The organism is Spirosoma endbachense, from assembly GCF_010233585.1.
Classification (GTDB): domain Bacteria; phylum Bacteroidota; class Bacteroidia; order Cytophagales; family Spirosomataceae; genus Spirosoma; species Spirosoma endbachense.
This window is the reverse complement of the sequence record NZ_CP045997.1, coordinates 3,001,779-3,059,449: the sequence shown is the minus strand read 5'-3', so window position 1 is coordinate 3,059,449 and position 57,671 is coordinate 3,001,779. Positions and strand designations below refer to the sequence as shown.

The 57,671-nt window shown below is 46.5% G+C and carries 51 protein-coding genes (1 of these 51 only partly in view); 21 read left to right on the top strand and 30 right to left on the bottom strand.

Annotated elements, in window-relative coordinates; all coding sequences use genetic code 11:
* The 6 genes from GJR95_RS12140 to GJR95_RS12115 form a co-directional block, all read right to left on the bottom strand.
* Positions 1-170, bottom strand: the start of a protein-coding gene (locus GJR95_RS12140; protein ID WP_162386118.1) for a hypothetical protein. The gene continues 526 nt to the left of window position 1, outside the view; only the first 170 of its 696 coding nucleotides appear in the window; the start codon lies at positions 168-170; its stop codon lies beyond the left edge, outside the window.
* 250 nt (positions 171-420) lie between these two features.
* Complete coding sequence (locus GJR95_RS12135; protein ID WP_162386117.1) at positions 421-1,497, bottom strand: aminotransferase class V-fold PLP-dependent enzyme; 1,077 nt, start codon at positions 1,495-1,497, stop codon at positions 421-423.
* Positions 1,498-1,589: 92 nt separating this feature from the next.
* Positions 1,590-3,494, bottom strand: a complete 1,905-nt coding sequence (gene serA / locus GJR95_RS12130) for a phosphoglycerate dehydrogenase (RefSeq protein ID WP_162386116.1) — start codon at positions 3,492-3,494, stop codon at positions 1,590-1,592.
* A gap of 39 nt (positions 3,495-3,533) precedes the next feature.
* A complete protein-coding gene (locus GJR95_RS12125) occupies positions 3,534-4,583 on the bottom strand; it encodes a YheT family hydrolase (RefSeq protein WP_162386115.1) in 1,050 nt (349 codons plus the stop codon).
* A 59-nt stretch (positions 4,584-4,642) separates the two neighbouring features.
* Positions 4,643-6,775 carry a choice-of-anchor X domain-containing protein gene (locus GJR95_RS12120; protein ID WP_162386114.1) on the bottom strand — a complete coding sequence of 711 codons (2,133 nt, stop codon included), beginning with the start codon at positions 6,773-6,775 and terminating at the stop codon, positions 4,643-4,645.
* A gap of 252 nt (positions 6,776-7,027) precedes the next feature.
* Positions 7,028-8,839, bottom strand: a complete 1,812-nt coding sequence (locus tag GJR95_RS12115) for an acyl-CoA dehydrogenase (RefSeq protein WP_162386113.1) — start codon at positions 8,837-8,839, stop codon at positions 7,028-7,030.
* A 572-nt stretch (positions 8,840-9,411) separates the two neighbouring features.
* Here GJR95_RS12115 and GJR95_RS12110 point away from each other — a divergent pair.
* The 6 genes from GJR95_RS12110 (at position 9,412) to GJR95_RS12085 (ending at position 13,107) form a co-directional block, all read left to right on the top strand.
* On the top strand, positions 9,412-9,564 hold the full coding sequence (locus tag GJR95_RS12110; protein ID WP_162386112.1) for a hypothetical protein: 153 nt from the start codon (positions 9,412-9,414) through the stop codon (positions 9,562-9,564).
* Entirely contained in the window at positions 9,564-9,974 is a 411-nt protein-coding gene (locus tag GJR95_RS12105; RefSeq protein WP_162386111.1) for a type II toxin-antitoxin system VapC family toxin, read from the top strand. The genes GJR95_RS12110 and GJR95_RS12105 overlap by 1 nt, the downstream gene beginning before the upstream one ends.
* A 170-nt stretch (positions 9,975-10,144) precedes the next feature.
* The gene (locus GJR95_RS12100; protein ID WP_162386110.1) at positions 10,145-10,564 is read left to right on the top strand and encodes a hypothetical protein; all 420 of its coding nucleotides are present in this window, start codon (positions 10,145-10,147) and stop codon (positions 10,562-10,564) included.
* A 139-nt stretch (positions 10,565-10,703) separates the two neighbouring features.
* Complete coding sequence (locus GJR95_RS12095) at positions 10,704-11,099, top strand: SRPBCC family protein (RefSeq protein ID WP_232541160.1); 396 nt, start codon at positions 10,704-10,706, stop codon at positions 11,097-11,099.
* A 315-nt stretch (positions 11,100-11,414) separates the two neighbouring features.
* Positions 11,415-11,822 carry an EthD family reductase gene (locus GJR95_RS12090; protein WP_162386109.1) on the top strand — a complete coding sequence of 136 codons (408 nt, stop codon included), beginning with the start codon at positions 11,415-11,417 and terminating at the stop codon, positions 11,820-11,822.
* A gap of 619 nt (positions 11,823-12,441) precedes the next feature.
* Entirely contained in the window at positions 12,442-13,107 is a 666-nt protein-coding gene (locus GJR95_RS12085; RefSeq protein ID WP_162386108.1) for an ATP-binding cassette domain-containing protein, read from the top strand.
* A 214-nt stretch (positions 13,108-13,321) separates the two neighbouring features.
* Here the strand turns inward: GJR95_RS12085 and GJR95_RS42790 are convergent, their stop codons facing one another.
* From GJR95_RS42790 to GJR95_RS12065, 4 genes are all read right to left on the bottom strand, one after another.
* Positions 13,322-13,561 (bottom strand): helix-turn-helix domain-containing protein, encoded by a 240-nt coding sequence (locus GJR95_RS42790; RefSeq protein ID WP_394370002.1) that lies wholly within the window; start codon positions 13,559-13,561, stop codon positions 13,322-13,324.
* A gap of 267 nt (positions 13,562-13,828) precedes the next feature.
* Positions 13,829-14,293: a cupin domain-containing protein gene (locus GJR95_RS12075; protein WP_162386106.1), complete on the bottom strand. Its 465-nt coding sequence runs from the start codon at positions 14,291-14,293 to the stop codon at positions 13,829-13,831.
* Positions 14,294-14,377: 84 nt separating this feature from the next.
* A complete protein-coding gene (locus GJR95_RS12070; protein ID WP_162386105.1) occupies positions 14,378-15,226 on the bottom strand; it encodes a helix-turn-helix domain-containing protein in 849 nt (282 codons plus the stop codon).
* Between the two features lie 120 nt (positions 15,227-15,346).
* Positions 15,347-15,745: a hypothetical protein gene (locus tag GJR95_RS12065; protein ID WP_162386104.1), complete on the bottom strand. Its 399-nt coding sequence runs from the start codon at positions 15,743-15,745 to the stop codon at positions 15,347-15,349.
* Positions 15,746-16,336: 591 nt separating this feature from the next.
* On the opposite strand from GJR95_RS12065, the gene GJR95_RS12060 reads away from it, so the two are divergent.
* Positions 16,337-17,734: a serine hydrolase domain-containing protein gene (locus tag GJR95_RS12060; RefSeq protein ID WP_162386103.1), complete on the top strand. Its 1,398-nt coding sequence runs from the start codon at positions 16,337-16,339 to the stop codon at positions 17,732-17,734.
* A 277-nt stretch (positions 17,735-18,011) separates the two neighbouring features.
* Positions 18,012-19,052: an alpha/beta hydrolase family protein gene (locus GJR95_RS12055; protein WP_162386102.1), complete on the top strand. Its 1,041-nt coding sequence runs from the start codon at positions 18,012-18,014 to the stop codon at positions 19,050-19,052.
* Between the two features lie 300 nt (positions 19,053-19,352).
* On the opposite strand, the gene GJR95_RS12050 is transcribed toward GJR95_RS12055, so the two are convergent.
* The 6 genes from GJR95_RS12050 to GJR95_RS12025 form a co-directional block, all read right to left on the bottom strand.
* The gene (locus GJR95_RS12050; RefSeq protein WP_162386101.1) at positions 19,353-20,666 is read right to left on the bottom strand and encodes an FAD-dependent oxidoreductase; all 1,314 of its coding nucleotides are present in this window, start codon (positions 20,664-20,666) and stop codon (positions 19,353-19,355) included.
* Between the two features lie 54 nt (positions 20,667-20,720).
* Positions 20,721-21,158 carry a DUF2141 domain-containing protein gene (locus GJR95_RS12045; RefSeq protein WP_162386100.1) on the bottom strand — a complete coding sequence of 146 codons (438 nt, stop codon included), beginning with the start codon at positions 21,156-21,158 and terminating at the stop codon, positions 20,721-20,723.
* A 77-nt stretch (positions 21,159-21,235) separates the two neighbouring features.
* Positions 21,236-22,147 carry a helix-turn-helix domain-containing protein gene (locus GJR95_RS12040; protein WP_162386099.1) on the bottom strand — a complete coding sequence of 304 codons (912 nt, stop codon included), beginning with the start codon at positions 22,145-22,147 and terminating at the stop codon, positions 21,236-21,238.
* A 400-nt stretch (positions 22,148-22,547) separates the two neighbouring features.
* Entirely contained in the window at positions 22,548-23,168 is a 621-nt protein-coding gene (locus GJR95_RS12035; protein ID WP_162386098.1) for a hypothetical protein, read from the bottom strand.
* A gap of 215 nt (positions 23,169-23,383) precedes the next feature.
* A complete protein-coding gene (locus tag GJR95_RS12030; protein WP_162386097.1) occupies positions 23,384-27,592 on the bottom strand; it encodes a hybrid sensor histidine kinase/response regulator in 4,209 nt (1,402 codons plus the stop codon).
* Positions 27,593-27,738: 146 nt separating this feature from the next.
* Entirely contained in the window at positions 27,739-28,221 is a 483-nt protein-coding gene (locus GJR95_RS12025) for a hypothetical protein (RefSeq protein WP_162386096.1), read from the bottom strand.
* Positions 28,222-28,676: 455 nt separating this feature from the next.
* Between GJR95_RS12025 and GJR95_RS12020 the strand changes: the two genes are divergently transcribed.
* From GJR95_RS12020 to GJR95_RS11970, 11 genes are all read left to right on the top strand, one after another.
* Positions 28,677-29,336, top strand: coding sequence for an RNA polymerase sigma-70 factor (locus GJR95_RS12020; protein ID WP_162386095.1), 660 nt, complete (start codon positions 28,677-28,679; stop codon positions 29,334-29,336).
* Between the two features lie 59 nt (positions 29,337-29,395).
* On the top strand, positions 29,396-30,388 hold the full coding sequence (locus tag GJR95_RS12015) for a FecR family protein (RefSeq protein WP_162386094.1): 993 nt from the start codon (positions 29,396-29,398) through the stop codon (positions 30,386-30,388).
* An 11-nt stretch (positions 30,389-30,399) separates the two neighbouring features.
* Entirely contained in the window at positions 30,400-33,831 is a 3,432-nt protein-coding gene (locus tag GJR95_RS12010; RefSeq protein ID WP_162386093.1) for a SusC/RagA family TonB-linked outer membrane protein, read from the top strand.
* 21 nt (positions 33,832-33,852) lie between these two features.
* A complete protein-coding gene (locus GJR95_RS12005; RefSeq protein ID WP_162386092.1) occupies positions 33,853-35,310 on the top strand; it encodes a RagB/SusD family nutrient uptake outer membrane protein in 1,458 nt (485 codons plus the stop codon).
* 180 nt (positions 35,311-35,490) lie between these two features.
* Complete coding sequence (locus tag GJR95_RS12000; RefSeq protein ID WP_162386091.1) at positions 35,491-39,327, top strand: PVC-type heme-binding CxxCH protein; 3,837 nt, start codon at positions 35,491-35,493, stop codon at positions 39,325-39,327.
* A gap of 251 nt (positions 39,328-39,578) precedes the next feature.
* Complete coding sequence (locus GJR95_RS11995; protein ID WP_162386090.1) at positions 39,579-39,932, top strand: hypothetical protein; 354 nt, start codon at positions 39,579-39,581, stop codon at positions 39,930-39,932.
* 135 nt (positions 39,933-40,067) lie between these two features.
* Positions 40,068-40,547: a helix-turn-helix domain-containing protein gene (locus tag GJR95_RS11990; RefSeq protein WP_162386089.1), complete on the top strand. Its 480-nt coding sequence runs from the start codon at positions 40,068-40,070 to the stop codon at positions 40,545-40,547.
* Between the two features lie 20 nt (positions 40,548-40,567).
* Positions 40,568-40,741, top strand: coding sequence for a hypothetical protein (locus GJR95_RS11985; protein ID WP_162383927.1), 174 nt, complete (start codon positions 40,568-40,570; stop codon positions 40,739-40,741).
* The gene (locus tag GJR95_RS11980; protein ID WP_162386088.1) at positions 40,710-41,243 is read left to right on the top strand and encodes a transposase; all 534 of its coding nucleotides are present in this window, start codon (positions 40,710-40,712) and stop codon (positions 41,241-41,243) included. Before GJR95_RS11985 ends, GJR95_RS11980 begins: the two co-directional genes overlap by 32 nt.
* 135 nt (positions 41,244-41,378) lie before the next feature.
* The gene (locus tag GJR95_RS11975; RefSeq protein ID WP_162386087.1) at positions 41,379-41,957 is read left to right on the top strand and encodes a hypothetical protein; all 579 of its coding nucleotides are present in this window, start codon (positions 41,379-41,381) and stop codon (positions 41,955-41,957) included.
* A 1,287-nt stretch (positions 41,958-43,244) separates the two neighbouring features.
* Positions 43,245-43,538 carry a putative quinol monooxygenase gene (locus GJR95_RS11970; protein ID WP_162386086.1) on the top strand — a complete coding sequence of 98 codons (294 nt, stop codon included), beginning with the start codon at positions 43,245-43,247 and terminating at the stop codon, positions 43,536-43,538.
* A 202-nt stretch (positions 43,539-43,740) separates the two neighbouring features.
* Here GJR95_RS11970 and GJR95_RS11965 read toward each other — a convergent pair whose 3' ends face one another.
* Positions 43,741-44,118, bottom strand: a complete 378-nt coding sequence (locus tag GJR95_RS11965; protein WP_162386085.1) for a winged helix-turn-helix transcriptional regulator — start codon at positions 44,116-44,118, stop codon at positions 43,741-43,743.
* A 94-nt stretch (positions 44,119-44,212) separates the two neighbouring features.
* Here GJR95_RS11965 and GJR95_RS11960 point away from each other — a divergent pair, with 94 nt between their 5' ends.
* Positions 44,213-45,316: a Gfo/Idh/MocA family protein gene (locus GJR95_RS11960; RefSeq protein ID WP_162386084.1), complete on the top strand. Its 1,104-nt coding sequence runs from the start codon at positions 44,213-44,215 to the stop codon at positions 45,314-45,316.
* A gap of 37 nt (positions 45,317-45,353) precedes the next feature.
* On the opposite strand, the gene GJR95_RS11955 is transcribed toward GJR95_RS11960, so the two are convergent.
* The 7 genes from GJR95_RS11955 to GJR95_RS11925 all read right to left on the bottom strand — a co-directional run bounded on the left by GJR95_RS11955 (position 45,354) and on the right by GJR95_RS11925 (position 51,051).
* Complete coding sequence (locus GJR95_RS11955; RefSeq protein ID WP_162386083.1) at positions 45,354-45,692, bottom strand: hypothetical protein; 339 nt, start codon at positions 45,690-45,692, stop codon at positions 45,354-45,356.
* A 195-nt stretch (positions 45,693-45,887) separates the two neighbouring features.
* Positions 45,888-46,394 carry a methyltransferase family protein gene (locus GJR95_RS11950; RefSeq protein ID WP_162386082.1) on the bottom strand — a complete coding sequence of 169 codons (507 nt, stop codon included), beginning with the start codon at positions 46,392-46,394 and terminating at the stop codon, positions 45,888-45,890.
* 313 nt (positions 46,395-46,707) lie between these two features.
* Positions 46,708-46,950 carry a hypothetical protein gene (locus GJR95_RS11945; RefSeq protein ID WP_162386081.1) on the bottom strand — a complete coding sequence of 81 codons (243 nt, stop codon included), beginning with the start codon at positions 46,948-46,950 and terminating at the stop codon, positions 46,708-46,710.
* A 19-nt stretch (positions 46,951-46,969) separates the two neighbouring features.
* Positions 46,970-47,611 (bottom strand): NAD(P)-dependent oxidoreductase, encoded by a 642-nt coding sequence (locus GJR95_RS11940; protein ID WP_162386080.1) that lies wholly within the window; start codon positions 47,609-47,611, stop codon positions 46,970-46,972.
* A gap of 258 nt (positions 47,612-47,869) precedes the next feature.
* Positions 47,870-48,379, bottom strand: a complete 510-nt coding sequence (locus GJR95_RS11935) for an SgcJ/EcaC family oxidoreductase (RefSeq protein WP_162386079.1) — start codon at positions 48,377-48,379, stop codon at positions 47,870-47,872.
* Between the two features lie 245 nt (positions 48,380-48,624).
* Entirely contained in the window at positions 48,625-49,305 is a 681-nt protein-coding gene (locus GJR95_RS11930) for a VOC family protein (RefSeq protein ID WP_162386078.1), read from the bottom strand.
* Between the two features lie 126 nt (positions 49,306-49,431).
* Entirely contained in the window at positions 49,432-51,051 is a 1,620-nt protein-coding gene (locus tag GJR95_RS11925) for a carboxylesterase/lipase family protein (RefSeq protein WP_162386077.1), read from the bottom strand.
* 79 nt (positions 51,052-51,130) lie between these two features.
* Between GJR95_RS11925 and GJR95_RS11920 the strand changes: the two genes are divergently transcribed.
* Positions 51,131-51,316, top strand: a complete 186-nt coding sequence (locus tag GJR95_RS11920) for a hypothetical protein (RefSeq protein WP_162386076.1) — start codon at positions 51,131-51,133, stop codon at positions 51,314-51,316.
* Positions 51,317-51,441: 125 nt separating this feature from the next.
* Here the strand turns inward: GJR95_RS11920 and GJR95_RS11915 are convergent, their stop codons facing one another.
* The 6 genes from GJR95_RS11915 to GJR95_RS11890 form a co-directional block, all read right to left on the bottom strand.
* Complete coding sequence (locus GJR95_RS11915) at positions 51,442-52,260, bottom strand: helix-turn-helix domain-containing protein (protein ID WP_162386075.1); 819 nt, start codon at positions 52,258-52,260, stop codon at positions 51,442-51,444.
* A gap of 33 nt (positions 52,261-52,293) precedes the next feature.
* Positions 52,294-53,049 carry an alpha/beta fold hydrolase gene (locus tag GJR95_RS11910; protein WP_162386074.1) on the bottom strand — a complete coding sequence of 252 codons (756 nt, stop codon included), beginning with the start codon at positions 53,047-53,049 and terminating at the stop codon, positions 52,294-52,296.
* Between the two features lie 383 nt (positions 53,050-53,432).
* The gene (locus GJR95_RS11905; protein WP_162386073.1) at positions 53,433-54,185 is read right to left on the bottom strand and encodes an SDR family NAD(P)-dependent oxidoreductase; all 753 of its coding nucleotides are present in this window, start codon (positions 54,183-54,185) and stop codon (positions 53,433-53,435) included.
* A gap of 92 nt (positions 54,186-54,277) precedes the next feature.
* Positions 54,278-55,222 carry a helix-turn-helix domain-containing protein gene (locus GJR95_RS11900; protein ID WP_162386072.1) on the bottom strand — a complete coding sequence of 315 codons (945 nt, stop codon included), beginning with the start codon at positions 55,220-55,222 and terminating at the stop codon, positions 54,278-54,280.
* A 1,061-nt stretch (positions 55,223-56,283) separates the two neighbouring features.
* Positions 56,284-56,682, bottom strand: a complete 399-nt coding sequence (locus GJR95_RS11895) for a nuclear transport factor 2 family protein (protein WP_162386071.1) — start codon at positions 56,680-56,682, stop codon at positions 56,284-56,286.
* Between the two features lie 79 nt (positions 56,683-56,761).
* Positions 56,762-57,328: a dihydrofolate reductase family protein gene (locus tag GJR95_RS11890; RefSeq protein WP_162386070.1), complete on the bottom strand. Its 567-nt coding sequence runs from the start codon at positions 57,326-57,328 to the stop codon at positions 56,762-56,764.
* Positions 57,329-57,671 lie beyond the last annotated feature (343 nt).

The window sequence follows — 57,671 nt, the reverse complement described above, 5'->3', positions numbered from 1 at the left end:
ATTTCTTCGTCTAGCTTATCTTCTACCTGATTCGCTTTTTGCCGGGCATCCTGCCGGGTCTTTTCATCAATTATCGGCTTCGACCGGCCTGTCGAATCGGAATTATTCTGAGCATAGACAGCTAACGACAGACACGTTAGCAATGCTGCGGTTGTTAGTAAATTTTTCATCGTCGTTGAGTTAATACACGTTGTTAGTAGAACGTTGACTTAGTAAACTGTAAACAGGAAATAAGGTTTGTTTGATTTAAGGCACTTTCCTGGTAGGACTTTTGCTTCGAGCCGTGCCACGGTTACTAATCATGCGCAAACAAACCGTGGCACGGCTCGAAGCAAAAGTCTTTCTTGGGTATATACAATAAAAAAAGCTCCCATGCGTAAACAAGGGAGCTTTTTCTGGGAAAGAGACAAAAACAGAAACTTATTTCTGCAACTGATTAATGAGCGTATCGACCTGCTCAATCGACACCGCCGGGAAATTGGCAATCCGAATCTGGGACTCTTTAAATTTCCCATATCCCGTTCCGACAACCATACCAGCCTGTTTTACACCAGAAATAACATCCGCAGATGGCTTTTGGGTGGTGGCTACAACAACCGTCTGCGATCGATGTCGGTCCTGTTTAACAAACGGTGAATAGGCCTCCGAAGCATCCAGGAATTTATAGAGCATTCGGGCCTTTTCTTCAGTTTGTTTACGGATGGTATCGATGCCGATTTTATTGAAATCTTCGGCTATTTTCCCCAACAGATAAATGAACAGTACATTCGGTGTTGCGGGCGTTTCAAATGTTTTATAATGGCTCCAGAGTGTTGGCAGCGTATTATGCGCACCAACCGTGAGGTTCTCGTATTTCTGTAGCCGTTCCGCTTTTTCCAGACAGGCCTGATTCGCGATCCAGACACCCAGACCAGCAGGCATACCGAACGCTTTTTGTACCGAGAAAAAGGCCGAGTCGATCAGACTGAAGTCTAAATCAGGATACGGTGCTGACGAAACCATATCGACAACCACCAATTTCTTCGAATACTTGCGCTTCAGTTTATGAATATCAGCGGTGCGCATCTGTACACCCGACGATGTTTCGTTATGCGTCAGACAAATCAATTCGGCGTATTCAGGCACCTCAACATCGGCATAATCAAATCCTTCGCCAAAGGGCTTTTCGTGCAGGTGGGCGAACTTATGCAGCGAATTAGCGTAATCGTAAAATTTCCGGGAAAACGAACCATTCACGAGGTGGAAGCTCTCGTGTTCAACGCAGTTAAACAAAACGCGCTCCCAAACTTCGGAGGCCGATCCGGTAAAGAAAATACCGTGCGTGTCGGGAATGGTCAACAGCGTGCGCAACTGTTGGTCGGTGAACTTATAGATGTCCCGAAATTTTTGGCTTCGGTGCGAAATTGATCCAATCTGCTCATCCATTGCGGTTTGCAAATGCTGATAAAGCGTTGGGTATAACTCGGCCGGACCGGGGGTAAAGTACGTTTGTTTCATTCTCAAAAGAGTGAATGAGCAAACGAGTGAACGAGTGAATAAATGGGCAACCGACGTTAGCTCGCTCATTCACTCATTCACTCATTCGCTCTTTAATAGAGCAGCCGGAATTTAATGGTCTGGTCGATCTGCTTCAATTCTTCTACCACTTCGTCAGCGTATTCTTTGGCAACATCGGTAATTACATAGCCAATCAGCTCATTCGTTTTGAGGTATTGACCATGAATATTGATGTGGTATTTGGCAAAAATGTTGTTCATTTTGGCCAGAATGCCGGGTACGTTGGCATGAATGTGCAGGAGCCGGTGCGAACCCTTCAGCAAAGGCAGTTGAAGCTCTGGGAAGTTAACGCTGCCGTAGGTGCTGCCATTATTGATGTATTCGAGCAATTTACCCGGAACAAAGTTGCCAATATTCTCCTGCGCTTCTTCAGTACTGCCGCCAATGTGCGGAGTCAGAATGACATTTGGCTGGTTGCGCAGCGCATTGATGAATTCTTCGTTATTGGTTTTCGGCTCATGCGGGAACACATCGACACCAGCACCGGCAACTTTTCCCCGTTCGATGGCATCGACCAGCGCCGGAATATCGACGATATGCCCACGCGATAGATTCAGGAAGATTACACCGTTTTTCATTAACCCGAATTCGCGATAGCTAATGATATTTTTATTCTCTTTCCGGCCGTCGGTATGGAGCGTAATAATATCGGCAATAGCCAGCAATTCATCCATTGATTTGCACTTGCGGGCATTACCAAGGGCAAGTTTGTCGACAACATCGTAGAAGTACACTTCCATGCCCAGCGCTTCGGCCACTACAGAAAGCTGCGTGCCGATGTTGCCGTAACCAACAAGTCCTAGTTTTTTACCCCGTACTTCAAAGCTGTTCTTGGCCGATTTGTCCCATACCCCCTTATGCATCGAATTGCTCTTGGGTACGATGTTTCGGATGAGCATAATGATCTCACCGATAGCCAGTTCAACGACGGAGCGGGTGTTGCTGTATGGAGCATTGAAAACGGCGATACCCCGGTCGGTGCAGGCGGTCAGGTCAATCTGGTTGGTGCCGATACAGAACGCACCAATCGTCATGAGTTTATTCGCATTTTCCAGCACTCGCTGCGTCACCATCGTTTTGGAGCGAATACCCAGAATCGATACATCGCGGATAGCTTCGATCAGCTCATCTTCATCCAGAGCACCTTTTCGAATTTCTACATTAAAGCCTTCCTGTTCGAACAACTTCACCGCCACGGGATGCACGTTTTCAAGCAACAGAACCTTAATCCGACTCTTTGGGTATGACTGGCTACGACTCAAGTGATTATGGTAGAGAAATTCATCGAGAGAAGGCGCAATATGATCGGCTTTCGCGACCACGCTCGGCCGCAATACATTTTCCGTGAAGGCGTAGAACCGATTGGCCAGACCAGCTGCCCGGATTTCATAATCAGTATATCCATCGCCAATGACGTAAACTTCACCGTCGAGGTTTAGATTCCGGATTACCTGCGATTTTCCCCCATTGGCCGATAGCGGATTAGTGCGATCAAAGCCAATGATACTGCCCGTTTCATCGAACACGAATGTATTGGCAAACACGTTGTCTGGCAGTACGCCCAATGACGTAACAATGGGAACGATAAACTCCCTGAACCCATTTGACACAACATAAATAGTCTCGGCGTTTTCGCTCAGAAACTGTTTGTTGCGCTGAAACGAATCGGAAATTTTGCCCATCAGCGTTTCAATCAGGGCAGGAAGATGATCGCGGTGTGCTTTCAGCAGGTTCAGCCGGAGTTCGAGCGATTCGGTGAATGAAATTTCACCCGACATACCCCGGTCGGTAATGGCTTTGATCTGGTCAAGCACATCGTCGCGGTCGGGACGACCAATGAGTGAAATCTCGCCCAGCACGTCCAGGGCTTCTACTTTCGTAAAGGTGCTGTCGAAATCAATAATATAATACGTCTGTTCGATTGGTTTAGTGAGCATGGGTGAGAAAGTCGCTATCGCAGCGACTCGTTGATCTGCTTATGGTTGTATCGTATGTGTTTCTGTTAAAAATTTTACCGCCCGTTCTTCCGACCAGTAGGTGCCGTTGATGCCATTCGCGAGCGACGGAAATCCACAATGACCGCCCTGTTCAGGAAACTCCATCCATACGGCGGGGAGTTCCCGCGCCAGCTCTTCCGGAAAACATTCGGGTGATAAAAAGGGGTCATTTTTTGCATTGACAATCAGCGTTGGAATCGCAATGGTAGGTATAAACTGGAGCGAACTGCTACGGGTATAATAATCGGTTACGTCCCGAAAACCATTCTGTGGAGCCGTAAACAGGTTATCGAACTCCCGAATCGTTCGGACTTTGCTGATAACGTCCGTTGAAAAAACGCCCGGCATGACCGCAGCTTTTTGTAGCACTTTTCGTTTAAGCGTTCGGTTAAATCGATAATTATAAACCAGGCTATCCCATTGTTCGAGCCTGCGGGCCGAACCCATCAGATCGACAGGGACCGAAAACACAACAGCTTTCCGAATGGCCGGATGTATCGTTGCGCCTTGCTCACCGAGATATTTTAAGGTAACATTTCCCCCTGCGCTGAAGCCCATCAAACAAATTGTCTGATAGCCTTTCGAGAGGGCGTATTGAATGATGAAGTGAAGATCTCCCGTTTCTCCGATGTGGTAAAAACGCTGTTGGCGGTTCAATTCGCCACTGCACGAGCGGTAATGCCAGGCCAGACAATCGAAGCCATGCTGAGTCAGATGGCGCACCATTCCGGCTAAATACTGACTCGTTGAGTTACCTTCCAGGCCATGGGACAGAATAACCAGACAGTTTGCCGGTTGCCGTGAGGAGACTCCAGTAGCTGACTGGGTAGACTCTCTGCTGGCGGCTGACTGCTGGCTGTTGACTGAAAAGGCCCAGTCCATATCCAGAAAATCATCATCCGGCGTTTCGATCCGTTCGCGGTCGTAAGAAACCGTAACCTTGCGAAAGAGCGAGGGAATGATGGTTTGCAGGTGTCCGTTCCATAAACGGGCAGGTGGCTGGTAACTCGACGGCGCAATCAGCGGCATTACAACACGCGGGTGATTGAAGCCGCAAAGGTAAGGAAAACGATGACGCGTAATGCCTTTTATTTTGAAACTATCATTTTTCGGGCGAGCATACCGTAATCGGTTTCAAGGCGGTATACGTAAAATCCGGGAGGAATATCCTGCATCGAAGCCGTAATGGTATGTTGACCGGCCTGAAAAGTGCCTTCTGCCAGCATTTTGATCGATTGGCCGCTTAGATTAAATAAGCGAAGAGTTGCTGCTGCTGATTTGGGCAAACTGAACGTAATCTGTGCGGCCTGAGTAACCGGATTAGGAGCATGACTGAGGTCGAACGGAATCGCCGGGGTCAGATCTTCCGTAGCCGTAATCACAAACGGGTCCGACACATTCGAACAACCACCGATCGTAACACGTACTGAATAGCTACCAGCCCCAGGTTTTATGCTTTGGGTCGTAGCATTCGGAATAGGTACCCCTTTCAACAGCCATTGGTTGCCGGTTGCACTGCTGGATGTAAGACCATTGGGGCCGAGTGTAATTGTCGGCTTGGGGGGAGTGCTACCGGTAGCGACAGTAACTTCAGTGGATAAGACACTGTTGCAGCCGCTGGCATTTCGCACCGATACGGTGTATTGGCCCGCCATAGTCGTACTGATACTGGCCGTTGACTGCGCCAGAGGAATACCATTCTGATACCAGAAGTAGAGGCTGTTGCCAGCCGGGGCCGTCAGCGTAAGCGACGAACCTGGGCAGATGGTCAGGCTACCGCTGGCCGTAATCGTCGGTTTTGGAGGCAGTGTGGTGCAGTTAACATTCGTCTTAAGCTGGGCCAGAACAGTAGCCCGGCTGCTGGTTGCCAGGGCAAAAGGCTTGCCCATATAGGTCGCCTGTCCCTCCCGGACACTCACCGCCGTTTGGCCTTCTGCCCGCCTTGCCATGTAGTCGAAATAGGAAATTTCTTCAGCTGTCAGGATCTGTTCTGACATCAGAATTGTGGCCGATTTAAACTGTTTCTGGCTCTGGGCCGCGGTAGGTGTACGGACACCTGTTATGGCCAGTAAATCGGAGATCTGGTAGCTGTTGAAGGCCGATTTGGGGAAGATCGTACCACTGGTAATCGTCGTGTTAACGGTCTGATCTTTGAAAATCAGGGCTGGTGTTTTCACGTCGGTGGCGGGTATCAAACCCATCAGGTACAACTCCCACTGATTGAAGTCCAGGCCACCAGCCGTAGGATTTCGGTCGATCCGATAGCCAGTAGGTACTTCGGTAAACGTATACGGAAACAGGCTACCTTCACTCGATCCGGGGACACTGAGACCCATGACACCGGATGCCAGATTGGATACTGGCCAGTGTGGAACGCCCTCTTTCAGGAATGTAGTCGATAGATAGTTGATCCACTGATGGCCCATTTCATGGATGTAACCATTGCTGGCTCCATCAAACAGACTGGGTACCGGAAAGACATTATAGCCCAGCAAGCGACCTTTACTGCCAAACTGTGAGGTATTATTGAAAAGAGTCAGGCCAATGCCCTGAACAGTATTGGTTATGTTGTTGTGAAAGCGATTACCTGCGTAACCCGGAACCAGAACATAGTTTATAAAGTCGAACTCGTCGGGGTGGTATTTATAAAATGTCTGATTGGCGCTTAATTTCTGGTTGTCGGTTGGTGCCTGGATGGTAGAAGGAACAACGACATTGAAGATGTAGTCGGTGTATTGCGTCGTATTATCAATCTTTTTCGGTTGTATTAGCGGCATCGCTGTTGTCAGGAGGTTGATTGATGTAGTGACCTGAACAACCTGTTTGCCGCTTTCCAGTACCCGCGTATAGCCGACAAACGGATCGGTCCAACTGCCTTTAGGGGGTGCAACAACGGCCGAGTAAATACCGTCATTCGCTAGTTTGTCGCCATTAGTACCTTTGTCGTTGAGGGGTTGAGTAGCCTGCGTTGCGTCCATATAAAGGTTTACCGCTGAAGCTATGCCTGTAACTACTACTTCAAACAGCACATTTTGGGTGCTGTTCTGCTTTACTACCGCTGGTGTAAACGCGTATCGAATTGCACCAGTAACGGATGGCTTATGACTTTTCTGTACGAGCATACCGAGGTCATTGAAGCAACCCGGAGGAGGAGCCTGGCCGTAACCGATCATCCGAATGGCAAGAAGTAACCCGATTAAAATTCGTAGCGGTTTTTTCATAATGAACCCCTGCCATTTTATAGAAACCTGGGGTGAAGATCCGAATTAATGAAAGAACATAAAAAGAGCTATTGGCCCAGCTTTCTGCTGAGTTATTTCGTAAACGGTGTTTACGCGACAATAAACGTATACTTGTCTATGAATCAGTAAAATAGCCGCGAACTCCGTGCCAAATTAATAAGCAGGTAACGAAAAGGATTGACGGAAACTAAAAATGGCCACTCACTGAGTGGCCATTTTTAACTATACAATTTATAGAGCTAGTTCTTTCTCGGTCACAATCGTCAGAACTTCAGGATCTTTAAGCCTTGTCGCTAATCCGAGGGTCTTCGGAACCTCGTAATGAAAGAAGAATTTCATGGTGTGAATCTTCCCTTCAAAAAAGGCCAGATCATCTCCCTGTGGATTCTGAGTTAATAAGGCCCGCCTGGCTACGATCGCTTGTTTTAGCCATTGCCAGGCCACAACAATGATACCAAATAATTCAAGGAAAAGCGTTGCATCGGACAGATACCGTTCAGTATCGCCCTTTATGGCGTAAGGCATCAGGCTCATGACTACGTCCTGCGTACGCTTAAGTTCAGCGCTGAGCTGATCGGCGTAGGGCTTGAGATCGTCGTAGGCGCTGGCTTCGGCAATGGTCCTGCTCATTTCGGCAAAGAGCAATTGCGGAGCCTTGCCACCTTTTGTTGTCATTTTACGACCCAGCAGATCCTGCGCCTGAATGCCGGTTGTTCCTTCGTAAATCGGCGTAATCCGGATATCGCGGTAGAGCTGCTCGACCGGGAAATCTTCCGTGAAGCCGTAACCACCAAACGTCTGTAAACTCTGGCTTACTGACTGAACGCCCATTTCAGACGGATAACTTTTAGCTACCGGCATCAGTAGATCGAGTAACAGAAAGGCATTTTCTTTCTCTTCGCCCTCAAGTACGTGACTCAGGTCATATAGTTTAGCCACCTGGACCAGTAAAGCGAGTGCCCCCTCGGTAACGGCCTTCTGAAATAGTAGCATCCGGCGAACGTCCGGATGATTTATAATTGGCGTCTGGGGAGCGTCTAATAGGTTTTTCTCGTTCAGTCGACGACTTTGCGGGCGTTCTTTGGCATATTGCAAAGCCTCGTAATAGGCTGCCGTCGCAATAGCTGCGGCTGTCATGCCAACCCCAATCCGGGCCTCGTTCATCATCTGGAACATATAGGGCAATCCGTGATGTGGTTCACCGACAAGATAGCCTATCGTGTTATCGTTCGACCCCATCGTCAGGTGCATTGCCGGAACGCCCTTCTGGCCCATTTTATGGTAAACACCCGTCGATACGACATCATTATCTACAAAACCACTGGGCGAATCGCTGGCAGGCCTATACTTTGGTACGACAAATAACGAAATCCCTTTCGTGCCTTTGGGTGCGCCGTCAATACGGGCCAGCATAAGGTGAACAATGTTGTCGGCAGCGTCGTGGTCGCCAGCCGATATGAATACTTTCTGGCCCTTAATCTTATAGGTGCCGTCGGGTAGGGGAGTGGCCGAAGTTGTTACATCCGATAGCGATGAACCTGCCTGTGGTTCAGTCAGGGCCATCGTTCCCTGCCAGGTGCCGCCCAGCATGTTCGGTACGTAAAACGCATTCAGTTCGGGGTTTCCAAAGGAGGTAATCAGGTGAGCCGCGCCCGAGGAAAGGCCAGCGTACATCATCCCGTTATTGGCCGCCATCAGAATGAAACCAACCAGTGAGTTAACCATTTCGGGAAGCTGCTGACCGCCGTGGTCGAACGAGAAACCGGCCCCAATCAGACCCGCATCGCCCATTGCTTTCAGGAACTCTTTAATTTTGGGATGAACGGTTACCCGTCCATTTTTGAGCTCGGGCTGGTTTCTGTCGATTTCCTTCAGATAGGGGTGCATCAGCGTGTCGGCAATGTAGGTCGCCGAATCGAGCACCAGATTGAATGTTTCGCGGTCGTGAGCGCTGAAATAATCGTATTGAGTAAGTTCTTCAGCTTTAAATACGTCGTGGAGCAGAAACTGGAGATTGCGTTTGCTGAAATACGTTGTTGCCATGTCAGGAATAGTCTGGGTACAAATTTTGGTATGCTTGCATACGGCCAGTCAGTAAAAATACAGTTTTTACTAAACACTTCTCTATAAGCTGGTAAGGTCATTTTTGACCCCTAGCAAGTGAAACAGTAAGCAAAACGCTAAAAAAAATTAAGCAGCAGTTCCTGCCAGCCATTCACTCGTTAAATTTATAAACATCTTTCGGAGATTTCCCCTGTTTCAACTTCTGTTGTCTGCCGTTACTAAAAGTCGGTTGGTTCGCCAAAACCGCTTTGGTTACACTACAGTATTTTGGGAGGGTCAGCCCAAAGTGAGCGAGTACAAAGACCGGGACGGCAACACCCAAATTAACTTTGGGTACGGTGTGCAGCATCGAATTATTGAGTTCAGGAGTCGCTGAAAATATACCCGCTTCAACGCCGAAACCAACGCCAGATTTATCGTCTCAACCGGTGTTGACGGATACGGCGGAAACCGGTTGAGACGATAAATCTGGCGTTGGTTTCGGAGACTGAAAAAGACTGTATTTTCGTCAGACTTTACTCATGACTTACCACCAGACTTGTTACTAGACTATGACACATAAAACAAAGACAGCCGTACTCCCACCCGACAACACGCCAAAACCGGAGGCCAAATCGAATCTGAAAGCGGGCAAGGGGATTTTTAAAGGAAAGATGGTTAATAAGCCGTCTGTCTGGAAAGAGGACTTATATCCGGCCAAGTAATGAGGTACCTGTTAGATACCCACATCCTGGTATGGCTCATTACGGATGATAAACAGCTCAAGCCAGCCATTGAAACCATTTTGTACGAGGAGCAAAACGAGTTTTATGTTAGCCTGGAAAGTTTGCGGGAAATGGTGATTAAAACGAAGCTGAACAAGGGAGCCTTTATATTGCCGCAAGGCTTTACCATTTCTGTTATTGCTTCGCTGTTGGTAAGCACATTAAGGATTAAGTCACTCGGTCTGACACTAGCCCATATCCAACGGCTCGAAGAATTAAATCCGGAGCATAATGACCCGTTCGACCATCTGTTAATCTGTCAAGCCATAGAGGAGCGGTTAATCATGATCAGTCATGATGGTAAGTTCCCGTACTACCGACAACACGGTTTAAAATTGTTAGCGGCTTAATTAGTACCGCTCATTCCTGCAAGCCTGTTCAGAAATGGACGGGCTTGCTGCTATTGGCACATTGACTACTAGACCTTTTTGTTAGTATTCACGTAATGCTTTATCATTACAGCAGTTAATTATACAACAGATTTCCGGCTTCACACAAACAGCCCAACGGCTCTACTACTATGGAATTACAACGCATTTTGGACGCGGACCTAATGACACATATGCTGTTTTTAGGGGGACTTGTTGCTCTGATTAGTTTGGTCTTGCTTGAGGCTAAAGATCAAACGCGGCAACTAGCCTGCTCACTCTCGAGTGGTGAAATGATAGGTTTATATTATCCTTTGGAGAATGGTATCGATCTGTTTATTTGTAAAACTGGCCGGGACCAAGCCAGACTAATTGTTAATTTAAGCAAAAAACTAGTGAATCGCTCTACTGAAGTTAAGCAGGTTTTAGACATTGATGCTTTTCAAATGGTCTGTGGTGAACCATTTAATCCCTTCAAGCTATATACAAAACTAATCTCATCGACGGCTTGTATCTACCCGATGTATCATAACACAGGCATAATTGGAAGTAATACCGATACGAGAATTTAAAGCTCTTGAATTTACATAAAGTTCACATATACAATAATAGAAGGCTGCAATCCATATTTGCTTAATCACAATCATAAAGCTGAAGACTGTAATTAATGCTCCTATCGAGAAATGTTTCGATTTAGCTAGAAATATTGATTTGCATCAGCAGTCAACCGAAAAAACCAAGGAACGAGCTGTTGCTGGTAAGACGAGTGGGTTAATTGAAAAAGGAAATTTTGTAACTTGGGAAGCTATTCATTTTGGGATAAAGCAACGACTTACGGTATCTATCGTTGAGATGAATTACCCCTACTACTTTAATGATAAAATGGTCAAGGGGGCATTCAAAGAGATGAACCATAGCCATTTTTTTGAATTCGAGCAGGGCAAGACATTGATGCGGGATGAATTTACTTATCAAACCCCCTTCGGCATTTTGGGGGCAATTTTTGACAAGCTGATTTTGAGGACTTATATGGAAAAATTCCTCATTGAGCGTAATAGGATACTTAAAAATGTAGCCGAATCAAATGAGAGTAATCTCATAATATAAGTCTGGTGGCTGTAGCAAAAGTTGTGACTGATTTCAGCTTTTGGGTTCAATTCTCTGTTTTCTGGGTAAAATTTAAGAGCATGATGGGCAATAGTCGAGCCTACCAATCGCCTTTCAGAGTTTTGCAACAGCCACGAGCGTTTACTGAGCGAAAGCCCTAAACTCATTGCTCTTGATTATCTATTCATTTGCTTACAGAATTGTACCGTGGAGTAGAAATAGAGAAAGTATATTTTATATAACTTTCTGACACTGTTCAGGAAGTTACGGAACACTGTTTTAAGATGAATATTTTATCATTTAACTAAATCGATTATGAAAGTTAAAGTAATCTTAACGTTTTTACTTTTAACCACTTGTTTTGCTGTGTTTAGTCAGGAAAAGCACAACACGGCTGTTGTTGAAAAAGGCTTAATTAAAGTATCTGTCATGTACCCTTATGCCGAAGGTAAAACCTTTAATGTAGAGTACTATGAAACCAAGCACATGCCCATGGTAGCCGGGTTTTTAGGATCAAATTTGGTTAAATACACCATTGAAAAAGGGGTTGCCAGCGGTATTCCTAATCAACCACTGCCTTTTATGGCTATTGGCACATTTTATGTAAAAAGCCTAAGTGACTATCAAGCGGCTATAGGACCAAACAGAGACGCCATTCGTGCAGATTTTCCAAATTACACCAATGTAACGCCTGTCATTTTGGTAAGTGAGGTGGTAAAGTAAATAAGGGTGTAGCTAGAAAAGGGAACGTAACGGCGGACAAATTGTCTAGACTTAGTTCTATAATTCTGTTTGCATACAGCCAATTGTAAGATGCTCGCTCAATGGCATGAAAGGAGCGCTTATCTGAGGCAGTATGATAGATATGATTTCATCAGACATCTTAATCAGTTCAAAATGGATTTATACCTATAAATTGTGAATGCTCATAGAAGGCTTTTGGTGGTTGTTTAAATCATGGCTAAAACCTCGAAAAAACATAAATTATCTTAAATAGCTTGTAAACAGGACTTTACTAAAATGATTGGTTGTAGATTGTCATCCATAACAAAGCACAATCAATCGACTATGACCAGAGCGTTTTGGAAGTATTATATTGACTTAACCAAGTTTAATTTGGGTTTGTCCTTATTAGTCACGTTCGTCACTAGTCCAGCAGAGGGCATTCTGTTGTTTCTAACCGGGGGTATGCTGCTCAGTCTCATTGCCTATGAATATTTTCATAGGAATGAATACTACCTCTATTACAATGTAGGGCTTACCAGAGCGCGTCTAATGCTAACAGCATGGTTCTTTAATCTAGGCCTTTCAGCTGTAGTAGGAGCCTTTTTATTAAGCTGATATGCTCTTGGAGGTAAAGAAGATCGAGAAAAATTTCGGTACGCGAGCCATCCTTAAACAGGGAAGTCTCGAGTTAAGAACGGGTGAAACAGTCGGCATTTTTGGGCGCAATGGTGCTGGAAAATCCACCTTAATGAAGATCCTATTCGGAACGATGAGAGCGAATGCCAGCTCACTCTATATTGATTCTATACCATTCAACCCGAGCACCAATATTGCGGGTAAACTAATTGCCTATCTTCCCCAACATAGCTTTTTACCACGTGGCCTCAAAGTCAGGGACCTCATTCCTCTGATCATTTCAGATGGGGAAAGACAAAATCAGGTATTTTATTCCCCCGGCGTAGCCTCATTTGACAATCAACGTATTGGATCACTTTCTCTTGGCATCCTAAAATACCTTGAGTTTCTTTTGTTAGCTTACCTGGACCACCCCTTCTTAATGCTGGACGAACCTTTTTCAATGATCGATCCACTTTATCACGAGATAATAAAAAAAGTTATTCTCTCGCTAAGAGCCAGCAAAGGTATACTTGTGACCGACCATTACTATGATACTGTATGGGATGTAACGACCAGGAACTACGTACTGGTTGATGGGTCATTATCCTTAATTAAAGCAAAGGACGATTTATCGACATACGGCTATTTACCAGGGCGTAAATAATTCAAAGGTTTCACATCCAGCCGTAACAGGTATAATAAGAATTAGCCGTTTTCTTAGCTGTTAAGCAGTCAAATCCTTTTTAAAAATATATACTATAAAGCTTATCGTTTTATGTAGGCGCTGTGGTATTCATTCAGAAAGAGCGGCTAACCTAAACGTACAGGGCTTTCTTATAAAAACGGCAAGGAGCAGTTAGCCATACCTTTGTGGTTCTCTAGACTACAAAACCATGACTGTCGCTCCCTGCTTGGCTAAACCTACAACATTTTTCCAACTTCTTGACCACGCTACTCCTATCGGTGGTCGTGTCTCGTTTGACCCATTTCGCAATTGTCCGGCGAGTGGTAGCAAACTGTTTGGCCAGTGCAGGATAGGTGTAGTTTCCGGTTTGATAGAGTCGTTTGATTTCTTGCCGCTGCTTTTGGGTCAAGGCGGCATTCGTATGAAGTTTCATCAAAACCATACCGAGCAAAATTTAAGCCAGATAACAATCTAATCACGCAATACAACTACGAGTTACAAAATCTCATTTAATGCTCCTTCAAGAGACGAAGGGGCTTTCATAAGTCTGTTCCCTAAATAGGGCGTTATTTGATAGACAAGAAGTAAATTCAATTTAAAGTCGTTGTTTTGGGCTGAAGAAGGGCCCATAAACTCTCTGATTGATCGGATTAAATGAGCAGAAGCGCTGCGCAGTAAAAGCTGATCAGCAGACCTGCTTTTACTGCGCAGCGCTCAAAGGCCCCCCCAGAATTTTCAGCCCCAGTTCTTCGTGTAGGGCTACTACTTCATCCACCGAGGGTGGAGTGGGATAAGCACTCAATCGCTCAAAAAGTATTTCTACCTTGTCGGTTGGATTCACCATGAAGAGCATGGCCCCCCGCTCGCTAATAGTCAGAAACGCGTGAGGCATATTCCGGGGGATAAATAGGGTATCTCCTGCCTTCACGATACAGCGTTTGTCGCCGGTTTGAAATAAAAATTCGCCTGAGGTAATAAAGAAGGTTTCATCTACCTGGTGAGCGTGTAATGGGGGCCCTTCGTGTTTTTGGTATTCAGCCTCGAACACGCTTAGCTGACCAGCCGTATCGGCCCCTGCAACTTTCAGGTAAACGGCCATGCCTAAGACATTGTAAGGTTGGCTAGTGCGGCTCTCGAACGATGAAAGTACAAATGAATCCTGCATAATGATGACGGTTTGATGGATCTGATATTTATCCCTACAAAGGTCATATCACGTGGCTGATAACAGTGGTAAAAAAACGCAGTTCTATACCCCCCTGAAATGAAACGTATCGGCAATCTTTAACCGCCGTTCCGGATTTTGGTTACTCTCCCGAATCAGCGCGTTCGGAGCTGTTCCGGCAAACTGTTTAAAGTCTTTCACCAAGTGTTGATAATCGGTATAGCCCGTCTGGATGGCTACGCTGAGCCAGTCGAGGTCAGGATAGAATTCTTTCAATTCGTAGGCCTGATAAAACCGGCAGATCCGGGCATAGTATTTTGGGGTGATACCAATTTGCCGCACAAACAGATTTTCAAACTGGCGAACGCTTAAGCAGGCCTGGTCGGCTACCCAGGCCAGGTTGAACCGTTGTGGATTGGCCAGAATCAACCGTCCAATTTGATCAATGGGGCGACTAGTGTGTTTTATCTGAGCGATTTTTCGGGCAAAAAAAGTGTCCAGAATGGGTGGAATGGATTCGTAGTCGGGTGCATTGGCCAGCCGGTCGTTGACTTCCTTTATGGCCGAACCAAAAATGACCTCGGCGTCAATTTGCTGATGGACCAGCTCATTCATGGGGATGCGGGCCAGGTGAAACAAGCCACCCGGCTGGAATCGCACATGCACCATCTTAAACTCGTGCGGCAAATGAAAATTCTGCCGGGAATCGGGTTGACCAAATACGTAGGTCTTGGCCGGTTTGTTACCGCTCTTCAATTCCGGACTTTCCGCAAACAGGTTACCCAGAATCTGAAACGTGATTCCTTCTTCGGGATTGGTCGGGTACGCTTTTACAGGAGCTGCCACGGTTGGGTCAAAGGCCATGTGGAGCAGCAAATACTCTTTGACGTAGTTGCCGACAAAAGAAGCGGGTTTAATCCGTTTGCAAATCATCGCTCAGCGGTTAGTTCAGAGAAAGCAAAGCTATGCCGGGCCTTTTCAAGGGCTTCTTCAGCGAGTTCGAAAAGACAGTGACCGTTAAAACCTTGGCCACTAAAGATACTGATTATCTGTCTATTTGGCATCAGCCAAGTGTTTCCAGCCCGTGCCGTCAGTACCTGCCCGACGTGCCTGACAAGTATCCTCAACGACTGAGAAGCGCAAGGAGTCCTTCGCAAAAAAAGCGAATCGATAACGCCCCTGATAGTTGACGTTGCAGTTGGCGTCATTCATCTGGTAGATGCCGTTTTGTACCCGGTATTGTCCATTGGCAAACGTTTTCCCTTTGGAAGTTAGTGTGAACGTACCGTTGGGTCGGATTGTCCAGACCCAGACACCTTTCGGGAAGGTATGCTCCCAGCGGCCAACCAGGCTTTTCGGTGGGGAGGCTACCCCTCCTGGATACGTTGTTAGAAAAGCCGTTGTTGCAGCACTCATCGTGCAGAGGCTAAGGAGAAGTACTACTATTTTCATGGTTGTGCAGTTTGGGGAAACAATCGGGTGATTACCGGCACAAAACTGCGGTACATGAAGCAGAACTTAGTGGTAAAAAAACGCAGTGTTGCAGCCTATTGCCCACCAGCCATCGGGCAGTCCTTTGGTAGATTGAGCTGTCATTTCCGCGTATGGAAGCCTAGCAACTAGAAAGTAGGGAGGTCCCCTAAAAACGCTCCTACTTGAGACGATAGAATCTACATGCATATGCTTCAAGAAATGGGCGTTTTGTGAAATGCAGCAAATAGAGAGATGGACGAGGCATCAAGGATACGGAATTCATGACTAACTACTTCTCAAGCCCTCTTAATAGTTATATGATCCTTCGCCTACGAAGCGAAAAAGCAAACTGCCTGACTAGCTACTAGGCCAATCGCATCACACTTGGCAGCTCCTTCAACTTGGTTGGGTGACCCTAGCCTGATCAGTTAAAAACGGACAGTACTGTCCGGCAGTGGACATCGGCCTATTTGAATTAAAGCTTTAGCGGCAGCTAAAGGCATTTTTCTGCCTTGGTACAGTCCTTGCCATAACCAAGGTAAACGCTAGTTATCATTCAGTACCTCCCTTATGAATAAGTGCTTACTCCTTACTCTGCTTCTCGTACTTGCCCTGACCTGCCAAGCCCAGCGACCCTCCTTCCGATCCTACCAAAAACTTAAGGAGTTCCAGGGACTTTACCAATCCCAAAATCGAACCACGCTCAAGCTTGCGGCTTCGCCCCGAGATTCGCTCCTCTATGCGATTATTGCCGAGAGTCGCTACCCCCTGTATCCCATTGGCGATGACCTATTTCGAAATCAACGTAAAGATACCATCCGATTTCAGCGAGACCCACAAGGGAAAGTTATCGCCTATTGGGTCAACCAACAACAATTCCGCCAACTCAGTGATACGCTGCGGTTCCCCATCCAAATGTGGTATCCCCGGATAGGGCAATCAGACCAATCCTACAGCTATCACCCACCTATTGCTGACCAAGACGGGTTGAGAGTGGGCGGTCTTCAACAATCGGGCTTAGATTCTACCCTGCTAACGACAATGATTCAACAAATTGTTAAGGGCACTTATCCCAATATTCATTCTGTTTTGATTATTAAAGATGGTCGGTTGGTGGTTGAAGAGTATTTTTATGAATACAGCCAACATCGTCTCCATCAACTTCGCTCAGCCACCAAAAGCTTTATTTCCGCTTTAACCGGTATCGCCATTGATAAAGGGCTCATCAAAAGTGTGCATGAACCGGTCTTACCCTTCTTCCCCGAATACCAGGTTAGCAACAACTCGGATATCAAACGAACCATTACCATTGCCCACTTATTGGCTAACCAAAGTGGTTTAGACTGTGACATTACCAATGCGCACGCAGTAGGTACTGAAACCCAGATGGATTATTCAGCGGACTGGGTAAAATATACGCTGGATTTGCCCATGAGTGATGTGCCTGGAGGCAAAGGGATGTATTGCTCAGGTAATCCGATTACGGTAGGCCGTATCGTTGAAAAGCAGGCCAAGTTATCCCTGCCTGAGTTTGCCCAACAAACGTTATTCGCTCCCTTGGGCATCACCCAGTTTGATTGGCACTTTCAGCCTGATTCGTCGAGTGCTGAAACCTACTGTCAGCTTTCGTTGCGTCCCCGGGATATGGCTAAGTTTGGCCTTTTATATTTAAATAAGGGCCAGTGGCAAGGCAAGCAACTCATTTCACAGGACTGGATTACCACCTCGTTAACCAAACACTCCGTGGTACAAAATGTAAATTATGGGTATCTGTGGTGGTTAAAGTATTTAAATGCGGGCGGGCGTCGTTTCGATGGGTTTGCCGCCCAAGGCAATGGTGGCCAACGGATCTACATCTGGCCTGAGCAAAACATGGTGACGGTGATCACGGGGGGCAATTTTAATCAACAGTCGCCTGCTGACGAACTCTTGGCTAAGTACATCTTACTGAGCTTTACCAATCACTGATAATGGCTCGATTTGACTTTTTCTTCCAAGTCATCACTGAATAGTCCATAGTTTATATCGGGGAGATTGTCTGCATCTACTTGAACAAAGAGTCTCAATCCCACGAAAACGCTCCTTTTTGGAATTATGAAGCATGATTTGTGCTTCATTTATAGGTATTTCGTCCTATTATTCGGGCATATTGGAAAACGGACAACACGGAGAGTTTACGTTTAAGTGCAACTCTTGACTCTTATATTGCGACTTTCCCTGACCTTATCCGGTTTACCAACCTATAATGAGAAATTTGCTCTTGGTCGTCACTCTCCTGTTGCTAAACAATACCCTACTTGCTCAGTCGGTTACTCCTGATGGGTACGGGTTAAAGGAATTTTCAATCCATGACCAGAAATTAGGCCTGATCCGATTTTATGTCGATACTGTAAATATCCGCCGAAAAGCACCTTTATTGATTGAAGTCAACGGAAGCGGCGGGCTTCCCTTATGCCTTTATATTCAGGGAAACAGATTTGTAACAACACCGATCACATTCAATGAAGAATTATTCAGCAAGACAAAAGATCGGTACCACTATATCATCCTGGGCAAACCGGGCACCTCTTTTTGTGACACATTGAATCTCGATCTAAGTGTATCAGCGTACCAAAAGAATCCGTCGCAGGTTTTATTTGCCTTTAAGCCCTCCGACGAATACACGAAACGACTTAGTCTGAATTGGCGCGTGCAGGCCACCCAAACGGTTATCAGTTATTTACTTAAACATGGCTTTTGGGATCAATCAAAAATCGTGGCTTTGGGCTACTCCGAAGGTGGCCAGGTGGTTCCTTCCTTAGCGGTTGAAGACAAGCGAGTTACTCATATTGCTCCCATTGTGGGAAGTGGACTGAATCAACTGTATGATGGAATCATGAATTGGCGCATCAAAGCAGCCAAAGGTGAACTAACTCCGCAGCAGGCACAGGATAGTGTGGAGGCTTCCTTCAGAGGGATTGCTGAAATTTATAAAAATCCGACTGCGACGGATAAAGAAATAGGCGGCCATTCTTACCTGCGTTGGGCCAGTTTCGGTACGGTCGTTCCCTTTGAGCAGTTACGCAAGCTATCGATTCCTATCTACATGATTGCTGCCAGCCAGGATGGGAGTTCTCCCATTTACGGGCTGGATTATGTGCGACTTGAGTTTCTGCGTTTAGGAAAGACCAATTTAGTATATGATACCTGCGTAGGCTGTAATCATTATCTAGTTAGTCCAGAAAGCAGTAAGACAGTTGGCCCCAGCTATATTGATAAAATTCTGGCCTGGGTCCAACAAAAATAGGTATTGAAGTATAGCTAGTCGTTACTACGGCGTGTTTTGCTCTCCTGACTTGGTCTCGCAAAATCCTTCTAAGTGAGACGAAAGGACTACTTCAAAAAAAGGGCATTTCAGGAGACGGTAAAATAAATCGATGAAGTCAGCTAGTTGCGAGAAAAAGTATCAGCCAAATACGACGACTCAGACATTCAGCCGCTGCTTCCCTGCAAAATAGCCGTACGCCGGAGGCAACCATGGATATAGTAGGTGCATCTAACACAGGGCCTAAGCTAAATGGAAATAAGTTAGAGTGTAAGCACTTGTTTAGGTGGTTCTATCCCCGAGTTTGCCTTTCCATGTGTTACCGAACGTGAGTTGTTTTAGGAGGGAAAATTTGGTACAAAGCCTAAACCACGTCCGATTAATAGAGCGCATCAGGCTATTGTTAGAAATGGCCTGATGCGTGTAGCCCACAGCCAAGCCTACGGCCTTAAATCCAGTGGTAAGCATAATCTGCTCGTACTCGGAAAGAGCCCCTAAAAGGGGGCTACCTTTACTGGACTCAATCAATTTTTGTTGCAGAATCAACGCATCATGCATGGCCATATTCGCGCCCATCCCATATAAGGGGGGCATATTATGAACCGCGTCACCCAGCATCGTTACTCGGCTGGTTACCCAGGGCTGGATGGGCAGCATCGTTTTAATGGCTAGTCGAGTTAGACTACTTTCGTCGGCCTGATTGACCAGCTGTTTTAACTGAGGATGCCACCCAGCCATCTTGTCGACAACAATGGGCCTCAAATCTTCGGTTTGGCTCACTGTGGCCAATTCGTTGCGATGGGTGATAAAGGACCAGAGTACATAGTCTTCATTGGCCTTGATATAATCAGTCCAAGAGAGTCCTGCCTTGTCCATTGCCTGGCGCAGTTGCGGGTTGGCATGACGTAGCTTCTGTTGATGATCAAACGGAGCGCTGAAAAAGAAAAACTTTCGTTTAGCCATCACGACATTCATATGCGCTTGTAGCACCGGGGGAATCCATTGCCGACTCGACGCGGTAAGCCGGGTTCGACCGGCTAAGGCAATCGCATCCGTTTCTACCCGTTGAGCCTGGGGCAAAAGCTGCTTGCGAACGACTGAATTGGCCCCATCAGCGCCGACCAGCACATCGCCCCAGGCTTGGGTGCCATCGGCAAAAAAAGCGTGAACACCTGTCTGCTCCACGAAGGCATAGCGTTCAAATCGTTTATTAAAATAAAGATGATCCTCCAGGCCGACTAAAAGAATCTTTCTCAACAAAATTCGGCTCATAGCATATTGGCCATGTTGAGCCAGCGGATGAGCGCCAACCATCAGTGATTCGTCAATATGAACCAATTCCTCCAATTGTTCGGTCAGAAAGCCAAAACCCTCTTTGACGTCAGCGGTACCGGCCAGAAAGGCTTGCCATAAGGTTTCGGGCAGGCAGCCATGCAAGGACTGACTGCCTACTGGATTCACGTGGATACGGTATCCTTCCAACCAGCTTGCTGAGTCAACGTTTCGTTCGTAGATGGCAAAGGAGATGCCTGCCTTTTTTAAGGCCTGGCCCAGGCACAGGCCACCAATGCCTGCGCCAATAATCAAGATGTGCATAGGAAATTGAGATTTACGAGTTCAAAGACGATTGACCGGTATTGATACGAAGTATCAATAAATCAGCTGGAGTTGTTGTCGAGCGTCACGACTTAGCCAGAACTGGGCTTGTTCAAACCGTGGTGGCCCTACATGACCTTTCACATTATTGGACACGCAGTAGCCTTCCTTGGGCATGCCTACCCAGTTGGTATCCATTCGTCCGTTCTTATTTTTGTCGTGTAGAACGGCCACCGCATAGTGGCCTTCCGGTAAGTTGAACTGGACTCTCGGTGGTTGATCGAGTAAGTCAATAAGGGGGATCTTCTGAACGCAAAGGGCGTAGGATTGATCCGTTGGAAATCCGGCTGGCGAAGCAAACACGCTGACTAGTAAGGTACCCTGCGCGACTTGTAAGCCAGAAATCTGAATGGATAAGGTATGCTTCGTGGCGGATAAACGAGTCCCATCACCCCATACACTCAGCCACAAAACCCAAAAAAGTGCGATCATTTTGCCGTTGATTTCCAGCAAAGGTATCGCTATCCACGGGTAACGAATGGGACAAATCCTGCCATAAATAGGCCTAATTATGCCATCTTTCGATAGTCAAGAGGTGTCAGGCCGCAATGGTTTCTAAAAAAGCGGATGAAATAAGAAACATCATCAAAGTGCAGATAAAAAGCAATATCAGCGACGCTCATCAGACTTTGTTTGAGCAGTACCTTGGCCTCCATCATAATCATCTCGACAATGAAGCTAGAGGCCGTTTTTCCACTCGTTTGCTTAACGGCTTTATTGAGATGGTTGGGTGTTACCGAAAGCAAATCGGCATACTGGCTAATACGCTGTTTGGTCAAGTAGAACTGGTTGACTAATTCGCAGAATCGAGCCGTCAGCGCTTCTGCGCTGGACAAAACGTTTAAGGGTTCACGGGCGTGCTGAACCTGATACATGAGGGCTGCCTCCTGCACTACCACATGAAGGTAGGAGGCCATTAGTTTCTCTTTTTCCTTAACGGGCGATTGATAATACTGGTGTAGCCTGGTAAACAGGAATGAAAACCGCTCGACCTCCGTCGTGGATAGGTTGATAAGCGGGGAATTACCCAAGTGGAAAAAAGGAAAAGTAGAAAGTGATGGCAGGCCGAGCGTAGTCGTTAAGAAATCGGCTTGAATCAAACAAAAATAGCCCTTCGTGTCGGTCCCATATACGTCGCCAGAGGTGATTTGGCCGCCCCCTTTAAAGAAAAGCTGGGGTGGGTCGATGGAATACTTGGTAAGTCCACAATGTTTGGCAGCACCTGCTCCCTGGGTCACAAATAGAATATCAAACAAAGCCGTTCGGTGAATCGGGAATGGAAATTTAAGGAAGGGCAAAACGGCCTCGATTTTAACAATTTTAAAGGGTTCGTCGTAACCAAACCATGGCGCATCTGGCGCGGCAAAACGCTGTTTGAACGTCTCAGTATTGAACGAATCAATAGTTGTCTGGCTTTTCAAGTTGAGCTACTCTTTGCCTCTAAATTACTAATCTCTTGCAAACGATCGAAGAAAAAGATCTTGGTCACCCATTCAAAAAGCGATGTAGGCCTTGTGTGCCAGCCCAGTGGAAAGCCACCTACCCGTCGTAGGGTAAGGCGCCAGCAGTTGGAGCGCCCATTGGAAGCGAACCGACTGTGCTATCCAAATCTGTTGACAGATTAATGACTCAACTTGCTCTTATAACTGTGAGTTAAAAATTCTCATAATAACGCTCCCGCCTGAGACGAAGCAGATTCTGTTTAAATAGGGTGCTCAGCTAGAAAGATTATAAGCGATGGCATAGGTCCGGGGATTGTCGATAATATATTGCGTTTGCAAACAGATTCAGATTATTCCTGGAAAGGCAGGATTAGCTTCGCTATTTCAAGATTACATCTTTGACTTTAATCCGGAATAGGCCACCCGTGAACTGAGCCGTCGCTGGCATACCGTTCTCTAGCCGGTTATAGACGGTCATATCTTCTTTAAAGGAAAGAGCAAAGCGCCCTTCTACCACACCAGTTGCCTGATTGATCTTCGTAACCCTGATCCAATTAGGCTCTGCTCCCTTGTCGATATAGCGTTTCGCTAAGCCGCCGGAATTGCCCACATACGAAAGGTTTGCTTGTTCATTTTTTATAGGGCTACGTTTGTTTAGCTTGGCAAGGGTAGTGCGACCTTTTTTGAAGGGAATATTATAAATCATCAAGATCTGGGTCCGGGTACAGTCACCGTTAACGCACCCCGTAGTCGTGTTAGGATTTGGCTCACTCCCCATGCCTGGATAATCAATATCGGTATAGACCAGCAGGTTCAACTGTCTGCCATCGTCGGGCCGTTGTGTCGATTCCTTGACACGTAAGAGTTGACCGGTACCGTACCAGGTAGAATCGTTGAGCTTACTGGTCACATTGAATGGGCTGTTGGCGGAGAGTCTAGGCTGCCTAGCGCATCCAGCACCGATCAGAAGGAAGAATACGCAATAATAGATGGTATTCATAGTTGCTTTCTTTGAGATAAGAAGAAGCCTACGATTTAAAACTACCTATATAGTTGTTGTTTTAGGTTAGCTGTACAAGCGTTCTGGGGGTTGTGCAACAGCCACGGACGTTTACTTGAACGGATGTTATTCCCAAATCGACATGCTACCCATAGGCTATACGTCAAATTAATTCGTTTACTTTTTAATAACATTTGTTTCGACAGGTATTGCAGTTATTCTGACACCAGTTGTCCGCGCCGTTTCATCACACTTACCTCCTGGAGTGATTTCTTTAACAAGGCCAGAATTGGGGGTTTGGTGATATAGTCATTCATACCCGCTTCCAGACAAATGCCTCGGTCTTCCTGCATGGCGTTAGCGGTCAAGGCAATAATCCACGGCTGGGGGATAGACTGTTGACGAATTAATCGGGTTGCTTGTAACCCGTCCATTTCGGGCATCTGCACATCCATTAAAATTAAATCAAACCCCTGGGGCAGAATTGCCAGTACTTCATGACCGTTTTGGGCTACCGCAGGGGAGTAGCCTAATTTTGTCAGTACCCGCGTCATCAATTTTATGTTGATCGGTGCATCCTCAGCAATCAGGATGCGTAAGGGATATTGCTCAGCAAAATCCAGGCTGTAGACCGACTCAGGACGGGGAGCCACAGGCAGCGAAATGGCGCGTTTCGATTTAAGAGCCTGCTGAATCAACCGGAGCAATTGGTGCTGGTGAATGGGCTTGGTCATAATCGCTTCAAATAAGTCAGCGTTGGTTTTCCGGCTTTCATCACCCATCGAACTCAGGAGCATAATCGGCAGGTCAGGATATAGGGATTTTATGCGACTGGCCAGCTCGATGCCATCCATTTCCGGCATCTGTCGATCGGTGATCACTAAATCAAACCAGGCTCCCTGACCCAGTATATCCAGTGCCTGCTGGCCTGAGCTGGCAACGGTTGGTTGCAGATGCCAGAGTTCAAGCTGCGCCTGCAGTATGCGCCGATTCGTCTGGTTATCATCAATTAGTAGCACCGACTTACCATCGTTATCGGCAATATGTACATAGACATAATGCGGATTAGCTTGTTGACTCACCTGGCATCGTATACTAAAATGAAAGCTGCTGCCCTTCCCTTCTTCGCTCTCCACCTGGATACGGCCACCCATCAACTCGATTAAACGCTGGCTTATAACCAGGCCTAGCCCCGTCCCCCCGTATTGACGGGTGTGAGAGGAATCGACTTGAGAGAAGGATTTGAAAAGTCGGTCGATTTTGTTGGCTGGAATGCCAATGCCCGTATCGCACACCTCAACCCCTAATTCGATCGTCTGATCAGGAAAGCGGCTGAGCAGCCGCACACTGACAACAATTTCGCCCTGGGGGGTGAATTTGATAGCATTTCCCACCAGATTGATTAGGATCTGCCTCAGCCGTAAGCCATCACTCTTAATTTGGGTGGGTACCTGATGGTCGATCTGATAGATCAGATCCAGGCCAACCTGGGCGGCTTTACCGGCAAACATATCCAATACCTCCTCGATGCAATCCCGTAGGTCAATCTCCTGCTGCTCAAGCTCGAGGTGGCCCGATTCAATCTTGGAGAAATCAAGAATGTCGTTAATGACACCGAGTAAGCTTTCCCCGCAGCTACGTATGGTATCGGTATATTCACGCTGTTCGTCGGAAAGCGTGGTATCTTCTAAAAGTGAAGTCATCCCAATCACCCCATTCATCGGGGTACGAATCTCATGGCTCATGGTGGCCAAAAAGACACTTTTGGCTTTATTGGCCATTTCGGCTTCCTGCCTTGCCTGCTGCTCCTGCGCTGACTGCTGGGCTAGTTGCTCATTGAGTAGTTGCAGATGAACGGCCTGATCCAGCAGTTCCTGTTTCTGCTGGGTTACTTCACGGGTTCGCTGCTGAACCTGGCTTTGTAAGAACAATTGTTGCTGTTTAATGCGGTTGACCCGCAGCCGATAAATCAGATACAGTCCACTCAGTAGCGCAACAGCTGCCAGCGCTTTAAACCACCAGGTTTGCCAATAGGGGGGAATGATATGCAGGTTAATAAAAGTCCCGGTCTGATTCCAGACGCCATCATTGTTGGCCGCTTTTACCCGGAAAACATAGTTTCCTGGGTCCAGATTAGTATAGGTCGCCATTCGCTGGGTACCGGCATGAATCCAATCTTTATCGAAGCCCTCTAGCTTATAAGCATACTCGTTGCTGGCCGACATTGTGTAATTAAGGGCCGCAAACCCAAATGAGATGACCGATTGTTGATAGGATAGCGTAAGGTCACGGGTTTCGCTAATGGTTTTTTGCAGGGGAGAGTTCTCTTCCTGCACATGCACCGATTTATTGAAAAGCTGCAAATCGGTAAGATAGACCGGTGGAATAAACGTATTGTAACGTAGGCTGTCCGGGTAAAAGCAGTTTAATCCCGTTAGTCCCCCAAAAAACAATTGTCCCCTGGCGTTTTTATAACAGGCCATCCGATTAAATGAACTGCCTTGTAAGCCATGACGCCCATCAAAATTGCGGATTGTGTGCGTCTTCGGGTTGAAGGCGGTTAGTCCTTTATTCGTACTCAGCCAAAGGGTTCCCTGCTTATCTTCCAGAATACCCTGAATCACCTCATTAGGCAGGCCATCTTGCTGACGATAAGTCTTAAACGTTTGTGTGTTGGGATCGAACTGGTTTAACCCCCCGTTCGTACCAATCCATAATTGACCCGTTGAGCTCTCAAATAATACGGTGACCAGGTTATTACTCAGGCTTTTAGGGTTTTTACCCTCGTGTTGGTACTGAGTAAACCAATTTTTATCTGGGTGATAAATATTTAGCCCACCTCCTTCCGTGCCAATCCAGATATTGCCTGTCCGGTCTTCCCACAGTGTTGCAATGGTCGGGTAATTGAGCTGCCCTGCCTGGGTGGGGTTGGGGCGATAACGGGTTATCGAGCCCGTAGATGGATCATACCGAATCAGCCCTTCTTCAAAGGTGCCCAGCCACATGATCCCATTTCGGGCTTGCAGGATACTACTAATACTGAGCTTGTTGAAATCGCCAACGGAAGCAAACGTGCCCGTAGACCGATCAAACTTACTGAGGCCTCCCTTGAAATTGCCGGCCCAGATTTGCTGGTCCGTATCTTCATAAATAGTCAATACATAATTACTACCAAGGCTGGTGGCCACCTGAGGGGAATGGGTATAGGAGGTGAAAACATGCTGTCCTTTTTTTAATACATTGATACCGCCACCATCCGTACCCAGCCATAAATCTCCCCGCTGATCCTGCCGAACGGCGAGAATGTTGTTATTGGTCAGCTTGTTGCTATTGGTTGGCGTACGTTGATACAGGGTAAAGTTCTGGGGTGCAGCATCCAGCTTATTGACCCCTCCCGCGTACGTGCCGACCCACATCGTGCCGGTACGATCCCGGTATAGGGCATAGATCGATCCATTATTGAGGCCCCGGCTGTCAGCCTCATTGTAGAAATAATAGGAAAATGTCCCATCAGGGTGCAGTACATTGATGCCTCCATTTCGCGTACCGATCCAGAGGTTCCGATTTTTGTCTTCTGCCAGGGTGACGACATCATTGTGGGTTAATTGCTGAGGCTTGGTCCTCGTTGGCTGATAATGGGTAAAGGTTTGCGAAGAGGCATTGAATCGATTCAGGCCCCCTCCTTCCGTGCCGACCCAAAGCCGCCCCTGGGTATCTTCAAAACAGGTGTTTATCTTATCATTACTGAGTGAGTTTTTATCATTGGGTTTATATGTAAAATGATGAAACGTCTTCGTAGCCTGATCCAGTCGATTTACTCCCCCTCCCGAAGTGCCAACCCAAATCCAACCGCTTCGATCAATACAGATCGAACTAACGTCATTATGGCTTAAACTGGTGCTATCGGTCGTTTTGTGACTAAAATGGGTAAATGACTGGTTCTCCGGATTAAAACGATCCAATCCACCTCCGGCCGTACCCACCCACAAAAGCCCCTTTGCATCCTGGGCGATGGCCATTACTTTATTGTGGCTGAGACTATTTTGAACCCCGGGAAGATGAGTATAATTCGTAAACCGTTCGGTGTTTGGGTTAAATAAGCTTAAGCCACCGTCATCCGTACCGATCCATAAACGCCCTTTCTTATCCTCAAACAGGGTATGAATGTAACTATGACTTAGACTGGAGGAATTTTGAGGATCATTCCGGTAAAGTGTATAGGTATAGCCATCATATTTGTTAAGGCCATCCTGGGTACCAAACCACATAAACCCTTTTCTATCCTGTAATATACAGGTTACATTATTTTGGGAGAGGCCCTGTGTGGTGGTCAGATGGGTAAACCCAACATTTTGATGTTGTGCATTGGCAACCTGAAGGATCAAAAGCCCTTTGAGCAGTAAGAAAAGGGTACGGGATGGCATTGAAGGAAGTACTATAAAGTAAGAGGTGTATATTTTGTAAATATAGTAACATATAATATATTTATTTTTAGTTGAATAACATTATTATCCTTGCTGATCGTTGACAATGGCTAATAAATTGGTTAGGATAGAGAGTTGCAATCGAATTAAATTAAGACGAATTCAGCAAGTGCCCGGAAGCGGATAGCCGTCAATCTATTGAATACAGCGAAAAGTTGTCCATAGCGCCTGAAGTCCTTTCCAAACTGGATCACCGTAAGGCTGAGGGGAAAGCTGATGAAAAAGGATGGTGTTAAGCCCGCACTTTTAAGGTGCACTATTAAATGTAAGGTCATGGGTCGTTTGCCCATGTAATCCAGCATCGAGATGGTCCCTTGAAAGGTCTTTATATCCGTGCCCTCAGCCGCCAACGGGTTCAGAACAGTGTTCGTTTTAAATACCATCTCTACCGGGATGTTTCGTTTTTCACTATTTCTGGCGACCAGCCCGTCATAGTACTGATTCAGGTTGCGGGCGATGCTGTCGGGGCCGATCAACGGTGATCCATCCAAACACCAGACAAAGGCATAGGACCAATATTCACCGCTTTGCAGATCACTCCAGCCACGGGTAAAGCGGATATCTACCACCCCTTTTGTCCACTTTTATTTGACGACGTACATCGATACCTCGTGCAGCTAGTGGTTCAAAACTATCTTGATCATTTAGCCCAATAAGCACGATCCTATTCATGATGAGTTTCTAGATCAGACAGATACAGGCCCAACTAAAAGATTAACTGTTTTTCCCTCAAGATTAAAACCTTCTGTTAAGGTGGCATTCTAGATAACATGCCTGTTAGATTACCAATGGCTAGGAATGAAAAGTTTCATAAAGAACTACAAGCTTACTACATGGCAGGTCTAAAACGGAGGTTTAATCATCTCAACGTCGTTTAGAGTTAGGTGTCAATCTGTCCAATGCAGCTGCAAATTTATTATTGAACTATACCATAAAATATTTTTATTATTTCGAGCATAGGGAAAGATCGTGCAACCTTGTCTATGTTAAGTACCCAAGTTCGCGTACAACTGAACATAGTAACATGGCAGACATTTATCTGGATAGTTTAGGGAACCAGCCTTCACCTCGCGACTCACCCAAGTCTGGCATGTCAAGCATCGAAACGCTGGTCACAGATGATGAACGGTTACTGCGTAGTACTTTTAAGGATGATCCACAAAAGGGTTGTGCGCTGTTGTTCACGAGATATTATGTGAATCTGTGCAACCACGCAGTGCGCTTTGTCCACTCTAATGAGATTGCGGAAGATATTGTTTCTGAAGTCTTTACCAGTTTCTGGCAGAACAAGATCTATGAACAAATCACAACATCCTACCGCGCCTATCTGTACAAGTGCATAAGACACCGTTCTTACAATTACCTTAAATGGCAGCTTAACCGGACAACCTCCCTGGAAACGGAACATCTGTCCATGATCTCACAATCCCTTAGTCCGGATGAAGTGCTTCAGTTTAGCGAGTTGCACCAGCGCGTTGAATTGATCATTCAGAAGCTGCCACCGCAGTGTAGGCGAGCTTATCTACTCAAGCGGGTCGAGGGTAAAAAGTATGATGAAATTGCGGATGAACTGCAGATCAGCTCAAAAGCTGTGGAGGCACTTGTCAGTAGAGCCCTTGCGCGGCTGCGTAACGAACTCAAAGGTGATTGGTTTTTGGGGGCTCTGCTTTTTTTCTACATATGATTCTAGTAGTCCATTCATGGATCAATTCCTTTTAGTCGTCAGATCTGACATTTGAACCTATGGAAAAGCCAGTGATGAAACGTCTGCTGTTCGATTTTTTCTCTGAAAAAACGACCGCTATGCAGCGAAAATTAATTGAAGAATGGTTGAAAGAGCCTCCTAATGAGGAGTTATACTACCAATATCTGGATGCTTGGGAAAGTGAAAATCCACAGTTTTTCCCGGATCTGGATGAGGCAATGAAAAGGTATCAGGTGCAGTTGACTGGCACAGTATCCCGTAAAGCTGCATCAGAACCGTCTGTCAATCTGCAACGGTTGCCATCGCTGAGCCGAGGTAGGTGGTATAGTAGCCTTGTCGCAGCCTGTGTTCTGATTGTGGCTTGCTTTCTGTTCAGAAAAGAACTGATGTATCAAACCTTGAAGTCAGCTAACGCACATAGTAGCACTTACCAGCTTTCGGATGGAACAACGGTGCTGTTGAATGCAAATTCAACACTGCTGATACCCAGGTTCGGTTTCGGAAGCGATTCACGGGAAGTAGAGCTTGAAGGAGAAGCCGACTTTACGGTTACCCATACCAAGTCTAATAAGCGATTTATTGTGAATATGGGTGACCATTACCGTATTGAAGTGCTGGGGACGCAATTTGTCGCGTATTCCCGCAGCCAAGAAAAGCGGGTGTTTCTCTCCCATGGAAAGGTGAAGCTACAGCTTCCGCAAGGGAAGCAGATTTATATGAAGCCCGGTAATCTGTTCACTTCCGGGTCAAACGACAGCTTTAATATTACTGTTCCTGCCAAGCCACAGAAGTATACCGCCTGGAAGGAGCAGCTGTTTTATTTCGACAATACGATGCTTTCAGAAGTCGCCAGGCAAATGAAAGAGCGATTTAACGTTGAGGTGCGTATCGCTGATACCATACTGGCTGAACGTCGTATTGGCGGCATATACCGTGCTGAGCACCCGGATGATCTTTTCCACATCTTATCGGAGCTTCTACCAATCGAAGTCATTCAAAATCAAGATCATGTTGAAATACGTAATAAATAAATTCAATAATTATGAAACAATTACTACATCGTATTGCAGGACTATTATTGGTGTCCTTATTTCTACAGCAAATTTGCCTGTCGCAACGTATCGCTTATGTCAGCCAGTCCCTTGTTAACAAGTCTGTCAACAATCAGCAGAGCATAGTTACAATGTTAAGAGATGTATTAGTCGATTTAGGCCGGAAATATCAGGTAAGTATTGTTTTTGAAGAATCAACGGTACAAGGCATTTCTGTTACCGTCGCTACTGAGGGTAAGCTGGAACGTCAGCTTGAACTGCTTTTGAAGCCTTACGGCCTGGCCTACAGGAAAGCGGGTAAAGGAATTTATGTAATCGTTCGCAAAGAAACCGGTAAAGTATCGAAGGCCGGTTTTGTCAATACAGCCAATGAATTGCCTGCCCCTGAAACAAACCTTTCTACTCAACGAGACCTCGCTGCGGAAATTCTGCCCGTTTCTACTTCCGAAGAAAGAGTGACAGGTAAAGTTTCGGACGAAAAAGGCGTTGGCTTGCCTGGCGTAAGTGTCGTGTTGAAAGGTACTCAGAAAGGTACTGTTACGGGTACTGATGGAAGGTACGAACTGGTAATTCCTGATAGAGAAGCAACGCTTATCTTTTCGTTTATTGGATACGTTCCTCAGGAAATGATCATCGGAAATCGGTCGGTATTGGATCTGACCCTGAAAGTAGATACCAAAACCCTGGAAGAAGTGATTGTGGTAGGGTATGGAACCCAAATACGCCGTGATGTTACCAGTGCGGTATCATCCGTTTCGGAAAAGGATTTTAAAGGTCAGCCGGTTACCCGACTCGACCAGGTCCTTCAGGGGAGAGTACCGGGGGTGCAGGTTACCAATTCGGGCGGGGCGCCGGGGGGGGAGGTGCGGATCAGGGTGCGTGGCGCCAATTCGCTGAGCGGGGATAATGATCCGCTGTATGTGGTTGACGGTTTCATCGGTGCTGATTTTACCACCATCAACCCGGAAGACATTGCCTCGATTGAGGTGCTGAAAGATGCATCGGCAACTTCGATCTATGGAAGCCGTGGGGCAAATGGGGTGATTATCATTACCACCAAGACAGGGAAAAAGGGGGAGATGAAGGTTGATTTCGGCGTTCGGTACTATAGCTCAACGGTACTCAAGAAATATAATACGCTGAATGCTGCGGACTTTGCGCAGGTCGCCAACGAGCGTGTGAAGGCCCTCCTGCCCGTTGGTGGCACTTACGTCCCCAAGTTTACAGATAGCCAGATTGAAGGGTTTCGGAAGTCCGGTGGTACAGACTGGCAAGATGAGATTTTCAGGACGGCGCCTGGTAAGGAGATCCAGTTGACGTTGTCGGGCGGAAATGAAAAAACGAGTTATCTGATTTCCGGTAATTTTCTCAACCAGGATGGAATCATCAAAAACACCGATTTCAAACGCTATTCGATACGGAGTAACATCACTTCCCAGTTGAGTAAAAAGTTTTCTCTGCGATTTAATTTCACGGGTGCCAGGCGAGAAAACCATAACACCAGCGGCACATCCCAGCGGAGTGGTGCACTCTCACAGGCACTTGCCTGGGCACCCACTACGCCCGTGAGAGACGACAAAGGCAATTATGTCCTTTTTGACCCGACCAGTTCGCTTTTTTCCAATCCGGTTGCCATCATCAATGAAAATGAATACCGTTCCGAGAACAGCAGCATCAATATGGTTGGCGCACTACGTTACGAATTTATTCCAGGACTTTCGCTTGATATTCAGGGCGGATTAAATTACCTCAATTCACAGGGGAAGGCCTTTCAAGGGTATCCATCGACCAGGACCTGGGCTACGGCTGGACGATCTTCAGGCGAGAATGTTACCTGGCAGAACACCAATACGCTTAACTATTCAAAGGTGTTTAATCTCAGCCATAAGCTAAATGTTACGGCCGTTTTTGAAACACAAAAATTCACCGGTACGGGATTTAATGCCAACGTAGCCAATCTTACGTACCCCGCTCAATCATACGATAACTTAGCGCTCTCTGCATCCAGTACGGTTGGGTCCGGTTATTCGAGCTGGAGCCTGCTCTCGACACTGGGTAGGGTCAACTATTCGTATAAAGACCGGTATTTAGTATCGGCAACGGTGCGACGCGACGGCTCGTCCAAATTTCAGGGTAGCAATAAGTTTAGTACGTTCCCTTCGGTCTCCCTTGGATGGCACATGTCGGAAGAGTCTTTTCTGAAGAATCAGGGGATTATCGACGATCTTAAAATTCGTACAAGCTGGGGACTGACCGGCAACCAGGGTATCGGTTCGTACGGTACATTGTCAAGCTACGTGACTAATGTGGATGATGCAGGCGTAGTTTTCAACGGTAATGGCGGACCGCTGGTGGCTGGTATTCTTTTAGGAAACCCAGGGAATGTTAATCTGAAATGGGAAACCACCGAACAGTTCAATCTGGGTCTGGATGTAGAGATACTCAAAGGTAAGTTGCGGCTGTCGGCAGATTATTTTGTAAAAAATACAAGGGACTTGCTGATGCTCAGGCCATTGCCTGGATATATAGGCGGATATAGTATTCAGTCCAATATTGGTGAGCTACAGAACAAAGGCTGGGAGTTTGCCCTGAATACGACGCCTGTCCGATCGAACGGGTTTGAGTGGACGAGCACATTAAATGTTGCGCTCCTGAAAAACAAGATCGTACGCCTGAGAACAGAGCGCGATACAATTCCGCTCAATGAAAATGTGCTAATACCCGGGCAGCCCATGAATGCGTTTTGGGGATACAAGTACCTCGGGACCTGGAAGGCCAACCAGGCAGATGAGGCTGCCTTAAGCAAGCTTAAACCAGGTGATGCCCGCTACGAAGACCTTGATCGAAATGGCGTGTTGAACGAAAAGGACCAGCAGGTGCTCGGCAATGGAACCCCTAACGTATCCATTGGCTTCAACAACACGTTCACCTACAAAAATCTTTCACTGAATCTGTTTTTTCAGGGGCTGCTGGGTTTTGACAAACTCAACTATACGTATGCCAATGGCATCATGGGCAGTACGGACGCCAAGGAAATAACTTTTGCGGACATTCGGGACCGGTATATCCCAGGTGTAAATGAAACGTCCGATATACCCGCCTTCAGCAGTGCATCAACTAATTCACTGATCCAGACCTCCCGGTTTGTTGAAAAGGGTGATTTCGTCCGGCTGAAAAACGTCAGCCTTACCTATACCTTACCAAAGACTTTGCTGAAAAATATTGCCGCTGTCCGGCTGTTTGTCAGCGCCACCAACCTGCTGACATTTACAAAATACAAGGGTATCGATCCCGAGTCTAATTCCAATGCCGTTAGCGGTATTACGTGGCAAAATTTTGGAACCGATGTACAGCAGGGCATAGATTACGGGGCTTACCCGAACTCAAAAACCTATACAGCGGGCATTAATTTTTCTTTCTAAAACCTTAACGTCCTATCAGTCATGAAAAAATTATTCATCTTATTCGTATTTATCAATTGCCTGGGATGCAGTGGTTTCCTGGAAGAGAACCCTAAAGGGGCAATTGTAGGTACTAATGCAATCAGCGACGTGCAGGGCCTGGAAGCTGCCCTAACCGGCACATACAAAGGGTTGCTCCGTACGTGGACGCGGGGTTTCTTAAATTCGTCTATTCAGAGTTTCGCAATGGGCGGGGATGACCTTTCTACTGTTGTCGCTGGAAACACGCCCAAGATGTGGTCGCGTCAACTCGACCAGTTTGATGTAACCTCGGGCAATAGTCATACCGCCTTTATTTGGGACGGCTGTTACAAAACAATACAAGGCGCCAATAATATCATTAATAATTATAAGTTTGTATCAGGCGATCAGACTAAAGTTACTCAGATAGTAGGGGAAGCGTATTTCCTTCGTGCGCTGTCCTATTATTGGCTGGTTCGTGGGTTTGGTGCCATTCCCTTGATCACTTCGTCCGATTTCAGTGATGAACTATTAACTGTGAAAAGGACAGAAGCGGGGCCGATCTACCAACTGATCGAAAATGACCTGAAAAAAGCGGAAGAGCTTGTTGCCAACAAAAAAAGGGATCCGGGCAGGCCCAACAAAGGTTCCGTCAAGGCGTTGTTGGCAGATGTGTATCTGACCGAAGGCGGATGGCCACTAAAAATTCAAGGTAAGTACGCACTTGCAGCCGCCAAGGCAAAAGAAGTCATCGATAACAAGGCCACATATGGTTTCGATCTGGTGGATTTGAGTGTGCTTTGGGGCGGAAATACGGCGGCAATCGGTACGAGCGAAGAAGTGATGGCATTTCATGCGTCAACTAGTTTTGGCGGATCAGTAAATGGCTTCTATGGCCAACCAGGTACACCTGCTGAAGAAGGAGGCTGGGAAGATTTTTGTACGGAGATCCATTTTTTCAAAAAATTCCCCGAAGGCAAACGAAAGGATATCACTTTTCGCACTCAGTTTGTACGAAGTAATGGAGCCATTGTACCCTGGGAGAGCAGTGCCGAAAAGAAACCGTATTTCGCGAAATTCAGGCTAGCGGTAAATAACACCTGGCAGTCGTCGCTGCCCGTGCATATGATTCGTTACGCACATGTTTTACTCATCTATGCAGAAGCATCGGCACGTGCTGGCTCAGCCAGTGCCGATGCCTACACGGCAATAAACGCGGTAAGGACAAGAGCCGGCCTTAAGGCATTATCAGGCTTGTCGAATGACGCCTTTATTCAGGCTGTTGTAGATGAAAGGGCCTGGGAATTTGCTGGTGAATATTCAAGATGGTTTGACCTGCTGCGGCTGGAAATGGTTGAAAGCGCCAATGCAACTAAAGATGCCAACGACCTTAAGCCAATTGGGGCCATTTCGAAGCCGGATTACACGTTTCCTATTCCGCTTAAAGACGCCAACCTGAACCCCAACCTTGGTCAGTAACCGAAACGATTTGAGTACTTTTAACAACTACCATATCACCGGCCACTATAGGTTGTATGGTAGTTTTTTTGTAGTCTTCTGAGAAACCACCTGTACGACATTCCGGATAATTATACCTTATATTTCCTAACAGATCTCCTTTTGTTTATAAAATAGACTCTTTCGTTTTTTACGTCCAGCATGTTGAAATTATTACCGCCTTTCGCCCTGTTTCTGCTGTTAAGTTTTGGATTCAGCCTTCGGGAATCGAACCAGTCGTTACCCGTTGCACCTGTGGCTGGCCTTCAGCTGAGGGTTATTCAAAACCAAACCACTGAAACCATTTCCATCTTTCGGGGGGATGAAAAAACACCAATCCTGGTCCAGAATGCCAAGGCTACTTTTCGCCCTTACCTCCATCCAATCATCGCGCCAGATGGCAAGGGTGTTCTTACGGAATACAGTCCCGGGCACCATAAACACCAGACGGGTATTTACTGGGGGTATACCCGGGTGAATGGCCGTGATTATTTTCACCATCCCGACGGAAATTATTGGAAGAGGATTTCGGCCAAAGTGCTCGAAGGAAAAGGCGACAACGTGAAATGGCAAACCGTCTACGATCTACTGGATTCGACCGGGAAAGCCGTCTTAACAGAAACTCAGAACTGGTCGATGCGCCAAAAGGGAGGTATCTATTTGCTTGATCTCGAATGGAATGGCGAAGCGCAAACCGACGTCACGATTGGCAAATACGACTATGGTGGCTTATTTGTACGAATGCCCTGGAAAGAGGGGATTAAAGGTGAGGTGGTAAACGCGGCCAGACAACGGAATGAAAAAGCAGAAGGACAGGCTGCGATGTGGGTTGACATTGGTATGCAGGTGGAAGGGCGTACTAACCTGGCCCATATTGCCATACTGGACCATCCTGACAATAAAGGGTATCCTCAGACGTGGCGCGTAGACAGTCAGCTGGGTGCTGGCCCGGCAAGGGCGCGAAAAGCAGACTGGCATATTAAAAAAGGAGATACCGAGGTCATTAAGCATGAGCTTGTCATCTATACGGGCTCTCTCAACGATGTGCAGCTCAATAAAACATTTGGCGAGTTTATTGGCAATAACGGAACCTATAACACAGCGGCTTTATGGGCGATTGCGCAGAAGGAGGGCAAAGAGGCAAAATTTTTGAGTGCCCAGGAAGCTGTTGTAGCCATGACCATAAAAGAAGGGTTTACAGTGAATGCATGGGCATCCGAACCCATGATGACCCAGCCCATGGCCTTTTGCTGGGATGATAGGGGGCGGATGTGGATTACTGAAAACAAAGATTATGAGTCGAGAGGTAAAGGGTTTTCCAATTCGGGCGACAGCCGTATCCTGATTTTGGAGGACACTGATCACGACGGCGTTGCGGACAGTAAAAAAGTATTTATGGAAGGGATCGCTTTTCCATCGGCCCTCGCTGTGGGCTTCGACGGCGTATTTATAGGTGCGCCACCAAACCTGCTTTTCGTCCCGGATAAAAATAAGGATGATAAGGCCGATATGAACGATATTGAGGTACGCTTAACCGGCTGGGGTATTCGCGACAGGCATGAAACGCTGAATAGTTTTCACTGGGGGCCCGACGGATGGTTATATGGATTACAGGGTTTTGCCACGCCTTCCAAAGTAGGTAGACCCAAAGGCAAAGGCAAGTTGTACAAACACAACGATCCGTTTCCCGAGGATATTCTTCAGGGCGAAGGGACGGATATAAACGGGGGTGTTTGGCGGTATCATCCGACCAAGGACAAATTTGAAGTAGTGGCGCATGGGTTTAGCAATCCCTGGGGGATCGATTATGATGCGAAGGGACAATTGCTGATAACGGCCTGTGTCATTCCACATCTATGGCATGTCATTCCGGGCGGCATTTACCACAGACAGGGCGGGCAGCATTTTAACCCATACGTCTATACTGATATAAAAACTATTGCCGATCATAGTCATAGATCTGCGCATGGAGGAGCTCGGGTCTATCTTTCTGATGCCTTTCCCGAATCGGAGAGAGGGAAAATTTTCATGGCTAACATTCATGAACACGGTGTATTGTCTGATGTACTCGTACCGAAGGGGTCTGGATTTGTTGGCAAACACGGTGACGATTTTATGATGGCCAATAATGCACAGTGGGTCGGGTTTAGTATGGAAGTAGGCCCGGAGGGAGGCCTGTATGTGCTTGACTGGCATGATGCTGACATCTGCGGATCTGATGTCCTGAACTCAGAAACGGGAAGGATTTTTAGAATCATGCCCAACGTAAGCCAGGCATCAAAATGGGATGGCCGGTATGCCGATCTTGGCAAAATGAGTGACGTCCAGCTGGCTGAACTTCAACTCAGTAAAAGCGAATGGCACGCGAGAAGGGCCCGGATAATTCTGCAGGATCGGGCTTCAAAGGGCACAATAACCAAATTGGCCTACGACAAATTAGTCAACATATACCTCACCGACAGCCATCCTGATTTTCGGCTAAGAGCTATGTGGTCGTTGCAGGTTTCAAACGGATTTGATGACAAGGCACTGAATGAAGCGCTTTCAGATAAGGATCAATACATTCGCTCGTGGGCAATTCAGTTTTTGTGTGAGGAAAACCCGGCGTCCGCCAACGCAATTGCCAAATTTGAAAAAATGGCAAATGAAGATACTTCCCCCGTAGTTAGGTTGTATCTGGCTTCGGCGCTTCAACGGCTGAATCCTGAGCAACGGTGGAAAATAGGGGAGTTGTTACTATCTCATCAGGAGGACATTGCAGATCACAATTTGCCTAAGATGATCTGGTATGGTATCGAGCCTTTGGTAAAAGCTGATCCAGCCCGGGCGCTTCGATTAGCTGCAAAAAGCAAAATCCCTCTGGTGACCAACTTTATCGCCCGTCGCGTTGTTGACGCTGATGCTTTGGAAAGTCTGATTACAATGATAGGCAATTTGCCGACCAATCAGATAGCGATGCTGGAAGGGATGCGAGACGGTCTGGAGGGGCGTACGGATAGTAAAACACCGGCTGACTGGAACGTTGTCTACGCTAAACTAAAACAAACCAGAGGCAAAGTGGCTCAACTTTCCACCGAGATTGCTCAGCATTTTGGGGATACGGAAGTCGCGAAAAATTACATGACAACGTTAAAGAATTCCACTGCGCCCGCTGAACAGCGTAAAAAAGCGTTGCAGGCACTAGCATCGCAGCAGCGCCCTGAATTGGTAAAGGAGTTACCCGGTTTGTTGAATGAAGCTCAATTACGACTCGATATAATCCGCTCAGTAGCCGCTTACGACCATGAGCCACTAGGCAAATTGCTGTTGGAAAAATACCCGTCCTTTACGCAAAAGGAAAAGGCTGAGACGATTCAAACTCTTTCATCCCGGCCCAAATACGGATGGCTGCTTACGCAGGCAATCGCTAAAAAAACATTGGCTAAGAAGGAAATACCGACTTATGTTGCCCGACAATTGCGTCGCGTTGTTGGTAGTGGTTTTGTGGAAGTATGGGGGCCGATTGATCACATTGCATTTGACGAAAAGGCTTACAAAAAATACAGAGCGCTTTTGACTGATCGGGTGGTTGCTTCTTCGAATCCAGTGAATGGACGGTTGATTTTTAAAAATACCTGTGGTCCCTGCCATAAAATGTATGGAGAAGGAGGCATCATCGGACCCGAACTAACTGGTTCTAACAGGGCCAATTTGGATTATTTACTGGGTAATATCCTTGATCCAAGTGGAGAGATTCAGGATGATTACAAAATGGTAGTCGTAACAACCAGAGACGGAAGAACTTATGTCGGTAATGTAGCCAAGGAAACAGAACGTCAGGTGACATTGCGGGTGGTTGGACAGGATGCGGTTATCCTCAATAAATCGGATATTCAGACCAAAGAAACAACACCTATCTCGCTAATGCCTTCGGGGTTGTTGGAGGCTTTATCTGATAAGCAGGTCACAGACCTCATAGCATTTATGAGGACTACTAAACAGACAAAGAGCGGGAAATAGTAGCAAATTTTTGGAGTTTATCCGCTGACCGTATGCTACGGATCGTGTTGGACAGCTAGTAAACTATAAGCCTGGTATTTAAAAAGACACCTTCTCAATAAACGCTCCTATCTGAGACGATAAAACTTACATACATCTGCTTCAAGAAATGGGGAAAAAGCAAGACCCTGAAACGAACTAAATTGACCTCTAACAGACTAACTATAAAGTGGTCGATTGGGGGCATAGTCTCCTCATAAATCGGACGGTAAATGTTTATAACTGATACAGAACTTACTAACCTGACTGCTGCGAAGTTACTCCTCTTAAGCTATGTGCTGCTATCAGCCGCAGTTGTCCCCTTGGGGTTAACCCTAGCTGTCTTCGCTGATCGCTTTTGGCCTGGCTGTTACGCTTATTGGATTCCGATTGTGTTTCTATCCGCCGTTAGTGGCGCACTGGCAGCTATTTTCTGGCTGCTTCGGTTAATCTGGCTGTTCATTGCTTATGACCCACAGCCAGCCCCCGTTTCTCAACCGGCGTTAAAAGTGACCTATGTCAGTTTAGCAATACTGATCGGCTTCGAGGTATTTTCGTACTACATTAACTATGTTGTTCATCGATAAGATTCAGAACTTCTCTTCTTTGAGCCTTTGGTTAATATATTCTCAGTGGCTGTTACAAAAGTCTGGAAGCATATAAATGCGAATGAACTAGTACTCTTCCAAAATAAAGATTATAAAAACGGTTAGCTTTGTGGCATGGGTCGCATTGCAACATCGTTCATCTTGTCAGAGGCTGACTTGACTGCGTTGAACCAGTTATTGAGCAAAGGGAAAGATTCTGTTCGAAAATTAAACCGGGTTAGAGCCTTGCAGTTTTCTCATCTGGGCCACTCGCCCGAGCAGATCAGTCAATTACTGATCATAAGTATAGCGACAGTCTATAATTTGCGTAAACGTTATGACCAAGAGGGACTACAACGGGCCATTAATGAAAAGAGCCGACCCGGTCAACCCCGTAAAGTGACCCAGCAAGTCGAAGTTCAGATCACTCAACTGGCTTGTAGTCAAGCCCCTGATGGGCGTACGCGTTGGACGGCCAATCTGATTAATGAGAAACTGGTAAAGCTCGATATTCACATTGATGACGAGTCGGTACGCTTAGTGTTAAAAAAAGTAAGCTTAAGCCTTGGCTCAAAAAGCAGTGCCGGGCCGCCGGGCGGTGCATTGGGCAGGTAGATGGCGAGTATTTGGCCAAAATGGAGGATGTACTGGCGGTTTATGAACAGGCCACCCACCCTAATAGGGCACGCATCTGCTTTGATGAGCGGCCCTGCCAACTGCTTGAAAATGTAATTGCTCCCTTACTGATCAAGCCTGGTAAAGTAGCAAAAGAAGACAATGACGGGGCTGCCCGAGCAGTATATCCGTAAGGGGACGTGCGTGGTCTTACTAGCTTATGATTTGGACACAGGTCAACGCTACACTCAAGTGCGAAAGCAACGTACAAAGGCTGATTACGCTGAGTTTATGAACGACGTAATAACAACTCATTATACGCATCTTGACCGGATTGAGCTAATTCAGGACAATCTGAATACGCATACGTATGGCTCATTTTACGAACACTTGCCAGCGGCTCAGGCACGAGCTCTGAGCCGAAAAGTAGTATTTCATTTTACGCCTAAACATGGCTCTTGGCTCAACATCAACATGGCAGAATTGGAATTTTCAGCTTTAGCCCGGCAGTGTTTGAATCAGCGCATTGGTAGTCTGGAGGAGCTGACTCATCAAGTTGCGTTATGGGTAGCGGAGCGTAATGCGAGGTCAGTCAAGGTACATTGGAGTTTTACAGTTGCTAAGGCAGAGGATAAGCTCAAGCGATGGTATGAGAAAGTCAATCCAGCTAACGAATCGGAAAATGCTAAGAATTAAATTGGAAGAGTACTGGGTGGTGTTCCGGCCATAACAGTCGCCTAGAATTTGACAGATAAACCTGCTAATTTGTAACAGTATCGACTTTTGCAACAGCCACCTCACTTATATAACAGCTTTTTAAAAGCACCCTACATGAAATTTCTTATTGCTCCAATGTGTATTGTTGGCTTTGTCTACTACTTTGCTTTCAGACCAAACCCGGCGGTTTATGAATCCCAAATCGTGCTGAAAGATCCGATTCAATCCGTTCAGGACTCAATGCGCGTACTACGTCAATGGTGTGAAGCGATCAATCCAAACATATTTATAAGTTGCTATGTCCGCCAGGATAGCGTTTTTCATTTTAAGGTTAATAAAGCTACTTTGCTTGTCTCTCACTACAATATAGGTAGAATCGATACGGTATCCCTACTCAACCCAGGGTTTGTTAATCTGCCGAAAGCCAAGGTTGCTCGGTTGCTAAGAGTAATAAAATTCTTGAATCGTAATCAGATTGGGGGTATTGTTCATGATACATCGACCGAGTCTTGGTGGTATCCTTACCAATTGGATAACCATAATGATGTTCAGGGAATACGGCATTTGTTTCTTGTGGAATCAGCGGAAGACACCTTAAAACCTACTTTTACTTATTACTACAAAATAGTCGATCGTAGAAGTCAACTCATTTTGACAAGATCTAATGATGTCCGCCCTCGAGGGGCGAGGTAGATTATTTCATGCCGTAGTGAGCTGTTTATAAAAATAGTCTAATACGAGATAAGATTCCCGACGAACAAGTTATTGCACTATTCTTGGATGTATTATATAACTATTTTTTTTACTAGCTAAAGTACGAGCTTCAGGCTAACTGCTCGTGTAGATCCGTCTCAGAATACCCTCCTCAAAGTGAGACGAAACAATATTTATGTGCCTGCTTCTTAATTGGGGCGTTTAATGTGACACAGTCTACCTTTCGTACGATTCTAGTAAATACGAAAATAAATCCATCACAAAACGCCCAACTAGTAAGTTCCAAGGGGGGAAAGGCCAATCAAGTACCGATTTTCGTGCTTTAAGAAGAAAAGTACGATACGGCAGAAGGGCCATAAACAGTTAATATATAGAGTCTTAAATTCATAATCATTTCTGTACGAGAAGATTGTCCACTCATACATAACCAAAGTGCCAATCAATAGCAGTCCTCCACATACGAACGGTTTATCTCTGATCCAACTTCAAGAGTGCTACTAGTAGGCCACTGATTTTTGTAGCTTGTATGTAGTAAATAATTTATTTTCAGAATGTTACGAACGTAACTGCTGATAAGTTAGTTATCGGTCTGCTACCTAGCTAATCCTAGCTAATCCTAGGGTCTTCTCCGTCCCTGTCTTGCGTTCTAAGCTGTCGGTCAAGTTTTTACTTAATCCCAGCTTTGATGATCCACGTAGCTATCGAGTAAAACTTTAAAGTCCACCAGCAGTTCGCAATGAATTGCCCTTCTCTACAGCATAAGATAAGCGACTGGCAAGCCAGCAATGAGCAATCAAACCATCAACTGCTCGCGGCACTCGAAAAGGGAAAAACGGTTCGTCAGTGATGACTTGAGCCCCTGATTACCACAATTCAGATGACGTATTCCTTTTTCCAAACAACACGATGAAACTGACGCTAAGCGTCGTTGACATTCCGTTTGCTGATCATAGCCTACTGGACTGAATGCATTCATCCGGCTAGTGACTTATAAAAGCAATCCATTTCCATTGCGTTTCGGAGTTTGGGAAGTAAAGTACGAAGATTGGATGGTATCTGTAACAGACAAAGGCCGTTTGCCTTAATTCCATAAAATGCTCCTTCTTGAGCGCTAGAAGCTTCCTGCATTGGCTTCTTTACTGTTGCGTTTCAAGGGATACAATCTATTGTCTCTATCCCGTGTCTTGAATGAATGACAAAACGTATAACTAACGTCGTACCCTTGTTAACGATCATACGCATTACAAATCTTTAGACTCACATATCATGGAAAAACTGTCATTACTGGCTCGTGTTCAAGCAAAACCTGGTCAAGAAGCTACTGTCGAGAACTTTCTGAAAGAAGCGTTGGCACTGGCTCAACGGGAAGCGGGCACCCTTCGGTGGTATGCCTTCAAGATCAATGAGAATACGTTTGGTATTTTCGACACCTTTGCCACCGAAGACGATCGGCAAGCCCACCTGAACGGTGAAATTGCGAAGGGGTTGCTGGCCAATGCTGACACGCTACTGAGTATGCCCCCTGTGCTCGAACGGCTTGAATTACTTGCCGTTAAATAACGGTTATAACAGGGTAATGACGTTCGTGTTTTGGCAAGTAAAGTATGAACGTCACTACCTTGTTACAAATCAAGGGACATTTATTTAATTCAAAAAATACCCTCCTACCTGAGACGAATGAGCGTTCGTGTTTCGCCTTCAGTAATGGGGCGTGTACTAGTATGCCAATGATAATAGTTGTCAACTATTATCATTGGCATACTTACAGTAAAGTGGACTGCTTTCCAAACTGTATATGCTTGTGCTTTTCTCCCCATCCATCAAGTAGCAGGCAAGCCGGTATTAGTTCCTTACCAATCTCTGTCAATTCATATTCAACTCGCGGTGGCACTTCCGGGTAAACAGTCCTTGTGATTACCCCGTCCCGTTCAAGTTCACGAAGCTGAAGCGTCAGCATTCGTTCTGTAATGTTTGGAATAACTTTTTTCAGCTCTCCAAATCGCCTTTTCTCGTTTCCCAAGCGCATTAGTATAAGTAATTTCCATCTACCGCCGATCAGTTGAACAGCATAGGTCAAATTACAATCTGAGAGAAAATTACGGTTAATGCTATTGGTCGAGCTTGCCTTAAGCTTTGTCATACTTACAAAATTGTATGTATCATACATTGGGATACCTACTACGCAAAAATATTGTGGCCTGTATAGTATTGCAACGCATTTGAAAAACACATACATGGAATCTGATAAAATAAAAGTAGGCTTAATAGGCCTTAATCCAGATAGTCAGTGGGCATCCGTATCACATATCCCGGCTTTAAAACTGCTCTCGAATAAATTTGACATTATTGGCGTAGCCAATTCCACTCATGAAAGCGCAAAGAAAGCTGCCGCAGCATTCCAAATTCCCAACGCCTTTGAAAATGCGCAGATGCTGGTAGAATCCAATGACATTGACCTGGTGGTGATCACGGTGAAAGTTGCTTATCATTTTGAATTGGTAAAAGCTGCGCTCGAAGCTGGAAAACACGTTTACTGCGAACATCCGCTTGGAAACGGGTTAGAAGAAACCAAAACGTTAGCCGCTTTGGCCAAAAGTAAAAATGTAATTGCGGTAGTAGGTACTCAGATGGTCGTTGCACCAGAGCTACTTTATTTAGCACAGCTTATAAATGAGGGCTATGTAGGAAAAGTTTTGTCTACTACGCTCATCGGCTCCGGCGGCAGTTGGGGCGACGAAACCGTCATTGCTAATTATTATCTGTATGAAAAAGAAAATGGCGCTACTATGCTAACGATTCCACTGGGGCACACCCTGGCGGGTCTAACCAAAGTTTTAGGCGGATTCAATCAGCTTACTGCACGCATGAGCAGCAATTTTAAAAATGTTAACATAAAAGACACAGGGGCAATAAAACCCAAAACTAGCGAAGACCAGATTATGGTGATAGGAACCTTGCAAAGCGGTGCTGCCGTCACCGTTCATTATAGAGGTGGGATTTCCAGGGCCACCAACTTTTTATGGGAGATTAATGGAAGCAAAGGGGATATCCAGGTAACCGCTCCACTAGGGCATGGCCAGCAGGCTCAGTTAACCATTCATGGGGCGAGGGGTGACGAAACTGAATTAAAACCTTTAACTGTGCCTGCTGAAATGTACCAAGGTTTAACTGGAAATCCGGTTATCGGCAATGTAGCCCAGATTTACAAACGACTGGCAGCAGATATTAGAAATAACACCAGGACTGCTCCTTCATTTGAGGATGCTGCGTTTCTGCATGAATTATTGAATAGGATTGAAATTTCCGCTCTTTTTAACGGGCCGTATGTTACTGGTTGAGTTTGACAGATGTTAAAATTACATTCTCAAAAAATGCTCACTTTTTACGTACAGTGATTAACTCTAGTAGACTTGGTAGGGCAATTAGTGATTCCCCTTTGTAGCAATTCGAGCGGGCTCGACCAGTCAAAAGAATGGTGTCGCGGTCGGCCGCTTTCCCGGTGATAAAGTCAGGATTGCAACTCAATGTATAGAAACCATCAACTTGGCCGGTTTTGGCATTAATGGTACTTACACCCCCTTTGTTGTAAACGCCCGTTTTTTCAATCAATAACGAATAGCTTGTTGACTGGCAGTCGCAATCGGCTGGAGCGGAGGGTTGGCGACAAGCCAGTGCACTGAGAGTAAGGGTAAGTACTACTAAAGAAGTTTTCATATTTTAAGGACCCGCCAACTGCGTTCTGGGTTGTATTTAGCCAAGCTTACCCACTGGAATCAAAAGCTATCAAATAGCACCGTATCTCCTAAAAACGCTCCCGATCGAGACAAAAAAGTAAACGTCTGGCAGGCTCCCTTACTTGCCCGTTCTTGGTTGCCCAATTTGATAACTACTGCTAGTTGCCAGTTTAAGTTAGCTTTGTAAAGGAGGCTGGTAAGGCCGAAAGTAGGGAATCCAACGGGGTACATGCTGCTTATAGTGTTGGTAGTCGGTGCCAAACCGATTCAGCAAATCCGGTTCCTCAAGCCCAATGAAGTAAACCGTATTGATGCCAAAGACTAGCCCGGCCCAAAGTAATAGGTTCCCTGACTGCAACAGCAAGGCTTCCCCAAGTAGCATAGCCAATACCCCGCTTATCATCGGGTTACGGCAATAACGGTAAGGCCCAACCACAACGAGTCGTTGTGGCGGCTCCCAAGGGGCCAAGGTTCCTTTCCCTATCCCATTAAACAGCCATATCGTTCTCAACAGCAGCGTAAATCCCGCTAGCCCTACTAGGCCTCCCATTAGCTTGACTACCCACGTGTTCAGGGTAACCCACTGATGAGGCACATAAATCAACCAGGGTATAACAATGGTTACCGTGACTGGTAACAGTAGAATAGCCAGCAGATGAGCTAGTAACGATGGCGGTCTCATCAGTGTACGTAGTGAAGTGGTTCAAACTTTGTCGGATACTCTATCACTCGACGGTAAATATAACCTGTCAAGTGACTTATAAACTGGCATTGAAAGCAGAAACAGCCAATCGACTAACTCGTGATTAAAATAACCAGGGTATCTATAAAAACACCCCCAACTGAGACGATAGAAGCTTCATATCTCTGCTTCAAGAAATGGGCGTTAACTGAGATTGGTCGAAAATGTCTTTAATACGATTTGATGTAAGAGAAGTCTCATCAATCTAAGCTTGGCAGAAATAACCTCATATGGTAATGGAGGTCCGCGCATTTCAGGTAGGAACCTGGTAATCCGACTCTAATTGATCATAGGCTTTGCTGTCGGTCTTCTGCTGACGCGCCGGGATAAGCACCATCTGGGCCCGTTTGTTGGCCGGAATGGTAATCACCTTAGTAGAGGCCCAGTTGCCGGGTACGGTGTAGGTTAGTACCTGAAACTCGACCAGATTGCCGTTGTCGCCCGCCGTCGTCAGCGTCAGCAGGTTCGTGCCGCAGTCAAATTGGGGCGGCAGCACTTACGTGTGGCCTATATAATTACTTTGTTCCTGAAGAAACTAAAGGAGCTTTTTTCATCCACTCAGTAGACGTTATTTGCTGAACCAAAAACATTGCTAAGTCTTCAAGCATAATTGTTGTTCCTTGCATTTTTGTGTCATCAGCTAGTACCACCCCAGAGCCAGGTTTTGTCGAAAAAAAGGCTGGTCGGACAAACGTCCATTCAAGGTCTTTTTCCTCTAGCACCGCGGCCATTATTGCCTCATTCACTAATTTTTTCTCTTTAAAGAAGAGATTGACAAGAACTCTTATTGCTTTTCTTTTAAAATCTAATTTTTCTTGAGGCAGTTGTATTACTGCCAAAGAAATGTTAATAAGCCTTTTTATGCCCTGTTGCTTCATTTTACTTACCAGGACGTCTCCAATTTTTTTAAACTTTTTAAGTTGATCAGGCTCTTTTACTGCCCCCGAAACGTTAATTACCGCAACGCTTCCTGTTAACGATTTTTCTACCGATGCTTCGTCCAATAAATTTCCAGCAACTACGTGTACTTTCTCCTTCAAATAACCCAATTTTTCAGGATCTCTGACAAGTACCTTAATCTGATATCCGGATTTTAGAGCTTGAGCCATTACTACTTTGCCAACCTGACCAGTTGAACCCAGGATTGTTATTTGCATTTTATATATTTTTTAGGTGAAAATAACTTAAGCCTGATAATTCAGTTTAAAGGGCGAGTCATTGCGGAACCAGGTAGTACAGAATACTATAAAGGTTTGATATTTAATCATGTAATGATACGGAAAAGAGTAGTATTAGTAAATATCATGGTAAGCCGACACCTTTTAAATAAACTCTTTCGGCGTAGTTATACTTGCGGTTGGTACGGCCACCAATCCCTACAAGCACAACCAGCAGGCAGGGAGTGGTTATGCCACTTATTCAGGAATAGGGGTACCCGGTTTTATATCTACGTTGTGATAGGAAACAACTTTCCAACCGCCTGCCTCTTTAGCCAATACCTGCAATAAACGGGTATTAAGTTGCCCTTTGGCGTCTAACTGAAGTCTGGGAGGTAGACCTTCTTTGGCAAAGCCCGATACTTGGCATAAGGTTTCCAAAAGAGCTACATCGGAGCGGACAAATTTGAGGGATACAATTTTTTGTTTTAGGACCGTATTCTTAAAAAAGCTTTTGAAAATCACCTCGTGCTGGTCTAAAAATGCTTTATGCCCTTTGAAGAACATACCTGCAATATTGGTAAAGGTACCATCTGTAGAAAATGGCTGAGAGTAAGCCGGGGCATCCCCCTTATTCCAAGCTTGGTCTTCCTGCTGGAGGATACCTTGAATAGACACTGAGTCCTTCACGTTTTGGGCACGAAGGCTTGCAGAGGTAAGGATCAGGGTAAAAACCAAGGCACTCTTGATAGCTGAACGTATTTTCATGATTGTTAGCTTTATATAAAAACAACTTGTAAGCTACCAAACGGAATATCCGTTAGCTATCCTTCTTTAGTTACCGGTTGATAAACAGGGGGTCCTGACCTGTGCATTTAAAAATAGCCAAGTTGTTGAACAGACTCGTGGGTGCATTTACCGATTCGTACCGGTCCGTCGGCGCGGAGCAGCGGCCAATTAAGCGGGTACTTTAAAATAGTGAACCGTTGTTCATTAGAGAACTCAAGTCTTTGCTACCAGGTAATACGTAATGGAATCAAAGGATCGAAATCTTTCAGTTTACCTTGTTTGCCATCGTCAAATTCTAAGGCTGCTAAATAGGTCTCACCAAATGATACTTGAATCATACTTTCATGAAGAACCTTTCTGAGAGCCAGGGAAAAGTCCTTGATTGGAGAAGGAAGCGTTAAGGCTACTTTCGTCAGTTGATGGAATCCCTTTGCATGAGTCAATGGTTGCTGCTTTTCAAACGGGTAGTCTTTCGGAGACAAGCCAAAAAATGGCATCTCAAAGAGCATAGGTTCCGTTGGGAAATCCTCATTTGAGGCAATGTTGGCAAATTGACCTTCGGGTAAATAAATGGAATAATATCGCCAGCCATCCTCAAAAAATAGGTCAATAGACTGTTCAGATTTCTGTTTGGTTCGGAAACAAAGGCCAAATGGACAAAACTGGGTGAGGCTATATTGTGATCTTTCCCACAGTTTGGTTCGTTCGATCACTGGGTTTTTAATTTCATCTTTATTATTCACCCAGGCTAATTCTAAGTACGCATTCTGAAAAAAGAAGCGCCGACATGCAGTTCCTTGGCCGGGGTGGACATTGGCTGTGCCTTCACTCAAGCCAAAGGATTGTAATGTGCTAGCGACCTGTTCCGCCTGATGAGTAAATATAAAAATATGATCTAACTCCATTGTAGGGTAGGGGCTACAAATTACACTGTTTTGTACTTTGGTAAGTAAAGTACGAAAAATAGATTGTTGATTGACAGGTAAACGATCTTTGGCTCAATCTCAAAATACGCTCCTTTTAAGCCTTAATCATGGTCGAATTTCTCCTTGCTGGCGAGCCAACTGGTCGAGGGCATCGTAGTAGTTTGTCCGCAATTGCTGCCCTGAGTGTATCCGGGCACCCAAGTCTTGGTACGCGTTGGTCATTAAGTTATAAACAGGCCAATGGGGCCATTTTACTTTAGTAGTCGTCCCATTGGGATTACCATCCCTGGCAAACGCGATCCAATAGTCACTCATCGCATCAGCCAGGATTATATCGTAAGCGGTCTGCCCATTGTTCGCAAATGCAGTCCATTGATTCGGTACTACCCCAAATACGAACGGCAATTCAGACGTGTGTACGGCTGGGAGTTGATGGCCCAAATCATCAACGGATTGTCGAGTGAAATAATAGACGTAAGCACGCCCTCCGGCCTTTGTTACCAGTCGAGCTAAGGCACGAGTCGGTGCGCCAAAGCCCAGATCGCCTACTATTTCCTGCGACCGAACTAAGAGTTCACTCGTATCAGCAACGGCATACAACTGAGCCAGCTTACCCGATGTATCCCCAAGGTCGCCCTTACCCAATAGGTCATAATAGGCCGGTAATGATTGAGCGGCTGGCTGAGGTTGAAATCGAATACCTTCGGCAGCCGTACTGCCGACCAGAATAGGGACTTGATTCCATCGGCCCCGACTAATAGCTTGATCCAGAGGCAGCGGTAATGCCCAACCGTCGATTACCGGGCCAAACCAGACCTGATAACTTCGTAATGGGCCTCGTTTAGGCCAAGGGTAAGCATCGATAATCCGTTGAGCATCGATAGCCCGTAGCGCACGTGCGGCTGACGTATCCTGCCGGTCAATACCCAGTGTCATAGCCCCTGACAGCGCGAGAGTGCGGGCAGTCTCAAGCCTATGGATACCATTATGAATACCAGTTCCGCTTTGCAGAATAGCCCGTTGAAATAGCCCGTTGGCTAAAGGAGTGGCCAGCAGAGCACCAACGGCGAATCCACCCGCTGATTCGCCAAAGACGGTAACGTTATGGGGATTCCCTCCGAACTGGACAATATTTCGTTGCACCCATTGAAGAGCGGCAATCTGATCCAGGAGCCCATAGTTTCCGGTACTGCCTTGGGCAGACTCCGCTGCCAATGCAGGGTGAGCCAGGTAGCCGAGTGGGCCTAATCGGTAATTCAATGTGACCACGACGACTCCCTTACGGGCCAACGTACGACCATCATACCCCCTTGCACTGCCCCCAAGATAACCTCCTCCATGAATCCACACCATCACAGGACGAGAAGCCTGTTTTTTCGCTTTAGCCAAGACTGTTGTGTACACATTCAGATACAGGCAGTCTTCACTAGTGGGCCCCCATTCCCTGGTAGACTGGGGACAGGAAGGGCCGTATTCGGTGGCCATCCGAATCCCTGTCCAGGGAGCTGGTGGTTGGGGGGGCTGCCATCTTCGTTGACCGACCGGTGGAGCAGCATATGGGATACCCTGAAACATGAACACATTTGTTGAATCAACGAAGCCCTCTAACGGGCCTGCATCAATCGTCACTCGGGGAGGGGCGCTTAGGTTACTTTTGATCTGAATAAATTGTGTGCAGACGAATAAACTAGACGTTAACCAAAGCATCGTGCTTGGTGTACTCATAAGCAGCAGGTTAATTAATCGATAGAACATAGCTCTTGACAAGATAAAAGGGCATCTGACTCGTTACACGAATACGGGTATGCTAATCGCTTCAACTACACTTATCGGGACGTTTGCCCTATCAGACACAAACTGCCCCACCGACCAAAACCTGACCGCTCCAGCGGCCCGGCTGCGGGGCGTTCCTCGTGTCGAGGGCAACCCGCAAACGGAAGCTCAGAAACCCATTTTGAGTCGGTCGTTTTGTGGCTCGGACCAGGCTTAGTCACCCTGGTTCAACTCAGGAGCTAGTTGGCCAAGCAAAAAGAAATGTAGTCATTCGTTGATGCGATTCAGAAGATTTACCCAACCTTGATTGCCTCCACTTAAAGGCCAAGTGAATTGGGCAAGCTATAAGTTGACAATGATTTCGGGCCGTTGACTATATTCGTGCAGCATCAGGTTTGGCCTAACATGGGCAAACTGCTTGAAATCTTTGACTAAATGATAGTAATCCGTATAGCCAAAGTGGAGAGCGATGGTAAGCCAGTCAACATTGGGATGCCTTTCTTTGTAGTCTAAGGTCAGAAAAAAGCGGCTAATGCGGCTGTACAGTTTGGGGCCGATGCCGATCCGATCCGTGAATTTCCGTTCAAATTGGCGGGGGCTCAAATTCGCTTGGCCCGCCAGCCAATCCAACGAAAAAGGGCTGGGATTGTGCAGCAACAATTGCCCAATTCGGTCGATTGGATGTAAATCAATTTTTAGCCTGCTCAGCTTGCCCAGCAAATAGGTTTCGGCCCGATGAATCATTTGGGCATAATCGCGGGCATTGGCAATCTGATCATTGACGGATTGTAACTCTGAGCTAATCACCGATTCGGCGTCACAAAATTCGCGTGTCAACTCCTGACTGGAGAACCCCAGGAACCGATACATGGCCCCAGGTTGAAATACGATCATCAGCATGAGGTACTCAGTCTGGGCAAATACCTGAAAATCAAGCCGGGATACCTGTTGACCAAATAAGGCAGTAGCGGCAATTTTTGAGGCTGTTTGCGTCAAGGGATCGTAGGCTTGGATATAGCCACGGGCAAAAAAGACAAGCGCCTGCTCGGCTCGGGCCGGATAGGGCGTTAGGTGATTAAAATCGCCGTACAGGTTAACCAGTAGATAGTATCTTACAAAGGACTGCAAGGCTGGACAGGGTGGTACTTTACGGAAAATCATGGCTTTATGGAGGTGCGATGGTGGTGGATAAAGTTACTTACATTTTTCCAGCACTCGTACTAGGTTGGCGGGTTGGTCTCGCATGGCATAATGCCCCCCCTCTAAGGTCAAAATTGGCCACCCACGTTGTTGGGCTCGTTGGGCTGAGGAGGCAAACCCCGCTTTCTGCCTGTCCCCGTTTTTGGTCATCAAAATATACCAGGTCGGGATTTTCAGGACGGCAGGATTGCTCAGGGTCAGTGGCTCCGTAAAGGTCTTCAACGGTTGTGGTACGTCGGTTGGGGGGAACGGTTTAGTTGGGCCAAAGAAGTACTTCACAAAGCCATCTTTGGTGTGAGGTTTTGTTGATGCTTCGCCAGTATGCCCGATTGCCCTGAATAAACTTTCGCCGTTGTTGGGCACAAATGCATCTACATAAATCAGCTGCTTGATCCTGTCCGGAACTTGATCGGCGACCCCCGAAATAACCATTCCTCCATAACTATGTCCAACCAGGATAATATTGTGCAGATTCTCAAAACGGATGACATTGACAATGTCGGTGATATGAGTGCGTAAGCTGATCTGGGGGCTGGCCAGATGTACCCGTTCACCCAGCCCCGTCAGAGTAGGATGATAGACCTTAGCCCCTTGAGCGGTGAGGATGGAATCGACTTGTTTATACTCCCAGCCCCCGCCCCAGGCTCCGTGAACAAACAAATACAGGCGTGTGGCATGTTTGGAGGTATTTTGCGAAAATGTGTTAAACGTAATCAGTGTGGACAGTAGCAAGAGCGTAGCTGTTTTCATGCTTAAGACGAGTTAAGGTCCGCCACAAACATACTGGTCCTCAGGGGAATACGACAAGTAAAAAAACGACATTCATCCGATCAAACCACATCTACTTTTGAAAGCGTTTTTTTAGATTGTTCCTCGAATGGATAAATGCGCTGACTCTCTGCTGGTCATTGATAGCAGTTGATCTATTTCTGCTTCTCATTTGGGATAAGAATCGATACTAGGGTAGCCAGTCTACAAAAATTTCAGCAGCTAGTTTAAACGTGAACATTCTCACAAATCGCTCATTTGTGATACATCAATGGGGTTTCAAAAGTACGCAGTTACTAGTTGGTCCAGCGACTGCGTGCTTTTGAAACCCCATTGATGGTTCGAAATTAGTCCGCTTAGTACTTCTATAAGGCTATACCGCCCGTGGCCTCTATGCGTTGGCCATTCAGCCACCGGGCCGCATCGGTACACAGAAAAGAAGCGATACCGCCGATGTCATCCGGCTCAGCAACGCGGCCCAAAGCAGTGGACTGAGCCACCCAGGCCCGTACCTCGGGCGTATCCGTTATATCCCCGCAATTAAAGATCGCACCCGGGGCAATCGAATTAGCCGCAATACCCCGACTGCCCAATTCAAGGGCTAAATAGCGCGTAAAAACTTCCACCGCTCCTTTCATCGCCGCGTAGGCCGAAACGCCCGCAAAGGAGCTCCGGGTAGTCGACGAAGAAATGTTGATGATGCGGCCACCGTTGCGCAGCAGGGGTAGAGCTCGCTGCGTGAAGAAAAACACACCTTTGAGGTGCACGTTGAGCATCTCATCAAATTGGGCCTCGGTCGTCTCCGTAATCGACGCATTCAGACTGGTACCCGCGTTGTTAAGCAGAAAGTCGAACCGATCGGTCCCGAACGTATCGGTCAGTACCCTCGTGAGTTGGGTAAAAAACAACGCAAACGTGCTCAAGTCGGCCACGTTTAGGGCCAAGGCCACAGCGCGACATCCTAACGCTTCGATGTCGGCCACTACGGCCGCGGCTTCGGTCTGCTGTCGGCGGTAAGTCAAGATGATATCGATGCCCTGCTGAGCTAACTTCAAGGCCATATCCCTACCCAAGCCCCGGCTGCCGCCGGTAATTAACGCGATTTTAGATGTACTCATAGGTGAAACGATTGGGGTTGTAGTCAACACCACAAAGGTCCCCTGCGTAGGGGGCAGCCGTATTGTAGCCGCCAATCAACTTTTTGTAGGAATCAAATCACGACGGCTTCCCCTGTCCGGAATGTACCCGGACTGACACTGACGTAGCGGCGGAAAAAGTGCGAAAAATGAGCCACGTCCACAAAACCCAGACTGTCCGCAATTTCCCAAAGCGTCCAGTCGGACTGGCGTAGCAGCACTTTGGCTTCCTGCACGAGTCGCCCGCCGATCAGCTCAGAAGTCGTTTGGCCGGTGCGTTCCTTAAGCACCTTATTCAAGTGATTAACATGCACGGCTAAGCGAGCGGCAAAATCTTTCGCCGTACGCAGCGGCACGCGCTGCTGGGGGGTAGTGAGCGGAAACTGCCGCTCTAGCAATTCCACGAAGCGCGCGGTGAGCCGGGCCTTGGCTGAGTGGGCGGGTTGACGCAGCGTGTTGGCCTGCTGCTTCTGACCCATGTGCAGTAGTTCTACCACATAGGCTCGTAGCAGGTCGTATTTGTGGGCATAATCGGAGGCCAGTTCTTCATGGATCTGGACGAAAATAGCCGCAGCCCGCGCCTTTTGGGTCGGTGTTAGTTGAAATACTAGATACCCGTCCTCCTTGAACAAGGGCATTTCGCCAGGCGTGAGTCCCCCAAGGATGGGTAGGAGAAACTCGGCCGTGAAGATGCAGAATTGGCCTTGCTGTGCCTGGGTGGGTCGCCACTGAAATGACACCTTGGGCGTTAAAAACACCAACGCATCGGGGGCAACCTCGATGGTTTTGTCGGCGCACTCGGCCCGGCTGGGGGTGCTCACTAAACTGATTTTGTAAAAAGAGGGGATGGGGTAGGGCGTATCGGGCTGTAGTTGGGTCGACCGCCAGAGGTCCGCCAAGTGGAACGCATTGACTTGGCCGACCTCGTGCTGAATATCCTGAGGTAGCAGTTGATGCAGGTCGAGGCCGGTGCAAAGCGAGAGCTCCTGATAAAGAGCGTGGAGCCCGGTAGTGGTCATGAGCGCGAATTAAGCGGGTAAGTGCTGCAATTTACAACAAAGCGGAAATCTTGCCGCCAGCTGAATTGCTGTTTACCGACAAGATAAATCGCTTAATTTCCTCCAATATCATTAGTGCCCTAGCCATTTACACCTAATTCGCTTTTTCCACCAGGCAAAACTCGGCGCATTTTAGAGGCTATAAGTCGTCAGCATTAAGCGGCAATAAGTTAAATTATACAAAAAGCTGATTGGCGGCTTCAATACGGCTGCCCCTTGGAACGAGAACTCCGATTATAGAGAAGACGACAGAATGACTACCTGCTGAATCTCAAAATACCCTCCTCATTATATGATTCTGTAACAATGATGTTTCAAGGTTATCCATGCCTTAGGCTTTAAGGTTGGCTAGTATTGAATCCTCATCCTTAAAATTTGAGGCATACTGACTTGCTTTCACCTTCCATCATTTTATATGATAAATCTAAGTTCGGTGCATTTATCTAACTGGGCAATGTCAACCGATGGAATTTCTATACCAGTATTTCTATACCTTTTTCCAACTCCACCAGCGGGACCAAAAAATTGGCAGAAATAATAACCTGCCCTGGTTTAGTACACTCCTGCAATTGAGTTTGGGATTCTTTTGTATGCTAGTAGGAGGCTACTGGGCAATCCTCTGGCTTATTCAGTCGAAGCTCACTACGGGTGGAATACAGAAGTACCACGTCAACTTTTTAACGGGAACTATCTTTGGGACTTTATACTATCTGCTTTTCAATTACTTAAAAGTCGATAGACAAACCGGCTTAACTCCATTATACTGTTTTGAGGTAACCAAACGAAAAAGAATCGTTTTCTGGTTGATTTGGATTGGCTCTGTCCTCTTTGTAGCCCTATTGGGATTTCTCCGTCACCATCTCTAATAAAGATCCAATAAATCAGTAGACCTATTATTATAGTTGAACAGGAATACGAGACAGGAATGGATATTTTTGGTTTGGTAAATCTGTTTTGCAAATTATCCAAAAACGCTCCATTTCTTGATTTTTGACTCAGTTCATGTGAGGTTCAGTCAACGGCTACGATTGAAAAGTCATGGTCACCAGTTCCGTATCCATATACTCATTGATCGCTCGTAGTTTACCCTCTCCCATACGGCACACCCAGCAGTAGCGATTGTTATACAGCTTGCCATCAGGCGTCATGTTATCACCAATTGCTTCGACCACCACGTACTCCCCTTCCGCTATAATACGCCTAGCAGTCGCCTTATAAGGGGGACGTAAAGTCGTCTTCACCGACCCCCATAGCTCATTCACTACGGCCTGTTTTCCCTGAAAGGTCTTTGCCCATTGACCACTTCCCATCCACCTCCATTGCATATCGTCGGCCATCGCCTCCAGAAAGGGCTGATCATTGCCCGTTGCTAATTCAGAGAAAATCGTTTCCATCAGGTGTTTATTCTCAACTGCGCTCATAAGGGATCAATGAATGGAGTAAAATGCGATGAGTGATGAACAGACAATGGGTACAGCTTAAGGGGCCTTTTCTAGCTGGTTATTGAGCCGCGTAATGCAGTGTCACTACCCCCGAACCGAGCGTTTTTGACTCTAATAACCTCAACTTATTCATGGGTGATGAGCTGGCAAATAGACGGATCCCTTCCCCGAGTAGGACCGGATGCAGCATTAATTTATATTCATCAATCAGGCCCAGATGCATGAAACTTTTGGCTAGGCCAGGGCTGCCGAAAATCACCAGGTCTTTGCCGGGTTGCTGTTTGAGTTGGGTGATCTCATCGACCACGTTGTCTTTGATCAACCTGGTGTTAAGCCAGTCCGCACTGGGCAGGGTAGTGGAAAAAACGATTTTGGGAATCTGCTCCACCCATCGTGCATGGTCAAGTTCGTGTTGGCTGGCCGTTGGGTCGGCTAAAACGGTAGGCCAGTAGCCTGCCATTAACTGATAGGTATGCTTGCCGTAAACCGGCACGCCTACGGTTTTTACCAGTTCATCAGCGAATTGTTGGAGCTCCTGATTGTAGGATAAGAAACCCAGGCCGCCGTGGATGTCAGCGGCAAAGCCATCTAGGGAGATGTGGGCGAATAAAACTAGCTTTCTCATCTTGCTGATTGAGGGTCACAAAGCTAGGACTGCTTTAGTAAAGGAGCCCTAGCGGAATGCGACAAATTAAGGGGGCTATTATGCCATTTTACTGGTAAGTGAGCCAACTGTTTGCCGTTAGAATTAGATGAGGTTTGATTTCGCATAAACCTCTCTTCCATGAGGTAAAGCCAGTTGCTTTACTGGGTACCCTTCTCAACGGCTTTCTCAAAAAAGGCTCCCCAGTGAGACGAGAAAACGTTCATGAATAAGCTCCTGCCTGAGACGAAGACGTATGTATCTGCTCATAAATTTGGGCGTTTAATTGGACGGCTAGAAAATAGCCAACGCCATCGATGCGTTG

Bases quoted from the DNA above. Each gene is read 5' to 3' on its own strand.
- GJR95_RS12135 (WP_162386117.1), bottom strand. From the start codon at position 1,497: ATGAAACAAACGTACTTTACCCCCGGTCCGGCCGAGTTATACCCAACG.
- serA (WP_162386116.1), bottom strand. From the start codon at position 3,494: ATGCTCACTAAACCAATCGAACAGACGTATTATATTATTGATTTCGAC.
- GJR95_RS12125 (WP_162386115.1), bottom strand. From the start codon at position 4,583: ATGCCGCTGATTGCGCCGTCGAGTTACCAGCCACCTGCCCGTTTATGG.
- GJR95_RS12120 (WP_162386114.1), bottom strand. From the start codon at position 6,775: ATGAAAAAACCGCTACGAATTTTAATCGGGTTACTTCTTGCCATTCGG.
- GJR95_RS12115 (WP_162386113.1), bottom strand. From the start codon at position 8,839: ATGGCAACAACGTATTTCAGCAAACGCAATCTCCAGTTTCTGCTCCAC.
- GJR95_RS12110 (WP_162386112.1), top strand. From the start codon at position 9,412: ATGACACATAAAACAAAGACAGCCGTACTCCCACCCGACAACACGCCA.
- GJR95_RS12105 (WP_162386111.1), top strand. From the start codon at position 9,564: ATGAGGTACCTGTTAGATACCCACATCCTGGTATGGCTCATTACGGAT.
- GJR95_RS12100 (WP_162386110.1), top strand. From the start codon at position 10,145: ATGGAATTACAACGCATTTTGGACGCGGACCTAATGACACATATGCTG.
- GJR95_RS12090 (WP_162386109.1), top strand. From the start codon at position 11,415: ATGAAAGTTAAAGTAATCTTAACGTTTTTACTTTTAACCACTTGTTTT.
- GJR95_RS12085 (WP_162386108.1), top strand. From the start codon at position 12,442: ATGCTCTTGGAGGTAAAGAAGATCGAGAAAAATTTCGGTACGCGAGCC.
- GJR95_RS42790 (WP_394370002.1), bottom strand. From the start codon at position 13,561: ATGAAACTTCATACGAATGCCGCCTTGACCCAAAAGCAGCGGCAAGAA.
- GJR95_RS12075 (WP_162386106.1), bottom strand. From the start codon at position 14,293: ATGCAGGATTCATTTGTACTTTCATCGTTCGAGAGCCGCACTAGCCAA.
- GJR95_RS12070 (WP_162386105.1), bottom strand. From the start codon at position 15,226: ATGATTTGCAAACGGATTAAACCCGCTTCTTTTGTCGGCAACTACGTC.
- GJR95_RS12065 (WP_162386104.1), bottom strand. From the start codon at position 15,745: ATGAAAATAGTAGTACTTCTCCTTAGCCTCTGCACGATGAGTGCTGCA.
- GJR95_RS12060 (WP_162386103.1), top strand. From the start codon at position 16,337: ATGAATAAGTGCTTACTCCTTACTCTGCTTCTCGTACTTGCCCTGACC.
- GJR95_RS12055 (WP_162386102.1), top strand. From the start codon at position 18,012: ATGAGAAATTTGCTCTTGGTCGTCACTCTCCTGTTGCTAAACAATACC.
- GJR95_RS12050 (WP_162386101.1), bottom strand. From the start codon at position 20,666: ATGCACATCTTGATTATTGGCGCAGGCATTGGTGGCCTGTGCCTGGGC.
- GJR95_RS12045 (WP_162386100.1), bottom strand. From the start codon at position 21,158: ATGATCGCACTTTTTTGGGTTTTGTGGCTGAGTGTATGGGGTGATGGG.
- GJR95_RS12035 (WP_162386098.1), bottom strand. From the start codon at position 23,168: ATGAATACCATCTATTATTGCGTATTCTTCCTTCTGATCGGTGCTGGA.
- GJR95_RS12030 (WP_162386097.1), bottom strand. From the start codon at position 27,592: ATGCCATCCCGTACCCTTTTCTTACTGCTCAAAGGGCTTTTGATCCTT.
- GJR95_RS12020 (WP_162386095.1), top strand. From the start codon at position 28,677: ATGGCAGACATTTATCTGGATAGTTTAGGGAACCAGCCTTCACCTCGC.
- GJR95_RS12015 (WP_162386094.1), top strand. From the start codon at position 29,396: ATGGAAAAGCCAGTGATGAAACGTCTGCTGTTCGATTTTTTCTCTGAA.
- GJR95_RS12010 (WP_162386093.1), top strand. From the start codon at position 30,400: ATGAAACAATTACTACATCGTATTGCAGGACTATTATTGGTGTCCTTA.
- GJR95_RS12005 (WP_162386092.1), top strand. From the start codon at position 33,853: ATGAAAAAATTATTCATCTTATTCGTATTTATCAATTGCCTGGGATGC.
- GJR95_RS12000 (WP_162386091.1), top strand. From the start codon at position 35,491: ATGTTGAAATTATTACCGCCTTTCGCCCTGTTTCTGCTGTTAAGTTTT.
- GJR95_RS11995 (WP_162386090.1), top strand. From the start codon at position 39,579: ATGTTTATAACTGATACAGAACTTACTAACCTGACTGCTGCGAAGTTA.
- GJR95_RS11990 (WP_162386089.1), top strand. From the start codon at position 40,068: ATGGGTCGCATTGCAACATCGTTCATCTTGTCAGAGGCTGACTTGACT.
- GJR95_RS11985 (WP_162383927.1), top strand. From the start codon at position 40,568: ATGGAGGATGTACTGGCGGTTTATGAACAGGCCACCCACCCTAATAGG.
- GJR95_RS11980 (WP_162386088.1), top strand. From the start codon at position 40,710: ATGACGGGGCTGCCCGAGCAGTATATCCGTAAGGGGACGTGCGTGGTC.
- GJR95_RS11975 (WP_162386087.1), top strand. From the start codon at position 41,379: ATGAAATTTCTTATTGCTCCAATGTGTATTGTTGGCTTTGTCTACTAC.
- GJR95_RS11970 (WP_162386086.1), top strand. From the start codon at position 43,245: ATGGAAAAACTGTCATTACTGGCTCGTGTTCAAGCAAAACCTGGTCAA.
- GJR95_RS11965 (WP_162386085.1), bottom strand. From the start codon at position 44,118: ATGACAAAGCTTAAGGCAAGCTCGACCAATAGCATTAACCGTAATTTT.
- GJR95_RS11960 (WP_162386084.1), top strand. From the start codon at position 44,213: ATGGAATCTGATAAAATAAAAGTAGGCTTAATAGGCCTTAATCCAGAT.
- GJR95_RS11955 (WP_162386083.1), bottom strand. From the start codon at position 45,692: ATGAAAACTTCTTTAGTAGTACTTACCCTTACTCTCAGTGCACTGGCT.
- GJR95_RS11950 (WP_162386082.1), bottom strand. From the start codon at position 46,394: ATGAGACCGCCATCGTTACTAGCTCATCTGCTGGCTATTCTACTGTTA.
- GJR95_RS11940 (WP_162386080.1), bottom strand. From the start codon at position 47,611: ATGCAAATAACAATCCTGGGTTCAACTGGTCAGGTTGGCAAAGTAGTA.
- GJR95_RS11935 (WP_162386079.1), bottom strand. From the start codon at position 48,379: ATGAAAATACGTTCAGCTATCAAGAGTGCCTTGGTTTTTACCCTGATC.
- GJR95_RS11930 (WP_162386078.1), bottom strand. From the start codon at position 49,305: ATGGAGTTAGATCATATTTTTATATTTACTCATCAGGCGGAACAGGTC.
- GJR95_RS11925 (WP_162386077.1), bottom strand. From the start codon at position 51,051: ATGAGTACACCAAGCACGATGCTTTGGTTAACGTCTAGTTTATTCGTC.
- GJR95_RS11920 (WP_162386076.1), top strand. From the start codon at position 51,131: ATGCTAATCGCTTCAACTACACTTATCGGGACGTTTGCCCTATCAGAC.
- GJR95_RS11915 (WP_162386075.1), bottom strand. From the start codon at position 52,260: ATGATTTTCCGTAAAGTACCACCCTGTCCAGCCTTGCAGTCCTTTGTA.
- GJR95_RS11910 (WP_162386074.1), bottom strand. From the start codon at position 53,049: ATGAAAACAGCTACGCTCTTGCTACTGTCCACACTGATTACGTTTAAC.
- GJR95_RS11905 (WP_162386073.1), bottom strand. From the start codon at position 54,185: ATGAGTACATCTAAAATCGCGTTAATTACCGGCGGCAGCCGGGGCTTG.
- GJR95_RS11900 (WP_162386072.1), bottom strand. From the start codon at position 55,222: ATGACCACTACCGGGCTCCACGCTCTTTATCAGGAGCTCTCGCTTTGC.
- GJR95_RS11895 (WP_162386071.1), bottom strand. From the start codon at position 56,682: ATGAGCGCAGTTGAGAATAAACACCTGATGGAAACGATTTTCTCTGAA.
- GJR95_RS11890 (WP_162386070.1), bottom strand. From the start codon at position 57,328: ATGAGAAAGCTAGTTTTATTCGCCCACATCTCCCTAGATGGCTTTGCC.